Genomic DNA, 55,819 nt, shown 5'->3' on the forward strand with positions numbered 1-55,819 from the left:
CGCCCACGTAAGCGCCCAGGCGCAGACGTGCAGCGTCAGCGATACGCACGCCGGCCGGAACCACGTAGTCGGTCATTTTCGGGAACTTGTCCACCGAGAACACTTCCAGCAGCTCGCCGCGCAGGCGGGCTTCGAGTTGCAGTTCGGCCAGTTCGCTCAGGTCGACCGCGCCCTGGCTGGTCCAGGCCACGTTTGGCAGCAACGGGAAGATCCCGGCCAGGTTCAGGCCGTGTGGCTTGACCAGGCGATGGCTCAGCAGGTGCAGCTTGAGGTAGGCCTCCGGGGTGGACGACAGCTGGGTGTCTTCAGCCAGCAAGGTGGCAACCAGCGGCTTGTGGCTCTCGGCCAGACGGGTCAGCAGGGCAGCCTGGGCAGCGTCGACGCCTTTGAGGGCTTCGGCCAGTTGCGAGGCCTGGGCGGTGCTGAATGCGATGGCCTGATTGCCTTCGGTGTAGCCCAGGATCGGTGCGATAACGGCGACGACTTCAGCCGATGGCTTGAGTACCGGGGCGGCGTAGAACACTTCCAGCCATGCGCCTTGACGGTTTTGAGTGCCGACGCCGAAGGCCAGGCTGAACAGGGTAGTAGACATGTTGATACCTCTAACAAAATGGAACGGGCTGCTTACTTGAGCGCGGCCGCGTAGATATCTGGCTTGAAGCCAATCAGGGTTCGGTCACCGAGATCGAGCACCGGGCGCTTGATCATCGAGGGTTGTGCGAGCATCAGTTCGATGGCTTTCGTCTGGTCGAGATCGGCTTTACGTTCGTCGTCGAGCTTGCGAAAGGTCGTGCCTGCACGGTTCAACACCACTTCCCAGCCGTGCTCGCTGCACCATTGGGTGAGGTGTTCACGGTCGATACCGACCGCTTTGTAATCATGAAAGTCATAGCTGACAGCGTGTTCATCGAGCCAGGTGCGCGCCTTTTTCATGGTGTCGCAGGCTTTGATGCCGAAAAGGTGCAACGTTTTGCTTGAAACGGTCAAGGAATTGCCCCCTTTACAGGTGCTGGAAATAAATGGTCTGGGATTATGCCATGGCCGAACGGTTTCGCGGCGGCTGGTTGTCCTGTCAACACAAAACCTGTGGGAGCGGTGTTTCAGGGCGGGCGCAGCGCCCGGAGTTGTACAGCCGCAGTCGTCATCACCGGATTGGCGATGACGTGTTGCGTGAGGTGTTGGGGGAGCTGGATTTGAGTGAGCCCGAACCCGGCCAGGTGAAGTAACACCTGGCCCTGAGCGGCGGCGCGGTTATTTGCGGCGCTGGATGAACGCGCGAATCCGCTCGGCAGCTTCGACACACTCGGCAAGCGGCGCAACCAGAGCCAAGCGTACACGCCCGGCACCCGGGTTGACGCCATCCACATCTCGCGACAGGTAAGAACCCGGCACCACGGTCACGTGCTCCTGCTCGAACAGGTCGCGGCAGAAGGCGGCGTCGTCACCGGCTACATTCGGCCACAGGTAGAAGCTGCCATCTGGCCGCTGTACGTCCATGACCGGGCTGAGGATTTCCAGAACTGCATCGAACTTCTCGCGATACAGCGCACGGTTGGCGCGCACATGCACCTCGTCATTCCACGCGGCAACACTGGCCAGTTGTGTTTGAACCGGCATCGCGCAGCCGTGGTAGGTGCGATAGAGCAGGAAGCCCTTGAGAATGTCGGCGTCACCGGTGACAAAGCCCGAACGCAGTCCCGGCAGGTTCGAACGCTTGGACAGGCTGTGGAACACCACGCAACGCTTGAAGTCCTTGCGACCCAGTTCTGTGCAAGCGCTGAGCAGGCCTGGCGGCGGGGTTTGTTCGTCGAAGTACAGCTCGCTGTAGCACTCATCGGCGGCAATCACGAAGTCATATTCGTCGGCCAGGGCGATCAGCTTTTTCAGGGTTTGCACCGGAATCAAAGCACCGGTCGGGTTGCCTGGCGAGCACAGGAACAGGATTTGGCAGCGTTTCCAGATGTCTGGCGACACGGCGTCGAAATCCGGGTTGAAGCCGTTTTCGTCCAGGCACGGCAGGTAATGCGGCTTGGCCCCGGCGAGGAACGCCGCGCCTTCGTAGATCTGATAGAACGGGTTCGGGCTGACCACCAGCGCGTCATCGCCACGGTTGACCACGGTCTGCGTGAAGGCGAACAGCGCTTCGCGGGTGCCGTTGACCGGCAGTACGTTGCGCGCCGGGTCGATCCAGCCTTTGGGGACATCGAAGCGACGTTCGCACCATGCCGCGATGGCTTCGCGCAGCTCCGGGATACCGAGGGTGGTCGGGTACACGGCCATTTTTTCCAGATTGTTGGCCAGGGCCTCGGCGACAAAGCTTGGCGAACGGTGTTTCGGCTCGCCGATGGACAGCGCGATCGGGCGCTTGTCCGGGTTGGGCGTCACGCTGCCGAGCAGGGCGCGGAGTTTCTCGAACGGGTAGGGCTGGAGCTGGGACAGAGCGTTGTTCATCAATGTATCTCGTTCGGTGTGGGAACGGGCAAGCCCTGTTTCCTGTAGGAGCTGGCTTGCCAGCGATGGTCGTCAACGATAACGCGTGCTTACTGGGTAAGCGTGGCGCTTTTGATTCCTTCGCTGGCAAGCCAGCTCCTACAAGGGGCAGGTTCGCCCCCCGGATAGGGGTCGGTTGATTCAGATGCTGATGCGCGTCAGTTTGATATCGGGTTCCTGGTTGACGCTCAGTTGTTCGACGATCGCATCCTGCAGGCGGCTGCACAGCAGCGGGTCGGACAGCGGCTGGTTGTTGGCGTCGGTGATGAAAAACACGTCTTCCACGCGCTCACCGAGGGTGGCGATCTTGGCGTTTTGCAGCGACAGATCGAACTCCAGGAAAATCGTGCCAATCCGCGCCAGCAGGCCCGGGCGGTCGGGCGCCGTGAGCTCCAGTACCGTCACCTGGCGCTGGGCGTCGTTGTGGATCGTTACCTGCGGCGCAAAGGCGAAATGCTTGAGCTGGCGTGGAACCCGGCGCTGGATGATGGTCGGGTAGTCGTCCGGGTTGCGCAGGGCTTCGGTCAGACCGTCACGGATTTGCTTGATCCGCGCCGGGTTATCGCCGATCGAGTCGCCGTCGGTGTCGAGCACGATGTAGGTGTCGAGGGTGAACTGGCTGGTGGAGGTGATGACCCGGGCGTCGTGAATGTTCAGGTTGAGCTGGTCCATCGCGGCCACGGTCACGGCAAAGAAGTCGTGCTGGTCGGGGGCGTAGATGAAGATTTGCGTACCACCTTCAAATTCGCGCTGGGTGGTTTCCTTGATCAGTACCAACGGCCCGCCGTCGGCCGGTTGCTGGAGGATCGCGTCGCTGTGCCAGGCCACGTCGCCGGCGGTGTGGCGCAGGAAATAGTCATCACCCAACTGCGCCCACAGTTGCTCGACATCGTCCGGGTCGGTGCCGCCGCGCACCAGGATATCCAGGGCGGCGCTCTGGGTCTGACGGATCTGTTCTTCGCGGTCCACCGGGTTCTCCAGGCCACGACGCAGGGCGCGCTTGGTCTCGGTATAGAGCTGGCGCAGCAGGCTGGCGCGCCAGGAGTTCCACAGGGTCGGGTTGGTGGCGTTGATGTCGGCGACGGTCAGCACATACAGATAGTTGAGGCGGGTTTCGTCGCCGACGATCTGTGCGAAATCGTGGATCACCTGCGGGTCGGACAAGTCCTTGCGCTGGGCGGTGGTCGACATCACCAGGTGGTTTTGCACCAGCCACACGATCAGGCGGCTGTCCCACACTGGCAGATGGTGGCGCTGGCAAAAGGCCTCGGCATCCACGGCGCCGATGTCCGAGTGATCGCCATGCCGGCCTTTGCCGATGTCGTGGTACAGGCCGGCCATGTAGATCAGCTCGGGTTTGGGCAGCTTGCCCATGAGCTTGCTGGCCAGCGGGAATTTTTCCGACACCTGGGTGTACTGCAACTTACGCAGGTGTTTGATCAGGTTCAGGGTGTGCGCGTCGACCGTATAGATGTGGAACAGATCGTGTTGCATCTGCCCGACGATAAAACCGAATTCGGGTAGATAGCGCCCCAGGATGCCGTAACGGTTCATTCGCCGCAGGTTGCGGTGGATGCCGATCTTGCATTTGAACAATTCGATAAACAGGCTGGTATTGCGAATATCGTTGCGGAAGTCGTCGTCGATCAGGTGACGGTGCTCCCGCAGCAGACGAATGGTGTCGGCGCGCACGCCCTTGATTTCCGGCTGCTGGGCCATCAGCACGAAGATTTCGAGCATGGCGAACGGCGTGCGGCGGAAGACGTTGTCGTGGCGTGCTTCGATGTAGCCGTCATGCAGCTGGAAGCGCGAGTTGATCGGCTGCGGCGGCGCTTGGTCTTCCGGTGCGAGGATGACTTCCTCGAAGTGCTGGATGATCAGGTCGCTGAGCTGGGCGATGCTCATCACCACCCGGTAATACTGCTGCATGAAATTTTCGATGGCTTGTTTGGCGTCGTCGCCTTTGAAGCCCAGCAGTCCGGCAATGGTGCGCTGGTGATCGAACAGCAGGCGGTCTTCGGAGCGGCCGGCGAGCATGTGCAGGGCATAGCGAACCTTCCACAGGAACTCCTGGGAAGAGGCGAGCAGGGCATTTTCACTCTCGACCAGGAATCCTTCGCCCGCCAGTGCCCGCAAGTTCAGGGTGCCGTACTCGCGACGGGCCACCCACAAGATCGTCTGGATATCCCGCAGGCCGCCGGGCGAGCCTTTGACGTTGGGTTCCAGGTTGTATTCGGTGTCGTTGTACTTGTGGTGGCGGGCCTTTTGTTCGGCACGCTTGGCCAGGAAGAAGTCCTTGCTCGGCCACATGTGCGCGGTGCTGGTGGCGTCCAGCATGCGCTGGCGCAAATGCTCGGGGCCGGCGATGGTGCGGCTTTCCATCAGGTTGGTGACGACCGTCAGGTCGGCGCGGGCTTCGATGGCGCACTCGTCGACCGAGCGAACGCTCTGACCGACCTCCAGGCCGATGTCCCACAGCAGCGTCAGAAAACGCTCGATGGAATCGCGGAAAACTTCATGGTCGGCGCTGTCCAGCAGGATCAGCAAATCGATATCGGAGTAAGGATGCAATTCACCACGGCCGTAGCCGCCGACCGCAACCAGTGCGATGTCGGCGTCCTCGCTCCAGCTGAACTGATCCCAGGCTTTCTGCAGGATGTTGTCGACGAACCAGGCGCGATCCTCGATCAGCCGGCGAATGTCGCGGCCGCTACGAAAGCGCGCGTCAAGCACCTCGCGGGCCTGGCGGATCGCCTTCTTGAAGGCCGCGATCGGGCTAGCCTTCAGGGCCAGTTCAGCCTGGAACTGGCCGCGGTCGAAGAGTTCGGGATCCACCTGCGGCATCGATTGGCTTTCCTTTCTGTAGGCGATGTACGGTAACGGGATCAGGCCGAAACGCGAGGGATGGTGTCATCGCTGCGCAGGGTGAAGATCTCGTAACCGGTTTCGGTCACCAGCAGGGTGTGCTCCCACTGTGCCGAGAGCTTGCGGTCCTTGGTGATCGCGGTCCAGCCGTCGCCCAGTACCTTGGTGTCGGCACGGCCCTGGTTGATCATCGGCTCGATGGTGAAGGTCATGCCGGCCTTGAGTTCCATGCCGGTGCCCGCGCGGCCGTAGTGCAAAATCTGCGGCTCTTCGTGGAACACCTTGCCGATACCGTGGCCGCAGAACTCGCGAACCACCGAGAATCCGTTTTTTTCAGCGTGCTTCTGGATGATTTCACCGATGTCGCCCAGGCGGCAGCCGGGTTTGACGATTTCAATCGCCTTGTACATGCACTCCTGAGTCACCTTGGACAGGCGCTCGGCCCAGACCGGCACGGTGCCGACGTGGAACATGCGGCTGGTGTCGCCGTGGTAACCGTCCTTGATGACGGTGACGTCGATGTTCAGGGTATCGCCATCTTTCAGCGGCTTGTCGTTCGGGATGCCGTGGCAGACTACGTGGTTGATCGACGTGCAGATCGACTTCGGATAACCCTTGTAGTTGAGCGGGGCAGGGATGGCTTTCTGCTCGTTGACGATGTAGTCGTGGCAGATCTGGTCCAGTTGGTCGGTGGTAACGCCCGGCTTGACATATTCGGCAATCATTTCCAGCACATCGGCGGCCAGTTTGCCGGCGATACGCATTTTGGCAATATCCTCGGGGGTTTTGAGGGTGACGGTCATACAGGCTCTCTCTGCGCCAGGCGGCGCTTTCTAAACGGAAAGGGCATTGCGCGATCGATCTTCGCAGCCCTGAAAATGCGATTCTACCAGACGATCAGCGCAAATCCGCGCCTGTGTGCATCGCTTCTCTCTATAGAATGGTGCATTCTTGGCGGATTCCAAGGGATGGAACAAAGCGCCCGCCAGGATTTCAGAATCCGGGTTTCGTTTTGCCCTGCCTTGTGATATAAAATGCGCCGCTTTCCGGGGATGTCCCGAAAAGCCTAAATCCACACACGTGTCGACACGATGACCTGGGTGCCTTCAGCTGATGCTGCTGGTTGGTCATTGGGATACGTGGAGGCCAAACCCGACTTATTAAGGAACTATCATGTCCCAAGTCAACATGCGCGATATGCTGAAGGCCGGTGTGCACTTCGGTCACCAGACCCGTTACTGGAACCCGAAAATGGGCAAGTACATTTTCGGCGCGCGTAACAAGATCCACATCATCAACCTTGAAAAAACCCTGCCAATGTTCAACGAAGCTCTGACTTTCGTAGAGCGTCTGGCCCAGGGCAAAAACAAGATTCTGTTCGTCGGCACCAAGCGTTCCGCTGGCAAGATCGTTGCTGAAGAAGCAGCACGTTGCGGTTCGCCGTACGTCGATCACCGCTGGTTGGGCGGCATGCTGACCAACTTCAAGACCATTCGTGCTTCCATCAAGCGTCTGCGTGACCTTGAAGTTCAAGCAGAAGACGGTACTTTCGCCAAGCTGACCAAGAAAGAAGCGCTGATGCGCACTCGTGACCTGGAAAAGCTGGATCGTTCCCTGGGTGGTATCAAGGACATGGGCGGTCTGCCAGACGCTCTGTTCGTTATCGACGTTGATCACGAGCGTATCGCGATCACCGAAGCCAACAAGCTGGGCATCCCGGTTATCGGCGTAGTCGATACCAACAGCAGCCCGGAAGGCGTTGACTACATCATCCCAGGCAACGATGACGCAATCCGCGCTATCCAGCTGTACATGGGTTCGATGGCTGACGCTGTCATCCGCGGTCGCAACAATGTTGCCGGCGGCACCGTTGAGTTCGCAGCTGAAGAAACTCAGGCTGCAGCTGAGTAATTGACGCCCTGGCGTTGACTCAGTAAGCAAAAAGGGGGCTTGGCCCCCTTTTTGCCACCTCGAAAACCATTTGTCGGCGCCCACTGCTCTATCTGTAACGTGCGGCAGCTAACAAGGGTGGTTCGGGAAGAATTGATCGCCCGTTCGATCGGGTGGAATGGTTGAAAACCTATCCAAGAGGATTTTGAAATGGCAGAGATTACTGCAGCGTTGGTCAAAGAACTGCGCGAGCGTACCGGCGAAGGCATGATGGATTGCAAAAAGGCCTTGACCAAGGCTGGCGGCGACATCGAGAAAGCCATTGATGACATGCGTGCTTCGGGCGCCATCAAGGCTGCCAAGAAAGCCGGCAACGTTGCCGCTGAAGGCGCAATCGCGCTGAAGGAAGACGGTAAATCCGCCGTTCTGCTGGAAGTGAACTCGCAGACCGACTTCCTGGCCCTGCAGGACGACTTCAAGGAATTTGTTGCAGCAAGCGTTGAAAAAGCGTTCGCCGACAAGTTGACTGATGTTGCTCCGCTGATCGAAGCTCAAGAAACTGCTCGCCTGGTACTGGTCGGCAAGGTTGGCGAAAACGTCAACATCCGTCGTCTGGCACGCGTTGAAGGTGACGTTGTCGGTGGCTACCTGCACGGCAACAAGATCGGTGTTGCAGTTGTCCTGAAAGGCGGCAGTGTTGAGCTGGCCAAGGACATCGCTATGCACGTAGCGGCTACCAATCCTGAATTCCTGCTGCCATCGGAAGTTTCCGCTGAAGCGATCGAGCGCGAGAAAGGCGTGTTCCTGACGCTGAACGCTGACAAGATCGCCGGCAAGCCGGAAAACATCGTTGAAAACATGGTCAAAGGCCGTATCAGCAAGTTCCTGGCCGAAGCCAGCCTGGTTGAGCAGGCGTTCGTCAAGAACCCTGAAATCAAGGTCGGCGAACTGGCCAAGAAAGCCGGCGCTGAAATCGTTTCCTTCACTTACTTCAAAGTAGGCGAAGGCATCGAGAAGCCAGTGGACAACTTCGCAGAAGAAGTTGCTGCCCAGCTGGCTGCCGCCAAGCAATAAGACGGTTTTTTAACTGTCGCCCAGAAGAGGCTGCCCGCTCACGCGCGCAGCCTCTTTTCAGATGGGGCACCAATTTTTAATTGGTTTCCGTTTGGAACTGACTTACAAAGCCATGTTCCGATGGCGCTGAAGCAGCGCCAAGCTAGATTGAACGCCAGCTGTAAACAGCTCGCAAAGAATTTTTAAAATACGCCGCAGGAGAGATTCGCAATGGCTCAGCAGGGCAGTGGTTATCAGGCTCGCTATAAACGCATTCTACTCAAGCTTAGCGGCGAGGCCCTGATGGGCTCGGAAGAGTTCGGGATCGACCCGAAAGTTCTGGATCGCATGGCATTGGAAGTTGGCCAACTGGTCGGCATCGGTGTTCAGGTCGGTCTGGTCATCGGTGGTGGCAACCTGTTCCGCGGCGCGGCGCTCAGCGCGGCGGGCATGGATCGGGTTACCGGCGACCACATGGGCATGCTGGCCACTGTGATGAACGCCCTGGCAATGCGCGACGCGCTGGAACGTGCCAATATCTCGGCCATCGTGATGTCGGCCATTTCCATGGTAGGCGTGACCGATCACTACGATCGCCGCAAGGCCATGCGCCACTTGAACTCCAAGGACGTGGTGATTTTCGCGGCCGGTACGGGTAACCCGTTCTTTACGACGGATTCGGCTGCCTGCCTGCGTGCAATCGAAATCGATGCCGATGTCGTGCTCAAGGCGACCAAGGTCGATGGCGTCTACACCGCAGACCCGTTCAAAGACCCGCATGCCGAGAAGTTCGATCATCTGACGTACGATGAAGTGCTGGATCGCAAGCTGGGTGTGATGGATCTGACGGCGATTTGCCTGTGCCGCGACCACAAGATGCCGCTACGCGTATTTAACATGAACAAGCCCGGCGCCCTGCTGAACATCGTGCATGGCGGCGCTGAAGGAACCCTGATCGAGGAAGGCGAACAATGATCAACGAAATCAAGAAAGACGCTAAAGAGCGCATGCAGAAGTCCGTGGAATCGCTGGCGCACAATTTCGGTCGCATTCGTACCGGCCAGGCGCACCCGAGCATCCTGGAAGGCGTGATGGTGCCGTACTACGGCGCCGACACCCCGATCAAGCAAGTGGCCAACATCACCGTCAAGGACGCCCGTACCCTGCAAGTCGTCGCCTTCGAGCGCAACATGCTGGGTGCTGTCGACAAGGCGATCGGTAGCGCGGGTCTGAACCTGAACCCGACCAACCTAGGCGAGCTGCTGCTGATCTCCATGCCTGCACTGACTGAAGAAACCCGTCGTGGCTTCACCAAGCAGGCTCGCGACGTTGCTGAGGATGCCCGTGTAGCGGTGCGCAACATCCGTCGTGATGCCAACAGCCAGCTCAAGGATCTGGTCAAGGAAAAAGAAATCAGCGAAGACGAAGAGCGTCGCGCCACTGGCGAGATTGACGATCTGACCAAGAAGTTCGTGGCCGAAATCGACGCGAAGCTGGCAGAGAAAGAAAAAGACCTGATGGCCGTATAAGGGTCGCGTTTTCATGGAAAAGACCAAGCAGACTGCACCGTCCGCGGTGCCGCGCCATGTCGCGATTATCATGGATGGTAACAATCGCTGGGCGAAGAAGCGCTTTATGCCGGGTGTCGCCGGGCATAAAGCGGGCGTGGATGCGGTACGTGCGGTCATTGAGGTTTGTGCTGAGGCCAAGGTCGAAGTGTTGACCCTGTTCGCCTTTTCCAGCGAGAACTGGCAGCGTCCGGCCGATGAGGTCAGCGCCTTGATGGATCTGTTCTTCAGGGCGTTGCGTCGTGAGGCCAAGCGCCTCAACGACAACAACATCAGTCTGCGCATCATTGGTGACCGCTCGCGTTTTCATCCGGAGCTGCAGGCTGCCATGCGTGAAGCCGAGGCCATGACGGTTGGCGCCAATCGTTTTATCCTGCAGATCGCCGCCAATTACGGTGGTCAGTGGGATATCGCGCAAGCTGCGCAACGACTGGCGCGAGAAGTTCAGGCCGGGCACTTGCGTCCGGAAGACATCACGCCTGGACTGCTGCAGACCTGCCTGGTCACGGGCGACCTGCCGTTGCCGGACCTGTGTATCCGTACCGGTGGCGAGCACCGCATCAGCAACTTCCTGCTCTGGCAACTGGCCTATGCCGAGTTGTATTTTTCCGACCTGTTCTGGCCGGACTTCAAACACGATGCCATGCGCAATGCGCTGGCCGATTTCGCTTCCCGCCAGCGCCGCTTCGGTAAAACGAGCGAGCAGGTCGAGGCTGGAGCCCGGGTTTAATGCTTAAACAACGAATCATCACCGCGCTGATCCTGCTGCCGATTGCCTTGTGCGGGTTTTTCCTGCTTGAAGGTTCCGGTTTTGCACTGTTCATCGGTCTGGTCGTAACCCTTGGTGCCTGGGAGTGGGCGCGCCTGGCGGGTTTCGCCGCTCAGGCGTTCCGCGTCGGCTATGCCGTTGTGGTCGCATTGATGCTGTTCCTCATGTACATCCTGCCCGGCCTCGCGCCTTGGGTATTGGGGGCTTCGGTGTTGTGGTGGGCGGTGGCGACGTATCTGGTGCTGACCTATCCGCGTTCGAGCGAGCATTGGTCCAATGCGGCGACCAGGTTGGTGATCGGCCTGTTGATTCTCCTGCCGGCCTGGCAAGGCCTGGTGCAGATCAAGCAATACCCGCTGGGTAACTGGCTGATCATGGCGGTGATGGTGTTGGTCTGGGGGGCCGATGTTGGCGCCTACTTCTCTGGTCGTGCTTTCGGCAAGCGCAAGCTCGCACCGCAAGTCAGTCCGGGCAAGAGCTGGGAGGGCGTGTACGGTGGTCTGGCGCTGAGTCTGGCGATTACCGCAATGGTTGCCCTGGTGCGCGACTGGACGGTGGCCGAGCTGCTTAAAGGGCTGATCGGTGCTGCGCTGATCGTGTTCATTTCGGTGGTGGGCGACCTCACTGAGAGCATGTTCAAGCGCCAGTCCGGGATCAAGGACAGCAGCAATCTGCTTCCGGGGCACGGCGGCGTGCTGGATCGCATCGACAGCCTGACGGCAGCGATTCCGGTATTTGCCGTGCTGCTGTGGATGGCGGCCCCATGAGCCGCTCGCAACAGATTACCGTGCTGGGTGCGACCGGCTCGATTGGCCTGAGTACGCTCGACGTCATCGCTCGCCATCCTGACCGTTATCAGGTCTTTGCCTTGAGTGGCTTCACCCGCTTGAGTGAATTGCTGGCGCTCTGCGTGCGCCATGTGCCGCGATTTGCTGTCGTGCCTGAGGTCGCGGCTGCCCGCACCTTGCAGGATGATTTGCGCGCGGCAGGTCTTTCGACCCGTGTTCTGGTGGGTGAGGAAGGTTTGTGTCAGGTCGCTTCCGATCCGGAAGTCGATACGGTCATGGCGGCCATCGTCGGTGCAGCGGGATTGCGCCCGACACTGGCGGCGGTGGAGGCTGGCAAGAAGATCCTCCTGGCCAATAAAGAAGCACTGGTCATGTCCGGCGCGCTGTTTATGCAGGCGGTGCGCCAGAGCGGTTCGGTGTTGCTGCCGATCGATAGCGAGCACAACGCGATTTTTCAGTGCATGCCGCTGGATTATGCCCGTGGCCTTGAGGCGGTCGGTGTGCGTCGGATTCTGCTGACAGCTTCCGGCGGTCCGTTCCGGCAGACGCCAATGGCTGAGCTGGCGCATGTTTCTCCCGATCAGGCGTGTGCGCACCCGAACTGGTCCATGGGGCGAAAAATCTCCGTTGACTCGGCCAGCATGATGAACAAGGGGCTTGAGTTGATCGAAGCCTGCTGGCTGTTCGATGCCAGGCCATCCCAGGTCGAGGTGGTGGTTCACCCGCAAAGTGTGATCCATTCGCTGGTCGACTACGTCGATGGTTCCGTTCTGGCGCAATTGGGTAATCCGGACATGCGCACGCCCATCGCCAATGCCCTGGCCTGGCCGGAACGGATTGACTCGGGTGTGGCACCGCTGGATCTGTTTGCCATTGCACGGCTGGACTTCCAGGCACCGGATGAAGAGCGTTTCCCTTGCCTGCGTCTGGCCCGTCAGGCAGCCGAGGCGGGTAACAGTGCGCCGGCAATGCTCAATGCGGCGAACGAAGTGGCGGTGGCGGCATTTCTCGACGAACGGGTTCGTTACCCGGAAATCGCGAGTATCATCGAAGAAGTATTGAATCTGGAGCCCGTAGTGGCAGTGGGTGATCTCGAGGCAGTGTTCACGGCAGACGCGAAGGCGCGATTGCTGGCTGGACAATGGTTGAGTCGTCACGGGCGGTAAATGCTGCGGACAGTTGGCCCAGGCAGCAGCGGATCGGATTGCGGAGAAAGTAGATGAGCGCGCTCTATATGATTGTCGGCACCCTGGTTGCTCTGGGTGTGCTGGTTACCTTCCACGAGTTCGGCCATTTTTGGGTCGCGCGTCGTTGTGGGGTCAAAGTGCTGCGCTTCTCCGTAGGCTTCGGCATGCCTTTGTTGCGCTGGCACGACAAGCAAGGCACCGAATTCGTCGTCGCCGCGATCCCATTGGGCGGCTACGTCAAAATGCTCGACGAACGCGAGGGTGAAGTGCCCCTCGATCAGCTCGGCCAGACCTTCAATCGCAAATCCGTTCGTCAGCGCATTGCCATCGTAGCTGCAGGGCCGATAGCCAATTTCCTGCTGGCATTGGTGTTCTTCTGGGGTTTGGCAATGCTCGGCAGCGAGCAGGTGCGTCCAGTCATCGGGGCTGTCGAGTCCGGCAGTATTGCGGCCAAGGCGGGTTTGAGTCCCGGCCAGGAAATCGTGGCCATTGATGGTGAGGCGACTTCTGGCTGGGCGGAGGTGAATCTGCGATTGGTTCGTCGCCTGGGTGAAAGCGGCTCGTTGCAGATAATGGTTCGCGAACAGGGCTCCACGGCTGATTCTCCTCGTGAGCTTGCGCTGAACAAGTGGCTCAAAGGGGCTGACGAACCCGATCCTATCCACTCATTGGGGATTCGCCCGTGGCGCCCGGCATTGCCGCCTGTCCTGGCTGAGCTCGATCCAAAGGGGCCAGCTCAGGCTGCCGGCCTGAAGACGGGTGACCGGTTACTGGAGCTTGATGGTCATACGCTGGATGACTGGCAGCAGGTCGTCGATACCGTCCGTATGCATCCTGATACCAAAATCATGCTGCGGGTCGAGCGCGACGGTGCTCAAATCGACGTCCCGGTGACGCTGGCCGCTCGCGGCGAGAGCAAGTCACCCAGCGGTTACCTGGGGGCTGGGGTGAAGGCGGTCGATTGGCCACCGGAAATGATCCGCGAGGTCAGTTACGGGCCATTGGCAGCGATTGGCGAGGGGGCTCGACGCACCTGGACCATGAGCGTGCTGACCCTTGATTCTCTGAAGAAAATGTTGTTCGGCGAGCTCTCGGTAAAAAACTTGAGTGGACCGATAACCATTGCTAAAGTGGCGGGCGCTTCGGCCCAGTCGGGCGTTGCTGATTTCCTGAATTTCCTTGCTTATCTGAGTATTAGCCTGGGCGTTCTGAATTTGTTGCCCATTCCGGTACTGGATGGGGGGCATTTGTTGTTTTATCTGATCGAGTGGGCGCGTGGTCGTCCCTTGTCGGATCGGGTGCAAGGTTGGGGGGTACAGATCGGTATCAGTTTGGTGATCGGGGTGATGTTGCTTGCTCTGGTCAATGATCTGGGTCGATTGTAACGCTTCGCTGAATTGCGAATCTGCCGCATTTTGCGGCAGTTTGTTTATTGCCAGTTGGAATAAGAAAGGACTTCATGAAACGTCTGCTGCTAACTGCGGTTCTCACCGTATTGATGATCGCCGAAGTTCACGCCGAGTCCTTCACTATCTCTGATATTCGCGTCAATGGCCTCCAGCGGGTCTCCGCGGGGAGCGTCTTTGGTGCTTTGCCGCTGAACGTCGGTGAACAGGCGGATGATCGTCGCCTGGTGGAATCCACTCGTGCGTTGTTCAAAACCGGTTTCTTTCAAGATATCCAGCTGGGCCGCGATGGCAACGTCCTGGTCATCACGGTAGTCGAGCGCCCGTCTGTTGCCAGTATCGAGATCGAAGGTAACAAGGCGATCTCTACCGAAGACCTGATGAAAGGCCTCAAGCAATCCGGTCTGGCCGAAGGCGAGATATTCCAGCGTGCCACCCTCGAAGGTGTTCGTAACGAACTGCAGCGCCAGTACGTCGCCCAGGGTCGCTACTCGGCTACCGTCGATACCGAAGTGGTGCCGCAACCGCGTAACCGCGTCGGCCTGAAGGTCAACATCAACGAAGGTACGGTTGCCGCTATCCAGCACATCAACGTGGTGGGCAACACGGTTTTCCCCGATGAAGACCTGATCGACCTGTTCGAACTCAAGACCACCAACTGGTTGTCGTTCTTCAAGAACGACGACAAGTACGCCCGTGAAAAACTGTCCGGTGACCTGGAGCGTCTGCGTTCCTACTACCTGGACCGTGGCTATATCAACATGGATATCGCTTCGACCCAGGTCTCCATTACGCCGGACAAGAAACACGTCTACATCACCGTCAACGTCAACGAAGGCGAGAAATACACCGTTCGTGACGTCAAGCTCAGCGGCGACCTGAAAGTCCCTGAAGACCAGGTCAAGTCCCTGCTGCTGGTGCAAAAAGGCCAGGTGTTCTCGCGCAAGCTGATGACCACCACCTCCGAACTGATCACCCGCCGTCTGGGTAACGAGGGTTATACCTTCGCCAACGTCAACGGCGTGCCTCAACCGCACGATGAAGATCACACCGTAGACATCCTGTTCGCGGTCGATCCGGGCAAGCGTGCCTACGTGAACCGCATCAACTTCCGTGGCAACACCAAGTCCGAAGACGAAGTGCTGCGTCGTGAAATGCGCCAGATGGAAGGCGGCTGGGCTTCGACCTACCTGATCGACCAGTCCAAGACCCGTCTGGAACGTCTGGGTTTCTTCAAGGAAGTCAACGTTGAAACCCCGGCCGTGCCGGGTGTCGATGACCAGGTGGACGTCAACTACAGCGTTGAAGAGCAAGCCTCCGGTTCGATTACCGCCAGCGTCGGTTTCGCCCAGAGTGCCGGTCTGATCCTTGGTGGCTCGATCACCCAGAACAACTTCCTGGGTACGGGTAACAAGGTCAGCATCGGTTTGACCAAAAGCCAATACCAGACCCGCTATAACTTCGGCTTTGTAGACCCCTACTGGACCGCCGACGGCGTGAGCCTGGGTTACAACGCGTTCTACCGCACGACTGACTACGATGAGCTCGATACCGATGTCGCCAGCTACGCCGTAGACAGCCTGGGTGCCGGTGTGAGTGTCGGTTATCCAATCAGCGAGACTTCGCGTCTGACCTTCGGTCTGAATGCGCAACAGGACAAGATCAAGACCGGTCAATTCACCGTCGACGAGATTTTCGACTTCGTTAACCGTGAAGGTGATCAGTACCTGAACTTCAAGGCTTCGGCCGGCTGGTCCGAATCCACCCTGAACAAGGGTGTATTGGCGACCCGTGGTCATTCTCAAAGCTTGACGGCGGAAGCCACCATACCGGGTAGCGACCTGTCGTTCTTCAAGCTCGATTACCGTGGCCAGTTGTTCCAGCCACTGAGCGACAATTACACCATGCGCCTGCACACCGAATTGGGTTATGGCGACGGTTACGGCTCGACCGATGGCTTGCCATTCTATGAAAACTACTATGCTGGTGGTTTCAATTCGGTTCGTGGCTTCAAGGACAGCACTCTGGGTCCTCGTAGTACGCCGAGTCGTGGCGTAGGTGTAACGGGTAATGCCGGAACGGCGGCTGATCCGGACGATGATCCACTGCCGTTTGGTGGTAACGTCCTGATCCAGGGCGGTGTTGAAGTACTGTTCCCTATGCCTTTCGTCAAGGATCAGCGATCCCTGCGTACTTCGGTATTCTGGGATGTGGGTAATGTATTCGACTCCAAGTGCGAGCAGACGACCAATACCAACCCTGCGTCGAAGTCCAACACGCAGTGCAACGACATAAGCTTGAGCGATATGGCCAGTTCTGTCGGTGTGGGTGTGACCTGGGTCACCGCACTGGGTCCTCTGAGTTTCGCATTGGCCATGCCGGTCAAGAAACCGGATAACGCTGAGACTCAAGTGTTCCAATTTTCCCTCGGCCAGACGTTCTAAGCGTCTGACCCAAGATAACGACAATGAATTTTGTAGGAGTGCATCGTGCGTAAGTTGACTCAATTGGTTCTCCTGGCCAGCGTACTGGTCGCTGGTCCGGCATTTGCCGACATGAAAATTGCTGTTCTGAACTATCAGATGGCTCTGCTGGAGTCCGACGCGGCCAAGAAGTACGCCGTGGATGCCGAGAAAAAATTCGGTCCTCAGCTGACCAAGCTCAAGACTCTGGAAACCAGCGCCAAGGGCATTCAGGACCGCCTGATGTCCGGTGGCGACAAAATGCAGCAGGGCGAGCGCGAGCGTCTGGAGCTTGAATTCAAGCAAAAGGCCCGTGACTTCCAGTTCCAGTCCAAGGAACTGAACGAAGCCAAGGCCGTTGCCGACCGTGAAATGCTGAAGCAGCTCAAGCCGAAACTGGACAGCGCTGTGGAAGAAGTCATCAAGAAAGGTGCTTTTGACCTGGTCTTCGAGCGTGGCGCAGTGATTGATGTCAAGCCTCAGTACGACATCACGCGCCAGGTTATCGAGCGCATGAATCAGCTGAAGTAATCCATGACCGTGACCATTAAGCTCGGCCAGTTGGCCGAGTTCCTCGGCGCCACGCTACGTGGCGATCCCGAGAAAGCAATTACTGGGCTAGCCACCTTGCAGGAGGCTGGCCCAGCTCAGTTGAGCTTTCTCGCAAACCCCCAATACCGTAAGTACCTGGCAGGCAGCCAGGCTGCAGCCTTGTTGCTGAAAGCCGCTGACGCCGAAGGTCATTGCGGGGATGTACTGGTGGTGCCGGATCCGTATGCGGCCTACGCACGTGTTTCCCACCTGTTCGATCCCAAGCCCAAGGCCGCTGCCGGCATACATCCCACGGCAGTGATCGCTGCGGATGCGGTCGTCGATCCTGCGGCGAGTATCGGTGCTTTTGTGGTGATCGAAAGCGGTGCGCAGGTTGCAGCCGGTACGACTGTCGGTGCGCATTGCTTCATCGGTGCTCGCAGCGTGGTGGGTGAGGGTGGCTGGCTCGCGCCGCGTGTGACCCTGTATCACGACGTTCGCGTCGGCAAACGGGTCGTCATTCAGTCCGGAGCGGTGCTCGGAGGCGAAGGCTTTGGTTTTGCCAATGAAAAAGGTATCTGGCAGAAAATCGCCCAGATCGGTGGCGTGTTGATCGGCGATGACGTTGAAATCGGCGTGAATACAGCTATAGATCGCGGTGCGCTGGCCGATACCATCATCGGCAACGGTGTGAAGCTCGACAACCAGATTCAGATTGCCCACAACGTTCAGGTCGGTGATCACACCGCCATGGCGGCGTGCGTCGGGATCTCCGGCAGCACCAGGATCGGCAAGCACTGCATGCTCGCCGGTGGCGTAGGGCTGGTGGGGCACATCGACATTTGTGACAACGTTTTCATTACCGGGATGACCATGGTGACCCACTCGATTACCGAGCCGGGTGCCTATTCTTCGGGTACGGCCATGCAGCCGGCGGCCGAGTGGCGCAAAAGCGCGGCACGCATTCGTCAGCTCGATGACATCGCGCGGCGTCTGCGCCAGCTGGAAAAGCAAGTAGGGGAAGTGACCCCTGACGGTAATGCTTCATCAGATGGCTGATACCATTTCCATATCAAGTGTGCACAGCCGCTAGACTGCCTCCTTGATTTGCTAGCGGAACGTGCGTCAGTCGCGCGCTCCCAATCTTTACATAGGCTTCCCCCCGAAATGATGGACATCAACGAGATTCGCGAATACCTGCCTCACCGTTACCCGTTCCTGCTGGTGGACCGGGTAGTGGAGCTGGATGTTGAAGGCAAGCGCATTCGCGCCTACAAGAATGTCAGCATCAACGAACCGTTCTTCAATGGTCACTTCCCTGCGCATCCAATCATGCCTGGCGTATTGATCATCGAAGCAATGGCTCAGGCTGCCGGGATCCTTGGTTTCAAAATGCTCGACGTGAAACCGGCCGACGGCACTCTTTATTACTTCGTCGGTTCCGACAAGCTGCGCTTCCGCCAGCCGGTTCTGCCGGGCGATCAGCTGATCCTTGAAGCCAAGTTCATTAGCTGCAAGCGTCAAATCTGGAAGTTCGAATGCCAGGCTTCGGTCGACGGCAAGCCTGTCTGCTCCGCTGAAATCATCTGCGCGGAACGCAAGCTATGAGTTTGATTGACCCTCGTGCAATCATCGATCCGACAGCCGTTCTGGCTGACGGCGTCGAGGTCGGCCCGTGGTCGATCGTCGGCGCAGGTGTGGAAATCGGCGAGGGGACAGTCATCGGGCCGCACGTGATCCTCAAGGGTCCGACGCGAATCGGTAAGCACAATCGCATCTACCAGTTTTCCTCGGTGGGCGAAGACACACCTGACCTGAAGTACAAGGGCGAGGAAACCCGCCTGGTGATTGGTGATCACAACATCATCCGCGAAGGCGTGACGATTCACCGTGGCACCATCCAGGACCGTTCGGAAACGACCCTGGGCGATCACAACCTGATCATGGCCTATGCCCACATCGGCCACGACAGCGTTATCGGCAACCACTGCATCCTGGTGAACAACACCGCACTGGCGGGCCATGTGCATGTGGAAGACTGGGCGATCCTTTCCGGTTTTACCCTGGTTCACCAGTATTGCCATATTGGCGCCCACAGCTTTTCAGGCATGGGTACTGCAATCGGCAAGGATGTTCCTGCGTATGTCACTGTGTTCGGTAACCCGGCCGAAGCCCGCAGCATGAACTTCGAGGGCATGCGCCGTCGCGGTTTCAGCGAAGATGCGATTCACGCCCTGCGTCGTGCCTATAAGGTGGTTTACCGCCAGGGTCTGACCGTGGAGCAGGCGCTCGTCGAACTGTCCGAGCCTTCTGCGCAGTTCCCGGAAGTAGCGGTGTTCCGCGACTCCATCCAGTCTTCGACCCGCGGCATCACCCGCTAATCATGGCCAATCTGCGTATTGCGCTGGTAGCGGGCGAGGCTTCCGGCGACATTCTGGGCGCGGGCCTCATGCGCGCACTCAAGGCTCGTCACCCGATGGTCGAATTCATTGGCGTCGGTGGTCCGCTGATGCAGGCCGAAGGCCTGACCCCGTACTTCCCGATGGAACGTCTGTCCGTCATGGGTCTGGTGGAAGTGCTGGGCCGGTTACGCGAGTTGCTGGCACGGCGCAAGAAGCTGGTCACCGACCTGATCGACGCGAAACCCGATGTGTTCATCGGTATCGACGCGCCAGACTTCAACCTCAATATCGAACTCAAGCTGCGCCAGGCCGGGATCAAGACCGTGCATTACGTCAGCCCGTCGGTCTGGGCCTGGCGGCAGAAGCGGGTGCTGAAGATTCGCGAAGGTTGCGACCTGATGCTCACGCTGTTTCCGTTCGAAGCCAGATTCTACGAAGAGAAGGGCGTACCGGTGCGGTTCGTCGGTCATACCCTGGCCGACGCCATTCCACTCGAAGCCAATCGCAGCGCAGCGCGGGCCGAACTTGGTTTGCCTGACGGGCCGCTGGTGGCGTTGATGCCCGGCAGCCGCGGTGGTGAAGTTGGTCGACTCGGCGCGTTGTTCCTCGATACGGCCCAGCGCTTGCGTACGCTGCACCCGGGCGTGCGGTTTGTCATGCCTTGCGCCAGTGCGCAGCGCCGGGCTCAACTGGAGGAGTTGCTGGCCGGCCGTGATCTGCCGCTGACCTTGCTCGATGGCAACTCACATCTGGCCCTGGCAGCCTGCGACGCCGTGCTGATTGCCTCCGGAACCGCAACGCTTGAAGCATTGCTGTACAAGCGGCCGATGGTGGTTGCCTACCGTCTGGCACCGCTGACGTTCTGGATTCTCAAGCGCATGGTGAAAAGCCCCTACATTTCATTGCCGAACTTGCTGGCCCAGCGTCTGTTGGTGCCCGAGTTGCTGCAGGACGATGCCACGGTCGAAGCGCTGGCCCAGACCTTGTCACCGCTGATCGAAGGCGGTGAAGAGCAGACCCGTGGCTTTGATGAGATTCACCGGACCCTGCGTCTGGATGCCTCCAACCAGGCTGCGGACGCAGTTTTGAACCTGATCGGCCAAGTTAAATGAGTAAAACAAGCATGCAGATGGGGCTGGATTTCACCTTGGTCGCGCAAGTCGAAGAGTTGGTTGCCGGTGTCGATGAAGTCGGTCGCGGCCCGCTCTGTGGTGCGGTAGTGACAGCAGCGGTGATCCTCGATCCGAACCGCCCGATCCTCGGCCTGAACGATTCGAAGAAACTCACCGAAGCCCGCCGCGAAAAGCTCTACGACGAAATCTGCGAAAAAGCCCTGAGCTGGTGTATCGCTCGCGCCGAAGTCGAAGAAATCGACGAACTCAATATCCTGCACGCCACCATGCTGGCCATGCAGCGTGCGGTCGCCGGGCTGCATATCCAGCCGAAGCTGGCGATGATCGACGGCAACCGTTGCCCGAAACTGCCGATGCGCTCCGAAGCCGTGGTCAAGGGCGATAGCAAGGTTCCAGCTATCGCCGCCGCATCGATTCTGGCCAAGGTCAGTCGCGACCGGGAAATGGCCGCGTTCGAATTGATCTACCCGGGTTACGGCATTGGCGGCCACAAGGGCTACCCGACCCCCGTTCATCTGGAAGCGCTCGCCCGTCTTGGTCCGACCCCGATTCACCGGCGTTCGTTTGCCCCGGTGCGGCTGGCGTATGAGGCGCGGGAAGGTCTCATCGAGAGTTAGTCGCGAGGCTGATGTTTTACTCAAGGCCCGGTACAATCCGGGCCTTGTTGTCTTTACGTTCTCAGACAGGATCACTATGCCGGCTTCATTCGTTCACCTACGCCTGCACACTGAATACTCCCTGGTCGACGGTCTGGTGCGGATCAAGCCGCTGGTCAAGACCCTGGTCGGCATGAACATGCCTGCCGTAGCGGTCACTGACCAGAACAACATGTGTTCCCTGGTCAAATTCTATAAAAACGCCATGGGTGCCGGGATCAAGCCGATCTGCGGTGCCGACCTGTGGCTGTCGAACAAGGATCCGGACAACCCGCTGAGCCGGATCAGCCTGCTGGTGATGAATGCCGAAGGCTATCGCAACCTCACAGAACTGATTTCCCGCGGCTATATAGATGGTCAGCGCAACGGCTCGATCATCATCGAGCGCGAATGGGTCGCTGAAGCCAATGCGGGCCTGATCATGCTCTCGGCGGCCAAAGAAGGCGAGATCGGCCAGGCCATGCTCAGCGGCAATCCCGCCGAGGCCGAAACCCTTGCCCGCGAATGGATGGACGTGTTTCCGGATCGTTTCTACCTGGAAATCCAGCGCACCAATCGCCCGAACGATGAAGAACAGCTGCACGGCGCCGTGGCCCTGGCCGAGAAGCTCGGTGCGCCGCTGGTGGCGACCAATGACGTACGCTTCATCAAGCAGGAAGACTTCGCCGCCCACGAAACCCGCGTTTGCATCGGTGAAGGCCGCGCCCTCGACGATCCACGGCGTTCGAAGAATTACAGCGATCAGCAGTACCTCAAAAGCGCCGAGGAAATGGCCGAGCTGTTCAGCGACATTCCCGAGGCGCTGGAAAACACCGTCGAGATCGCCAAGCGCTGCAACATCGAAGTGAAGCTGGGCACGCACTTCCTGCCCAACTTCCCGATCCCCGATGGCATGACCATCGACGAGTACTTCCGCAAGGTGTCCTTCGACGGTCTGGAGGAGCGGCTTAGCGTTCTGCTGCCCAGGGACACCACCGAAGACTACGAAGCCAAGCGCCAGGTCTATGTCGACCGGCTGAATTTCGAGCTGGATATCATTATCCAGATGGGGTTCCCCGGGTACTTCCTGATCGTGATGGACTTTATCCAGTGGGCCAAGAACAACGGCGTACCGGTAGGTCCTGGCCGTGGATCGGGTGCCGGGTCGCTGGTGGCCTATGTGCAGAAGATCACCGACCTCGACCCGCTGGAATACGACCTGCTGTTCGAACGATTCCTCAACCCGGAACGGGTTTCCATGCCCGACTTCGACGTCGACTTCTGCATGGATGGTCGTGACCGGGTGATCGACTACGTGGCCGAGAAGTACGGCCGCAATGCGGTAAGCCAGATCATCACCTTCGGTTCCATGGCCGCCAAGGCTGTGGTCCGCGACGTGGCGCGGGTGCAGGGCAAGTCCTATGGCCTGGCGGATCGCCTGTCGAAGATGATTCCGTTCGAAGTCGGCATGACCCTGGAAAAAGCCTACGAGCAGGAAGAGATCCTGCGCGATTTCATCAAGGTCGATGAAGAGGCTGCGGAAATCTGGGAAATGGCCCGCAAGCTCGAAGGCGTTGTGCGTAACGTCGGCAAGCACGCCGGTGGTGTGGTGATCGCGCCAACCAAGCTGACCGACTTCTCGCCGATCTATTGCGACGAAGCCGGTGACGGCCTGGTAACCCAGTTCGACAAGGACGACGTCGAAGCGGCCGGCCTGGTGAAGTTCGACTTCCTCGGCCTGCGAACCCTGACGATCATCGACTGGGCGCTGAAAACCATCAACCGCGACCGCGCCAAGGTCAACGAGCCGCCACTGGATATCGCGTTCATCCCGCTGGACGACAAGCCGACCTACACCCTGCTGCAAAAAGCCGAAACCACGGCGGTGTTCCAGCTTGAATCCCGGGGCATGAAAGAGCTGATCAAGAAGCTCAAGCCCGACTGCCTGGAAGACTTGATCGCACTGGTGGCGTTGTTCCGTCCGGGCCCGCTGCAATCGGGCATGGTGGACGACTTCATCAACCGTAAGCACGGCCGCGCCGAGCTGGCGTACCCGCACTCGGACTACCAGTACGAAGGCCTCAAGCCTGTACTGGCACCGACTTACGGCATCATCCTGTATCAGGAACAGGTGATGCAGATTGCCCAGGTCATGGCCGGTTACACCCTCGGTGGCGCGGACATGCTGCGTCGCGCCATGGGTAAGAAAAAACCCGAGGAAATGGCCAAGCAGCGCGGCGGTTTCATTGAAGGTTGCGCCACCAACAATATCGATGCGGACCTCGCCGGTAACATCTTCGACCTGGTGGAAAAATTCGCCGGTTACGGCTTCAACAAGTCCCACTCCGCCGCTTATGGTCTGGTGTCGTACCAGACCGCATGGCTGAAAGCGCATTACCCGGCGCCGTTCATGGCCGCGGTACTTTCGGCGGATATGCACAACACCGACAAGGTCGTGACCTTGATCGAAGAAGTGCGGACCATGAAGCTGCGTCTCGACGCGCCGGACGTGAACACGTCCGAATTCAAGTTCACGGTGAACGACGAAGGCCGGATCATTTACGGTCTGGGTGCCATCAAGGGCGTGGGTGAGGGCCCGGTCGAGGCGATCACCGAAGCGCGTCTGGCCGGTCCGTTCAAGGACCTGTTCGATTTCTGCGCCCGGGTCGACCTCAAACGCATCAACAAGCGCACCCTCGACGGCTTGATCCGCAGCGGCGCGCTGGATCGCCTCGGGCCGTATTTCCACGATGAACAGAAAGCCTACCAGGCCAACATCGACCGCAATCGCGCGGTGCTGCTGACGGCCATGGAAGAAGCGATCAAGGCGGCCGAACAAACTGCACGCACCCAGGACAGCGGTCACTGCGACCTGTTCGGCGGTCTGTTTGTCGAAGAAGACGCCGACGTCTACGCCAATCACCGCAAGGCCAAGGAATTGACCCTCAAGGAACGCCTGAAAGGGGAGAAAGATACCCTCGGCCTGTACCTGACCGGTCACCCGATCGACGAGTACGAAGGTGAAATCCGTCGCTTTGCCCGTCAGCGCATCATCGACCTGAAACCGGCGCGCGATACCCAGACGGTCGCCGGGATGATCATCGCCTTGCGGGTGATGAAGAACAAAAAGGGCGACAAGATGGGGTTCATCACCCTCGACGACCGCTCAGGACGGATCGAGGCCTCGCTGTTTTCCGAAGCATTCCATTCCGCGCAGTCGCTGTTGCAGACCGACGCGATGGTGGTGGTCGAAGGCGAGGTCAGCAATGATGACTTCTCCGGTGGCCTGAAGTTGCGGGTCAAGCGGGTGATGAGCATGGAAGATGCGCGCACCAACCTGGCCGAAAGCCTGCGCCTGAAGTTGCACGCCAAGGACCTCAAGGGCGATCAGCTACGCTGGCTGGGTGAACTGTTGAAGCGTCACCGCGGTGCTTGTCCGATCACCATGGATTACACCAGCCCTGATGCGAAGGCCTTGTTGCAGTTCGGCGAAGGCTGGCGGATCGATCCGGCGGATGCGTTGATTCAAGCCCTGCGTGACCAGTTCGGGCGAGACAACGTCTTCCTCCAATACCGTTGACCGGCAGGTGATATCAGAGCGCCTGCCCGCAACCTGAATTTTTAATCTCGACCTCAACGCGCCTCTCCCTTAAGGTAGGGCGCGAATAGACAACCGGCCGGCCCAAGATCCCTTGGGACTCGACCCAAGACGGACGCCTATGAACCCGAATTTTCTAGATTTCGAACAGCCGATCGCCGACCTGCAAGCCAAGATCGAAGAGTTGCGCTTGGTCGGTAATGACAATTCGCTGAATATCGGCGATGAGATCTCCCGCCTGCAGGACAAGAGCAAAACGCTGACCGAAGACATTTTCGGCAAGCTGACCAGCTGGCAGATCGCACGTCTGGCGCGTCACCCGAAACGTCCCTATACCCTGGACTACATCGAACACATCTTCACCGAGTTCGATGAGTTGCACGGTGACCGTCACTTCTCCGACGACGCTGCCATCGTTGGCGGTATTGCCCGTCTGGACGACCAGCCGGTGATGATCATCGGTCACCAGAAGGGCCGTGAAGTACGCGAGAAAGTTCGCCGCAACTTCGGCATGCCACGTCCGGAAGGCTACCGCAAGGCTTGCCGCCTGATGGAAATGGCCGAGCGTTTCAAAATGCCGATCCTGACCTTCATCGACACTCCCGGCGCCTACCCTGGCATCGACGCCGAAGAGCGTAACCAGAGCGAAGCGATCGCCTGGAACCTGCGTGTCATGGCTCGTCTGAAAACCCCAATCATCGCCACCGTGATCGGTGAGGGTGGTTCCGGTGGTGCACTGGCGATCGGTGTCTGCGACCAGTTGAACATGCTGCAGTACTCGACCTACGCGGTGATCTCGCCGGAAGGTTGCGCTTCGATTCTGTGGAAAACCGCCGAGAAAGCACCGGATGCCGCAGAAGCGATGGGCATCACCGCCGAGCGCCTCAAGGGTCTTGGTATCGTGGACAAGGTGATTGGCGAGCCATTGGGCGGTGCGCACCGTGATCCGGCCACCGCAGCGGCATCGATCCGCGTCGAGTTGAGCTCGCAACTGGCGATGCTGAAGAAGTTCGATAACGACGCGCTGCTGGCCCGTCGTTATGAGCGTCTGATGAGCTACGGTCTCTAACTGACCTCGCGGTACCCTTGTAGGAGCTGCCGCAGGCTGCGATCTTTTGATCTTGTTTTTTAAAATCGAAGTCAAAAGATCGCAGCCTGCGGCAGCTCCTACAGGGTATTTATGTGAGGCGATCGATCCTGATGAATCCTTCCGATCTTGATTGGCCAGCCAGGCTTCTGCTGAGTCTGCAGCCTTGGCGCAACGCCACAGCCTGGCGCATCGCCTTCTCCGGTGGCCTGGACTCCACCGTCCTGCTGCACCTTCTTGCACACCTCGCAAGAACCGAATCCCTGCCGGCGCTGAGTGCCATCCACGTTCATCACGGCCTTCAAGCCGTGGCCGATGCGTGGCCGGAGCATTGTCGTTCTGTGTGCGCTGCGCTGGGCGTCCCGTTGCAGATCGTTTGCGTACAGGTGAAGCCAGGCGCCAGCCTGGAGCGTGCAGCCCGGGACGCGCGTTATCACGCATTCATCGAAGTGACTCGGCCCGGTGAAGTGCTGCTGACAGCCCAGCACCGCGACGATCAGGCGGAAACCCTGTTGTTTCGTCTGTTGCGTGGAGCGGGCGTGCGCGGATTGTCCGGTATGCCGCGTCAACGCCCGTTGGGTAGAGGGCATCTGCTGCGGCCATTGCTTGATGTCACGCGGGCTGAACTGGAGGCTTATGCCGGTGCGCACGGCTTGAGCTGGATTGAAGATCCCTCGAACCAGGATCGGCAGTACTCGCGCAATTACCTTAGGCATCAAGTCTTCCCCGTGCTGATCCAGCGCTGGCCGCAAGCGGTGGCGACCATGGCCCGCAGCGCGGCGCATTTGACTGAAGCGCAGGGGTTGCTCGAAGAGCTGGCCGACATGGATTTGCGTGAGGCCAGCGCTGCCAGTGAGTTCGACTGGCTGGGGTTGCGATCCCTTGAACTGGCGCCGCTTGCGCAATTGTCTGTTGCCCGGCAGCGCAATGCCTTGAGTCATTGGCTCGAACCGTTGACCCGTCTGCCGGACACCGACCATTGGTCGGGTTGGGAGGATTTGCGCGACGCCAACGGCGATGCCTGTCCGGTGTGGCGGCTGGCGGACGGTGAACTGCACCGTGCAGGCGGGCGGATCTGGTGGCTGTCCGGTTGCTGGTTGCGTCCACTGCCCGTCGCCGGAGCGTGGCAGGATCCGGCGTCACCGCTGGCTATCCCGGACAACGGCGTGCTTTCGCTCACCGGGCAAATACCCGATGGCCCGTTACAGATCCGCTATCGTGAAGGGGGAGAGGTCATGGTTTTGCCTGGCCGCGGCCATCGGGACCTGAAACGTTTGCTCAATGAAAACGGTGTACCGTCCTTCGTACGCGGCAGATTGCCGCTGCTCTACAAAAACGACCAATTGCTGGCAGTGGCGAACCTGAAAGGACTCGACGGTAGTGTGAGCGGAGGCTGGAATTTACATTGGCAGCCACCAGGCGAGGATCTGGGTTTGAGATGAAAGGGGCTTTCCGGTAGACTACGCTCCCTTCTTGATACAACTTCTGTGGATTCGCCTGAATTGCAGGAGTTGCCGATTACCAGGCAGTCTTTGCTGGGCGATTCCAAAAAATGTGTAGCGAGCAACGAACCGGTGTTTCATTTTCCGGTCTGTCCCAACGCGGCGGTTTTTTTGAAAGGTGCACTGTGATTAATGCAGGTGATCGGGGGCTTCGGCCTTCCTTCGCTTTCCCCGGCGGCTCGGACCGCTTTAACGCAGACTTCTAGGGTTTTTCATGACGCGCTACATATTCGTCACGGGCGGTGTTGTTTCTTCATTGGGGAAAGGCATTGCATCGGCATCATTGGCGGCCATCCTGGAGGCGCGGGGACTTAAGGTCACCATGCTGAAGCTGGACCCGTACATCAACGTCGACCCGGGCACCATGAGCCCGTTCCAGCACGGTGAAGTGTTCGTCACTCACGACGGCGCCGAGACCGACCTGGACCTGGGCCACTACGAGCGGTTCATCCGCACGACCATGACCCAGAACAACAACTTCACCACCGGCCGTGTCTACGAACACGTCCTGCGCAAAGAGCGCCGTGGTGACTACCTGGGTGCAACCATCCAGGTGATCCCGCACATCACCGACGAAATCAAGCGCCGCATCATCAAGGGTGCGGGCGACGCTGACGTGGCTATGGTCGAGATCGGCGGCACCGTGGGTGACATCGAGTCGCAACCGTTCCTCGAGGCGATCCGCCAACTGCGTTTCGAAGTCGGCGCCAAGCGCGCGATGCTGATGCACCTGACACTGGTGCCGTACATCGCCACTGCCGGCGAAACCAAGACCAAGCCAACCCAGCACTCGGTGAAGGAACTGCGTTCCATCGGCCTGCAACCCGACGTGCTGGTCTGCCGCTCCGACCACCCGATCGATATTTCCTCGCGTCGCAAGATCGCGCAGTTCACCAACGTTGAAGAGCGTGCGGTGATCGGCCTGGAAGATGCTGACACCATCTACAAGATCCCGGGCATCCTGCATTCCCAGGGCCTGGACGATTTCGTCGTCGAGCGTTTCGGCCTGCAATGCGGCGGTGCCGATCTGTCCGAGTGGGAAGCCGTGGTCGACGCCAAGCTCAACCCTGAGCACGAAGTCACCATCGCCATGGTCGGCAAGTACATGGAGCTGCTGGACGCCTACAAGTCGCTGATCGAAGCGATGAGTCACGCCGGCATCAGCAACCGTACCAAGGTCAACCTGCGCTACATCGACTCCGAAGACATCGAGAACCAGGGCACCGCGTTGCTGGAAGGCGTCGATGCCATCCTGGTACCTGGCGGCTTCGGTCTGCGTGGTGTTGAAGGCAAGATCACTGCCGTTCAATACGCTCGCGAAAACAAGGTTCCATACCTGGGTATCTGCCTGGGCATGCAAGTGGCCGTTATCGAGTTCGCCCGTAACGTGATGGGCTGGAAAGACGCCAACTCCACCGAGTTCGATCGTGCAAGCGGTCACCCGGTCGTGGGCCTGATCACCGAGTGGGAAGATGCCACCGGCGCTGTCGAAACCCGTACCGAAACCTCCGATCTGGGCGGCACCATGCGCCTGGGCGCGCAGGATTGCCTGCTGGAACCAGGCTCCCTGGTCCACGGTTGCTACGGCAAGGACGTGATTGTCGAGCGTCATCGTCATCGCTACGAAGTGAACAACAACCTGCTGCCGCAAATCATGGAGGCTGGTTTGAAAATCTCCGGTCGCTCCGGGGATGGTGCACTGGTTGAAGTGGTTGAAGCTCCGGATCACCCATGGTTCGTCGCTTGCCAGTTCCACCCAGAGTTCACCTCGACGCCACGCGACGGTCACCCGCTGTTCAGCGGTTTCGTCAAGGCAGCGTTGACTCAACACCAGAAGAAGGCGTAACCCCGATGGCACAGAAGATCATCCGCGTCGGCGACATCGAGATTGCCAACGACAAACCCATGGTGCTGTTCGGCGGCATGAATGTGCTGGAAAGCCGTGACATGGCAATGCAGGTTTGCGAAGAGTATGTGAAGGTCACCGAAAAGCTCGGTATCCCTTACGTGTTCAAGGCCAGTTTCGATAAGGCCAACCGGTCTTCTGTGACCTCCTATCGTGGTCCTGGCCTGGAAGAGGGCATGCGCATCTTCCAGGACATCAAGCAAGCCTTCGGCGTGCCGATCATCACCGACGTCCACGAACCTGAGCAGGCCGCGGTCGTCGCTGAAGTCTGCGACATCATCCAGTTGCCAGCCTTCCTGTCACGCCAGACCGACCTCGTGGTCGCGATGGCCAAGACCGGTGCAGTGATCAACATCAAGAAAGCCCAGTTCCTCGCGCCTCAGGAAATGAAACACATCCTGAACAAATGCGTAGAAGCCGGTAACGATCAGTTGATCCTCTGCGAGCGTGGTTCGAGCTTCGGCTACAACAACCTGGTCGTCGACATGCTCGGCTTCGGCATCATGAAGCAGTTTGAATACCCGGTGTTCTTCGACGTGACCCATGCGCTGCAAATGCCTGGCGGTCGTTCCGATTCCGCCGGTGGTCGTCGCGCCCAGGTCCTCGATCTGGCAAAAGCCGGCATGAGCCAGTCCCTGGCCGGCCTGTTCCTGGAAGCCCACCCGGATCCGGACAACGCCAAATGCGACGGTCCTTGCGCCTTGCGCCTGGACAAACTGGAGCCATTCCTGGCCCAGCTCAAGGCTTTGGACGAACTGGTGAAGAGTTTTCCGACGGTAGAAACCGCGTAATTCTCAATTCTCCGGTAAAGTACCGCACGATTTAACGCTCAGGCCCTCGGGCCTGAGCCTTGTCGTCTGCAAGACAGCCCGCTGCACCTCACTTGCCGACGATTGAAGATTTCCTACAGCTGCGTCGTTTTCGTCAACTTTGGAGTGTTTACAACAATGGCTAAAATCGTCGACATCAAAGGTCGTGAAGTTCTCGACTCCCGTGGCAATCCCACCGTGGAAGCGGACGTGCTTCTCGACAACGGCATCATCGGCAGTGCCTGCGCGCCGTCCGGTGCTTCCACTGGCTCGCGTGAAGCGCTCGAGCTGCGTGATGGCGACAAGAGCCGTTACCTGGGCAAGGGCGTTCTGAAGGCAGTAGCCAACATCAACGGTCCGATCCGCGACCTGTTGAAAGGCATGGACCCAAGCGACCAGAAAGCGCTCGATCTGGCAATGATCAAGCTCGACGGTACTGAAAACAAAGGCTCCCTGGGCGCCAACGCGATCCTCGCCGTTTCCCTGGCCGCGGCCAAGGCAGCAGCACAGGACCAGGACCTGCCGCTGTACGCTCACATCGCCAACCTGAACGGCACCCCGGGTGTCTACTCGATGCCGGTTCCGATGATGAACATCATCAACGGCGGCGAGCACGCCGATAACAACGTCGACATCCAGGAATTCATGGTTCAGCCGGTTGGCGCCAAGTCTTTCTCGGAAGGTCTGCGCATGGGCACCGAGATTTTCCACCACCTCAAAGCTGTGCTGAAGGCCCGTGGCCTGAGCACTGCCGTGGGTGACGAAGGTGGTTTCGCGCCGAACCTGGCTTCCAACGAAGACGCTTTGAAAGTGATCTCCGAAGCCGTGGCCAACGCCGGTTACAAGCTGGGCACCGACGTGACCCTGGCTCTGGACTGCGCAGCCAGCGAATTCTACGAAGACGGCAAGTACAACCTGTCCGGCGAAGGCCAGGTGTTCACCGCCGAAGGTTTCGCTGACTACCTCAAAGGCCTGACCGAGCGCTACCCGATCATCTCCATCGAAGATGGCCTGGACGAGTCCGACTGGGCTGGCTGGAAGATCCTCACCGACAAGATCGGCGAGAAAACCCAACTGGTAGGCGACGACCTGTTCGTCACCAACACCAAGATCCTGAAAGAAGGCATCGACAAGAAGATCGCCAACTCGATCCTGATCAAGTTCAACCAGATCGGCACCCTGACCGAAACCCTGGAAGCCATCCAGATGGCCAAGGCTGCCGGTTACACCGCCGTGATCTCGCACCGCTCCGGCGAAACCGAAGACTCGACCATTGCCGACCTGGCCGTGGGCACCTCGGCTGGCCAGATCAAGACCGGTTCCCTGTGCCGTTCCGACCGCGTTTCCAAGTACAACCAACTGCTGCGTATCGAAGAGCAGTTGAACGGCAAAGCCAAGTACAACGGTCGCAGCGAGTTCCGCGGTTAAGCGGTAACTGGTAAAAAGACACCGGATTGTGTCGGAAAAATCGCTACAGCGACGTTTTTGCCACTAATCTGATGCCTTATAAGCACAAGCCTGGTTCTTCCAGGCTTCGTGCTATCAGAAGCTTCACGTTTGGCATGGCTGTCTTTTTTCACTGGATACCTGATATTCGATGCGCAGTCCCAATTGGTTGTTCCTCGTCTTGCTCCTGCTGCTGGCTGGCCTGCAGTACCGCTTGTGGGTGGGTAATGGCAGCCTGGCGCAAGTGGCCGAGTTGACTCAGCAGATTGCCGATCAGCAAGCTGAGAACCAGACATTGCTGGAACGCAATCGGGTGATGGACGCTGAAGTCAGTGAGTTGAAAAAGGGCATGGAGACCGTTGAAGAGCGGGCTCGCCATGAGTTGGGCATGGTCAAGGACGGTGAAACCCTTTACCAGCTCGCGCAATGAACCAGACCTTGCCGGCCTTCTGGGCCGTGATTCCTGCCGCGGGCGTCGGTGCCCGTATGGCTGCAGACCGTCCCAAGCAATACTTGCAACTGGGCGGGCGCACTATTCTCGAACACAGCCTCGGCTGTTTCCTTGGTCATCCAGGCCTGAAAGGTCTGGTGGTCAGTCTTGCTGTTGACGATCCTTATTGGCCGAACCTGGCGTGTGCCAGTGATCCGCGTATTGCCCGGGTCGAGGGTGGCTCCGAACGTTCCGGGTCGGTGCTCAATGCGTTGCTGCACCTGCATGCGCAAGGTGCCGACGATGAGGATTGGGTACTGGTTCACGATGCCGCACGGCCGAACCTCAGTCGTGGCGATCTGGACAAGCTGCTGGCTGAGCTGGCAGACGATCCTGTCGGCGGACTGCTGGCGGTTCCGGCTCGGGATACGCTCAAGCGAGTCGACAAGCACGGTCGCGTGGTCGAAACCGTGGATCGCAGCGTGATCTGGCAGGCCTACACACCGCAGATGTTTCGCCTTGGGGCGTTGCATCGGGCTTTGGCGGACAGTCTGGTGGCCGATGCCGTTATTACTGACGAAGCTTCGGCGATGGAGTGGGCCGGTTCGGCCCCACGTCTGATCGAAGGACGGTCCGACAACCTCAAGGTCACGCGTCCTGAAGACCTTGAATGGTTGAGGCAGCGTTGGGCCAATCGTCGCTAAAAGATCGCAGCCTGCGGCAGCTCCTACAGAGATCGGGTACGACATCCATTTTCGGATCACCCGAAATCCTGTAGGAGCTGCCGCAGGCTGCGATCTTTTGATCTTAAATCCTGTACTCCTGCCTTTCTGCCAATCCCTCCTTCAAAAAATCCACCAACTTGCGCACCTTCGGAGACAAATGCCGCTGCTGCGGATACAGCGCCCAAACCGCCGTGTTCGGTGGTTGATGTGCTTCCAGCAATGAAATCAACGCGCCGCTATTCAAATGTTCCAGCACGTAATAGTCCGGCAACTGACACAGTCCTACGCCTTGCAGCGCGGCATCCAGTACGGCTTGCCCACTGTTGCAACGCCAGTTTCCCTGCACCCTTTGCGAAAACTCCCGCCCGTTCTGTTCCAGTTGCCATAAGTCCGAGCTGCCGATTAGGCAGTTGTGGCGACTGAGTTCCGACAGGCTGTGCGGCCGACCGTAATGCTCAATGTAAGAAGGCGATGCGCAGAGAAACATACGCCGTGGCGCGAGGCGGGTGGCGACCAGCCGTGAGTCCTGCAAACGCCCGAGGCGAATCGCCAGGTCGAGGCCTTCGTGCACCAGGTCAAGCTGGCGATTGGTCAGTTCAATGTCGATGCGCAGTTGCGGATACAGCCCCATGAAGCGGGTCACCAGCGGCACAATGAAGCGCTCGCCGTACGCCACGGCGCAGGTCATGCGCAGCATGCCCTTGGGTTCGCTGGTCAGGTCGCCCACCGCCCGCAAGGCCTCTTCGCGGCCGTCCTGCAAACGCTGGCAGTGCTGCAGGAAGGTTTGCCCGGCTTCGGTCAGCGTGACCCGGCGAGTACTGCGATAGAGCAGACGGGTTTGCAGGCGCTCTTCGAGGCGTACGATTTGTCGACTGATATGGGAAGAAGAAACCCCGAGGCGTTCCGCGGCAGCGGTAAACTGGCTGCATTCAGCCACGGCGACAAATTCGTCGATTCCTTCCCAGCGGTTTTCGGACATGGATGATTATCCCTGTGCAGCAATAATGTTTTGCTTTTGTCCGGATTATTCACTGTAAGGCGCTGTATTACACTCCCTGTCTCGTTTTCTTCACTGGAGAGTCATCATGATCAAGTCGCGCGCCGCCGTTGCCTTCGAGGCCAAGAAACCCCTCGAAATCGTTGAAGTCGATGTCGCTATGCCCAAGGCCGGCGAAGTCTTGCTGCGCGTGGTGGCTTCCGGTGTCTGCCATACCGATGCCTACACCTTGTCCGGCGCTGATCCGGAAGGCATCTTCCCGTCGATCCTCGGCCATGAGGGTGGGGCGATCGTGGAAGCGATTGGCGAGGGCGTGACTTCCCTTGCGGTCGGCGACCATGTGATCCCGCTGTACACCCCGGAATGCGGCAAGTGCAAATTCTGTCTGTCGGGCAAAACCAACCTCTGCCAGGCGATTCGAGCGACCCAGGGTAAAGGCCTGATGCCGGATGGCACTTCGCGTTTTTCCTACAAGGGCGAAACGATTTTTCATTACATGGGCACCTCGACTTTTTCCGAGTACACCGTGCTGCCAGAAATCTCCGTCGCCAAGATTCCTAAAGAAGCACCGCTGGAAAAAGTCTGCCTGTTGGGCTGCGGTGTCACCACCGGCATCGGTGCGGTACTCAACACCGCGAAGGTGAAACCGGGTGACACCGTAGCCATTTTCGGCCTCGGCGGCATCGGTCTGTCGGCTGTCATTGGCGCTGTCAAAGCCAAGGCTGCCCGTATCATCGCGATCGACATCAATCCGGCGAAATTCGAAATCGCCAAACAGTTGGGTGCAACCGACTGCGTGAACCCGAAGGACTTCGATCGCCCGATCCAGGAAGTCATCGTCGACATGACCGATGGTGGCGTCGATTTTTCCTTCGAGTGCATCGGCAACGTGCAACTGATGCGCGCGGCGCTGGAGTGCTGCCACAAGGGCTGGGGCGAATCGGTCATCATCGGCGTTGCCGGTGCCGGGCAGGAAATCTCGACCCGTCCGTTCCAGCTGGTCACCGGTCGTGTCTGGCGCGGTTCGGCGTTTGGTGGCGTGCGCGGCCGTACCGAATTGCCAAGCTATGTGGAAATGGCCGAGTCCGGTGAGATTCCGCTGGATACCTTCATCACCCACACCATGGGCCTGGAAGATATCAACAAGGCGTTTGACCTGATGCATGAAGGAAAAAGCATTCGCTCCGTCATCCATTTCTGAGGTCTGTCATGAGCCTGGAAAATATCTCCTGCCAGAAAAGCTTCGGCGGCTGGCACAAGCGCTATCGCCATCGCTCGGAAGTGCTCGGCTGCGACATGGTGTTCGCCGTCTACCTGCCACCGCAGGCGGAGCAGGGCGGCAAATTGCCGGTGTTGTACTGGTTGTCCGGCCTGACCTGCACCGACGAGAACTTCATGCAAAAGGCCGGCGCCATGCGCATGGCCGCCGAGTTGGGGCTGATCATCGTCGCACCGGACACCAGCCCTCGCGGTCCTGATGTGCCGGGCGATCCGGATGGCGCCTGGGACTTCGGCCTCGGCGCCGGGTTTTATCTGAATGCAACCCAGGAACCCTGGTCGCGCCACTATCGGATGCATGACTATGTCGTGCAGGAATTGCCGACATTGGTCGAAGCCCATTTCCCTGCGTCGGACAAACGCGGCATCAGTGGCCATTCCATGGGCGGCCACGGTGCGCTGGTCTGCGCATTGCGCAATCCGGGGCGCTATCTGTCGGTATCGGCGTTCTCGCCAATCAACAATCCGATGGATTGCCCGTGGGGGCAGAAAGCCTTCTCCCGCTATCTGGGAGAGGACCGTTCGAAATGGCGCGAATGGGATGCCTGCGCGTTGATTGCCGAGGCTGATGAAAAGCTGTCGCTGTTGGTCGACCAAGGTGATCGCGATGATTTCCTCGCCAACCAGCTCAAGCCGGACGCCTTGCAGCAGGCGGCCAAACTGGCGGGTCACCCGTTGACGTTGCGCCTGCAACCCGGCTATGACCACAGCTATTTCTTCATCGCCAGTTTCATTGACGACCACTTGCGGCATCACGCGCATGCTCTAGGTGCCTAATGCAGGTAGAATCACGCCCTGACAAAAATCGGGGCGTTTTTTTATGCGTATTGGCCACGGCTATGATGTGCACCGTTTCACTGAAGGCGACTTCATCACTCTGGGCGGCGTGCGCATTGCACACAGCTTCGGGCTGCTCGCTCACTCTGACGGTGACGTCCTCTTGCACGCCTTGAGCGATGCCTTGCTCGGCGCCGCGGCGCTGGGAGACATCGGCAAGCATTTCCCGGATACCGACCCGCAATTCAAGGGCGCCGACAGCCGTGCGCTGTTGCGTCACGTCGTCGCGCTGGTCCATGCCAAGGGCTGGAAAGTCGGCAACGTCGATAACACCATTGTCGCCCAGACGCCGAAAATGGCCCCGCATATCGAATCGATGCGCGCGCTGATTGCCGCGGATCTTCAAGTAGAGTTGGATCAAGTGAACGTGAAAGCTACCACCACCGAAAAGCTCGGCTTTGTCGGTCGCGAAGAAGGCATTGCCGTGCACTCCGTTGCCTTGTTGCTGCGCGCATGAACGAGGCGCAACTGCTCGGGCCGCGGGCCTATGGTGAGCCCCTTGGCACCGCGGTACTGAAAGCCATCGCGGAAGATTTCCAGGTCGACGAAGTCCTCGACATCCCCCTGAGTGGCGAAGGCGAACACTTGTGGATCTGGGTGGAAAAGCGCGGTCTGAACACAGAAGAAGCGGCACGGCGGATTGCCAAGGCAGCAGGTGTGCCATTGCGCACCGTCAGCTATGCCGGGCTCAAGGATCGTCAGGCGTTGACTCGCCAGTGGTTCAGCGTGCAACTGCCGGGCAAGGCCGACCCTGATCTGTCGGCCGCGCAAAACGATACGCTGAAGATTCTCAAGACCGCCCGCCACAAGCGCAAGTTGCAACGCGGTGCGCACTCGGCCAACGGCTTCACCTTGCGCCTGACGCAATTCGCCGGCGACAAGCCTGCGCTTGAAGAGCGTCTGCAACTGATTGCCAAACAAGGTATCCCCAATTATTTCGGCGCCCAGCGTTTCGGCCATGACGGCGGCAACGTCGTCGACGCACGCGCCTGGGCCGCGCGCAAGGCTTTGCCGGAGCAGCGCAATGTGCGCTCGCGTCTGCTTTCCACGGCGCGCAGTTTTCTGTTCAATCAGGTGCTGGCCGCGCGTGTCGCCGATGGCACCTGGCAGCGTGCCCAGGTGGGCGATCTGCTGGCGTTCACCGACAGTCGCAGCTTTTTCCCGGCAGGCGAAGCCGAGTGCAGCGACCCGCGCCTGGCGATTCTCGATCTGCACCCGACCGGTCCGCAGTGGGGCGAAGGTGACTCGCCGGCCACGGGCGTTGTCCATGAACTGGAGCAGGCCATCGCCGCACGCGAAGCAGATTTGCGTGACTGGTTGATCAACGCCGGTATGAGCCACGAACGTCGCATCCTGCGGCTGCCCATTGGCGGGCTGACGTGGCATTATCCCGAGCCTGACATTCTGCAACTGGAATTCATCCTGCCGGCCGGATGCTTCGCCACCGTATTGGTGCGTGAGCTTGTTGATCTGGTGCCGGTGGGGCAGACGGACAGCCCATGCGTATTCTGATTTCTAACGACGATGGGGTAACCGCACCCGGTCTCGCCGCGCTTTATGCTGCGCTGGCGGATTACACCGAATGCGTGGTTATCGCCCCGGACCAGGACAAAAGCGGCGCCAGCAGTTCGCTGACGCTCGACCGTCCGTTGCACCCGCAAACCCTGGCCAACGGCTTTATCAGCCTCAACGGCACACCCACCGATTGCGTGCACTTGGGCCTCAACGGCCTGCTGGAGCGCGAAGCGGACATGGTGGTTTCCGGTATCAACCTGGGCGCGAACCTGGGGGACGATGTCCTGTATTCCGGTACGGTGGCGGCGGCCCTTGAGGGGCGCTTCCTGAAACACCCTTCATTTGCCTTTTCGCTGGTCTCACGTCAGGTAGAGAACCTTCCCACAGCTGCCTATTTCGCGCGCAAACTGGTCGAAGCCCATGCTGACCTGGATCTGCCGCCGCGTACGGTACTGAACGTGAACATTCCCAATTTGCCGCTGGACCATATCCGCGGTATCCAGCTGACCCGCCTGGGTCATCGCGCCCGTGCCGCGGCACCGATGAAAGTGGTGGACCCGCGGGGCAAGTCCGGTTACTGGATCGCGGCGGCCGGGGATGCCGAAGACGGTGGCCCGGGTACCGATTTCCATGCAGTGATGCAGGGTTATGTTTCGATCACGCCGTTGCAACTGGATCGCACCTTCAATGATGCCTTCAGAAGTCTGGACGGCTGGCTGGAGGGACTGCGCTGATGGGTCGCGAACAAGACGATATGCTGCGTCGCGGCATTGGCATGACCTCCCAGCGAACCCGGGAGCGGCTCATCCAGCGCCTGTACGAAGAAGGTATCTCCAACGCCAGGGTGCTGGAGGTCATTCGCCGGACCCCGCGCCACCTGTTCGTCGACGAAGCGCTGGCGCATCGTGCTTATGAAGACACAGCGCTGCCGATCGGCAATAACCAGACTATCTCCCAGCCATATATGGTGGCGCGCATGAGCGAGCTGCTGCTGGAGGCAGGTCCCCTCGACAAGGTGCTGGAGATCGGCACCGGCTCGGGTTATCAGACGGCGGTGCTGTCGCAACTCGTCGAGCGTGTGTTCTCGGTCGAGCGCATCAAGGTTTTGCAGGATCGTGCGAAGGAACGTCTGGTCGAACTGAACCTGCGCAACGTGGTGTTTCGCTGGGGCGATGGCTGGGAGGGCTGGCCGGCACTGGCGCCGTACAACGGGATTATCGTCACTGCAGTGGCGACCGATGTGCCCCAGGCATTGCTTGACCAGTTGGCACCGGGAGGCCGAATGGTGATCCCTGTCGGGTCCGGAGAAGTCCAGCAATTGATGCTGATCATTCGCGAGGAACAGGGTTTTTCCAGGCATGTTCTGGGGGCTGTACGCTTCGTGCCATTGCTCAATGGGCCACTGGCCTGAGCATTTGTTTCGGCACGCTGAATTCTCTGCGATTGCCTTTGTCTTACAGCGGCATCGTGCGGTTAAACGGGATTCATCGTCAGGCAGCAAACGTGTGCGCGACACCGATTCGCTACATTAAAGGTACAGCGTGCACGGCCCGTTATACTTGCGACAGTTCATTGCCGAAATCCGGCATTTCACATTTTCAGCCACCACAGAGGGAGCGGCGGGTGAGTCTCACAGTCATTGCGCAGCGAATGAGTAAAACGAGTTTTCAGCGCCTGGTGACTGGCCTTGTCTTGAGCACCTTGCTGGTCGGTTGTTCCAGCAACAAATCCAGCGATGTTCGTGTCGTGGACAGCAACAATGCCGCGCCTCAGCGCCCGGTCGTGACCACGGGACAATACGTCGTTCGGCCCAAGGACACCCTGTTCTCCATCGCCTTTCGTTACGGCTGGGACTACAAGGCCCTGGCGGCACGCAATAACATTCCTGCGCCTTACACCATTCGTCCGGGTCAGACGATTCGCTTTGATGGTCGCACCGATTCAACGTCGACGACGGTGGTCAGTTCGTCCAGTTCAACACCTTCGTCGTCGAGTAAAACAACGGTCATCCGTCGTCCGGTAAACGGTGCGACCACCAGCACGACAACGATTGTACCGTCCGTCGCGAACAAGCCTGCCCCGGCTCCATTGCCCCCTCCCGGGCCAGCCCCGACCGGCTGGGGATGGCCATCTAATGGCATTCTTATCGGGAAATTCTCTTCAAACGGTAGTTTGAATAAAGGAATTGATATCGCCGGAGATTTGGGACAGCCTGTTTTAGCTGCGTCTGATGGGACGGTGGTGTATGCCGGGAGTGGCTTAAGGGGCTACGGCGAATTAGTGATCATCAAACACAGTGAAACCTACGTCAGTGCCTACGGACATAACCGCAGGCTTTTGGTTCGGGAGGGGCAGCAGGTCAAGGTCGGACAGACAATTGCCGAAATGGGGTCAACGGGTACAGACCGGGTGAAACTGCATTTTGAGATTCGCCGCCAGGGTAAACCTGTAGATCCGCTGCAATTCCTGCCACGTCGTTGATCGCTTACCAGCCTGTTCCGTCGCGTAGAGGGGAACAGGCTCCAGCGTTGCCAGGGAGAAAGGCGCCGCTTGAGCTTGAGGTCGAACTCACCAAAGGACTATAACAATGGCTCTCAGTAAAGAAGTGCCGGAGTTTGACATCGACGATGAGGTTCTCCTGATGGAGAGCAGCATCGATATGGATTCGATGTCGAATGATGAAGGGGCGGCTCCACCTTCCGTTCGTGCCAAATCCAAACACTCCGCATCGTTGAAACAACACAAGTACATTGACTACACGCGGGCACTTGATGCCACGCAGCTGTATCTCAATGAAATTGGTTTCTCTCCCCTGCTGTCACCCGAAGAAGAAGTTCATTTTGCGCGCCTGTCGCAAAGTGGCGATCCGGCCGGGCGCAAACGCATGATTGAAAGTAACCTGCGGCTGGTGGTGAAAATCGCCCGACGCTACGTCAATCGTGGGTTGTCGCTGCTGGACCTGATCGAAGAGGGCAACCTCGGCTTGATCCGGGCGGTGGAGAAGTTCGATCCGGAACGCGGTTTCCGCTTCTCGACCTACGCGACCTGGTGGATTCGCCAGACCATCGAACGCGCAATCATGAATCAGACCCGGACCATCCGGTTGCCGATCCATGTGGTCAAAGAGCTGAATGTGTACCTGCGGGCTGCGCGGGAGTTGACGCAAAAACTCGACCATGAACCCTCACCCGAAGAAATCGCCAACCTGCTGGAAAAGCCGGTTGGAGAGGTCAAGCGTATGCTCGGCCTGAACGAGCGGGTTTCTTCGGTCGACGTCTCGTTGGGTCCGGACTCGGATAAAACCCTGCTTGATACCCTGACTGACGACCGTCCAACCGATCCATGCGAACTGCTGCAGGACGACGACCTGTCCCAGAGCATCGATCAATGGCTCTCGGAGCTGACCGACAAGCAACGCGAAGTGGTAGTACGCCGCTTCGGCCTGCGCGGTCATGAAAGCAGCACCCTTGAAGACGTAGGCCTGGAAATCGGCCTGACCCGTGAGCGGGTCAGACAGATTCAGGTCGAAGGCTTGAAGCGGCTGCGCGAGATCCTGGAAAAAAATGGTCTGTCGAGCGAGTCGCTGTTCCAATAAGGCGCTCACTGCGATGGCATAAAAAACCCCGACCGGATCGGGGTTTTTTATTGTCTGAGCAGAAGAACGAGTCCACTCGGGATTTTGGTTTCGTGCTGTAAGTCCAGGCTTACACTTGCGTAAGTGTTCGTTATTTTTACACCCTGGCAATCGTCCATACTGAACTCTATTTTCCTATATCTTTATGATTTATATGGCTATTTTTTATTGTTGATGAAGTGTGATAGTTAGAATTCGCGCCAAGGGGGCGGTTGATCTTCGAGGGGAAAACTCTAATATTCAGGTTGTGTCGACGGATAGACACGTCCTTCATGGATGAAGGAAATGGACATCGCAGGACGCGATTCATCAGGACGATGAAAAGGAACACAGGGAATAGGGAAAAAATGTGGGCGGGTCAAACCGCCCCTTTTTTTGCCTGCAGAAAAGCAAAAAGGCCCTTTTGGGGCCTTTTACAGGAACGCGGGGGTAATCAGCGTTCGAGGTCTTTGAGCTTGCTGCCTACAGATTTGTTAATGATGCGATCAAACTTTTCTGCATCAGGCAACGATTCTTTCTTCTCGGTGATGTTAGGCCAGATATCGGCCAACTCAGCGTTCAGCTGAATAAAGTTTTCCATGCCGGCTGGAACTTCATCTTCGGAGAAGATAGCCACGGCAGGGCATTCAGGTTCGCACAGCGCGCAATCGATGCACTCATCCGGGTGGATCACCAGGAAATTCGGGCCTTCGTAAAAGCAGTCCACCGGACAGACTTCTACGCAGTCGGTGTACTTGCACTTGATGCAGTTGTCGGTGACGACGAAGGTCATTTCTAATTTTCTCCTCAGGCGCGGCTTGCTGCGCCCCTTCTCGTAGGGGTCGCCAGGTTCGGGAGCGATAGTCTGCTGGCCAGGCTATTAGCCAGCAGCATCCCAAACCGCGCGAGATTCTAACAGCTTGCAAGCCGCAGCGTTAGATCCGTGTCTTTAGTGTATAGAGCATTTCGAGAGCACGACGTGGCGTCATGTCGTCCAGGTCGAGTTTGGCCAGGTCATCCAGTACCGGGTGCGGCAAGCTGGCAAACAGATCGCTTTGCAGCGGCGCAGCCGGTTTGCCTTTGGCCGGTGCCGGTGTTTCGTGGGGCAGGGCGGTGTCTTCCAGACGGCTCAAATGCTCACGAGCACGGGTGATGACATCACTCGGTACGCCCGCCAGTTGCGCAACGGCCAGGCCATAACTCTGGCTGGCAGGTCCAGGCAGCACGTGGTGCAGGAATACGATGCGTTCGTTGTGCTCGGTGGCATTGAGGTGCACGTTGGCCACCAGTGGCTGGGCTTCCGGCAGGACGGTCAGTTCAAAGTAGTGGGTGGCGAACAGCGTGTAGGCACGCAGATGCGCCAGGCGCTCGGCCGCCGCCCATGCCAGGGACAGACCGTCGAACGTGCTGGTGCCGCGTCCGACTTCGTCCATCAGTACCAGGCTGCGCTCGGTGGCGTTGTGCAGAATGTTCGCGGTTTCACTCATTTCCACCATAAAGGTGGAACGCCCGCCGGCCAGGTCATCACTGGAGCCGATCCGGGTGAAGATGCGGTCGACCAGCGACAATTCGCAACTGGCCGCTGGCACGAAGCTGCCGATGTGCGCCAGCAGCACAATCAATGCGGTCTGACGCATGTAGGTGGATTTACCGCCCATGTTCGGACCGGTGATCACCAGCATGCGGGTGTTGTCGTCCAGGCTCAGGTCGTTGGCCACGAACGGCGTGGTCAGCACTTGTTCGACCACCGGGTGACGACCCTGGCTGATGCGCATGCACGGTTCGCTGACGAAGCGCGGGCAGTTCAGGTCGAGGTTCAGTGCACGCTCGGCCAGGTTGCTCAAGACGTCCAGCTCGGCCAGGGCGCCGGCGGTGTCCTGCAATGGCGGCAGCTGGGCGATCAGATCTTCGAGCAGCGCTTCGTAAAGCATCTTCTCGCGGGCCAGGGCACGGCTCTTGGCCGACAATGCCTTGTCTTCGAACGCTTTGAGTTCCGGTGTAATGAAGCGCTCGGCACCTTTGAGCGTCTGGCGGCGAATGTAGTCGGCCGGTGCCGATTCCGCCTGCTTGCTTGGCAGTTCGATGAAGTAGCCGTGGATGCGGTTGTAACCGACCTTCAGGTGCGACAGGCCGGTGCGAGCCTTTTCCCGCGCCTCGAGGTCGATCAGGAACTGTCCGGCGTTTTCGCTCAGCGACTGCAGTTCGTCGAGTTCGCTGTCGTAGCCGGTTTTCAGTACGCCGCCGTCACGAATGACCGCGGGCGGGTTGTCGATGATGGCTTTTTCCAGGAGTGCCGCCAGTTCCGGGTAGGTGCTGGTGATGGTGGCGAGTTGCTGGAGATGCGGGGCTTCGAGTTCCGTCATCGCCACTTGCAGCTCCGGCAGTGCGCCGAGGGCGTCACGCAAGCGGGCGAGGTCGCGCGGGCGGGCATTGCGCAGACCGATTCGCGCAAGAATCCGCTCGATGTCGCCGATCTCCTTGAGCTGCGGTTGCAGTCTTTCGAAGCGGTAACCGTCGAGCAGGCAAGTGATCGAGGTCTGACGCGCCAGCAGCACCGTCAAATCGCGCAACGGCCGATTCAGCCAGCGGGTCAGCAGGCGGCTGCCCATGGCGGTCTGGCAGCGGTCGACCACCGATTGCAGGGTGTTGTCGCGCCCCCCGGCCAGGTTGGTGTCGAGCTCCAGGTTACGACGGCTGGCGCCATCGAGCACCACGGTGTCGTCCAGGCGTTCATGCCGCAGGCTGCGCAAATGGGGCAGGGCGGTACGCTGGGTTTCCTTGGCGTAGGCCAGCAGGCAACCGGCGGCGCCGATGGCCAGGGTCAGGTTTTCGCAGCCAAAGCCCTTGAGATCCTGGGTCGAGAATTGCTGGCACAGGCTTTTGAGCGCCGAATCGCGCTCGAAATCCCACGGCGCACGGCGACGCACACCGCGACGTTTTTCCGCCGGCAAATCCTTCGGCCAGTCATCCGGGATCAGCAGCTCTACCGGGTTGACTCGCTCCAGCTCCGCCAGCAGATTTTCCCAACCCTTGATTTCCAGCACGCTGAAATTGCCACTGGTGATGTCCAGCACCGCCAGGCCGAACAGGCGTTCATCACCCAGAACAGCGGCGATCAGGTTATCGCGGCGCTCGTCGAGCAGCGCTTCGTCACTCACCGTCCCCGGCGTGATGATGCGCACGACCTGCCGCTCCACCGGCCCTTTGCTGGTGGCCGGGTCGCCGATCTGCTCGCAGATCACCACCGATTCGCCAAGCTTCACCAGTTTTGCCAGGTAACCCTCGGCGGCATGGTAGGGAATCCCGCACATCGGAATCGCCTGCCCGGCCGACTGCCCACGGGCCGTCAGGGTGATGTCCAGCAACTTGGCGGCCTTCTTCGCGTCTTCATAGAAGATCTCGTAGAAGTCGCCCATGCGGTAGAACATCAGCTGGTCCGGGTGCTGGTTTTTCAGGCGCCAGTACTGTTGCATCATCGGGGTGTGGGAGGACAGGTCGGAGACGGCTTTATTCATCGGATTGTCAGGAAGCTCGTTGAAAGAGGTGGGGCAAAAGCGGGGCAACGGCCGGGCTTTTCCGCGATGGGCGCAAGGTTACCATGGGCGGTCTACCCGACGCAGGCATCACGGCCGGGACTCCTTTGCCATTTGAAATCTGGATATGCATGACTTATGCAAATCGGCATTGTCTTCTTTGAGTAGAGCAAGCACTATGCGCGTTATGCAAAAACGCAACGTATCTACCGTATTAAGAGCATTGCTCGATCAGCACGGGATCTCCCCCACGGAGCTTCACCGTCGAACCGGCGTGCCTCAATCCACGCTCTCGCGCATTCTCAGCGGGAAGATCGTCGATCCCTCGGATAAACATATTTCGAAGATTGCCGAGTATTTCTCCTTGAGCACCGATCAGTTGCGCGGCCGCGCGGACGTCTCGTCTGCCGCTAATGCCGGGCGCGCTCCCGTGCATTCGGAACTCAAGGATATAAGTCTGTGGGATGACGATACCCCCGTCGATGACGACGAGGTGTCGGTCCCCTTTCTTCGCGAGGTTGAATTGGCTGCAGGATCAGGAAGATTCGTCATCGAAGAAAGCGAGCGCTCTAGCTTGCGCTTTGGAAAGCGTAGCCTGCGCCATAACGGCGTGCAGTTCGACCAGGCCAAATGCGTGACAGTGCGGGGCAACAGCATGTTGCCGGTACTGCGTGACGGCGCCACGGTCGGGGTCAATGCCGGCAAGTGCGGTATCGGCGATATCGTTGATGGCGACCTTTACGCAATCAACCACAACGGCCAATTGCGGGTGAAGCAACTGTATCGCCTGCCGACCGGGATTCGCCTGCGCAGCTTCAACCGTGACGAGCATCCGGATGAAGATTACACCTTTCAGGAAATCCAGGAGGAGCCGATTGTTATCCTCGGTCATGTCTTCTGGTGGGGTATGTACGCCCGCTAACGCCCGTGCGTTCAGATAAAACCTGCTTCCCGAGCGGGTTTTTTTTCGCGTGCTGAAAACATTGAATCATCTTTCAATGCGTTAATGCATTGACTAAATATGCATCAATGCATAATCTGCTTGCCTATCTATTCAAGAATGCGGTGTGACCGTTCACTCAAGGAGGCATGAAATGGCCGCTGAGCAATATGCGTTGCTGGACATGCCTCTGTGGCTGGTCATCAGTCTGCCAATACTCGGTGGCGTTGCCGGTGAAATGTGGCGTGCCGATAAAGAGGGCGTTCGTGGCTGGCCCCTTGTCTGGCGCCTGAGCCTGCGGTCTGGCTCCAGCATGATCTGTGGCGCCTCGGTCATCATGTTGCTGCACGCCGCCAATGTTTCCATTTGGGCCGCTTGTGCGGGTGGTTGCCTGGCGGCGATGGCCGGGACAGACGTAGTTTTAGGGCTGTATGAGCGTTGGGCGGTCAAGCGCATGGGTATCGGTCATGCTCCGTCCGGCGACGTGGAAGATTGATTCCCCCGACAGGCCTTTTCCAGAGCCTCTGATTCCTTACATTTTGATCGGTCCTGTCGCTTGCAAGTGCGGTCTGCTCGTGTACGGTTAACCTCATCCCGCCCGATCAGGAGATGACCGTGAACGAAATCACCCAGCTCGCCGCCGAACTTGGCAGACGCCTGCAGGTTCTCAATGCCCACGTCACTACGGCGGAGTCCTGCACCGGCGGTGGCATCGCCGAGGCCATCACCCGGATTCCAGGCAGCTCGGCCTGGTTCGAGGCCGGTTATGTCACCTACTCCAACCGGCAGAAAACCCTGCAACTGGATGTCCCGGTGGAGTTGTTCACCACCGTGGGGGCGGTCAGCCGCGAGGTGGTCGAGGCCATGGTCCGGGGGGCACAGAAGAAAAACAGCGCGTATTTCTCCGTGGCGGTCAGTGGCATCGCCGGGCCGGATGGTGGAACGGCGAGCAAGCCGGTTGGCACGGTTTGGCTGGCCTGGGGTGTCGGAGATCAGGTGTTCTGCGAGCGGAAGCACTTCCCGGGTAATCGCGACGACGTCCGCCGACAAACGGTGAAGGCCGCGCTAGAGGGGCTGCTGCGGTATGCCGCGGCAGAAATCTCAAATCAGGGGTAGGCGATCCGGAATCGCTGTGGAATAATACTGGCTACTTATACAGGTGTTGGCCGTCAGGCCTTATTGATTACGTGAGGACTTTAATGGACGACAACAAGAAGAAAGCCTTGGCTGCGGCCCTGGGTCAGATCGAACGTCAATTCGGCAAGGGTGCCGTAATGCGTATGGGCGATCAGGACCGTCAGGCGATCCCGGCCATCTCCACTGGCTCTCTGGGTCTGGACATCGCTCTTGGTATCGGCGGTCTGCCAAAAGGCCGTATTGTTGAAATCTACGGTCCCGAATCTTCCGGTAAAACCACGCTGACCTTGTCCGTGATCGCCCAGGCTCAAAAAGCCGGCGCGACCTGCGCATTCGTCGACGCCGAACACGCCCTCGACCCTGAGTACGCCGGCAAGCTGGGCGTCAACGTCGACGACCTGCTGGTTTCCCAGCCGGACACCGGCGAGCAGGCCCTGGAAATCACCGACATGCTGGTGCGTTCCAACGCGGTTGACGTGATCATCGTCGACTCCGTGGCCGCGCTGGTGCCAAAGGCTGAAATCGAAGGCGAAATGGGTGACATGCACGTGGGCCTGCAAGCCCGTTTGATGTCCCAGGCGCTGCGTAAAATCACCGGTAACATCAAGAACGCCAACTGCCTGGTGATCTTCATCAACCAGATCCGTATGAAAATCGGCGTGATGTTCGGTAGCCCGGAAACCACCACCGGTGGTAACGCACTGAAGTTCTACGCATCGGTTCGTCTGGACATCCGTCGTACCGGCGCGGTGAAAGAAGGTGATGAAGTCGTCGGTAGCGAAACCCGCGTCAAGGTTGTAAAGAACAAGGTGGCTTCGCCGTTCCGTCAGGCCGAGTTCCAGATTCTTTACGGCAAGGGCATCTACCTCAACGGCGAGATGATCGACCTGGGGGTTCTGCACGGTTTCGTTGAGAAGTCCGGCGCCTGGTATGCCTATGAAGGCACCAAGATCGGTCAGGGCAAGGCCAACTCGGCCAAGTTCCTGGCAGACAACCCGGAAGTCGCGGCAAAGCTGGAGAAGCAACTGCGTGACAAGCTGCTGTCCCCGGCATCGGTAGCAGATGCCAAAGCTTCTGCGGTCAAAGAGACCGAAGACGACCTGGCTGACGCTGATATCTGATCGAAGCAATGACCGCCGTACTCGATACACTCGTCGCGGTGCGACGAACCGCAATGGACCTGCTCGCACGACGCGAGCACGGTCGTGTCGAGCTGACGCGTAAACTGCGTCAGCGCGGCGCCCTCCCTGACATGATCGAAACAGCACTCGACCGGTTGACGGAAGAGGGGTTGTTGTCCGAGGCCCGTTACCTCGAAAGTTTCGTTTCCTACCGCGCCCGCTCCGGTTATGGCCCTTTACGCATCCGTGAGGAGTTGAGCCAGCGCGGCCTGCAGCGCAGCGATATTGAACTCGCCCTGCGTGAGAGCGGTATCGACTGGCAGGAGCAACTGGCCGATACCTGGCGGCGCAAGTTCTCCGGGCAATTGCCGGCAGACGCCCGGGAGCGAGCCAAACAAGGCCGGTTCCTGGCGTATCGGGGATACTCCATGGAAATGATCAACCGCCTGTTCAGCGGTCGAGGAATGGACGATTGAACTGAAACGGCCCGCTATTTCGATAACGGGCCGTTTTTTATGCCTCACGTAACCTTTGAGGGCTCCCGCGTGCGTTGCTGCACTTGGGGTTTTGATTGTGCCCAGTTTTCCGGCAGGTTGATGTGGTCCACAAGCTCGCGCAGGCGGCCATGATTGCGGGCGTTGAAGTTGAAGACCAACCGCGTCAGATGGCTGAATTCGGCTTCGTCGTGTTCTTCGCCGCTGTAAGTTTGCTGATGGAAATGATCGCTCAGACACAGGTCGGCGAAAGCCTCCTGTATGTGTTCGAGTGCGTGGTCGCTGAGTGCGTGATTCATGCGAATCAGGAACTGATGCTTGAGCCAGCGACTGGAGTGGAAGTTGCTGTAGAACTGGTTGATGTGCTCTACCGCTTCTTCGACGTTGTAGACCAGTTTCACCAGCTTCATGTCAGTGGACAGGATGTAGTGGTTTTCCTCCAGTTGCTGGTGAATGAAGTCCAGTGCGCCTTGCCAGAATTTGCCGCCCGGCGTGTCCAGTAGCACCACTGGCACCAATGGGCTCTTGCCGGTCTGGATCAGCGTCAGCACTTCCAGCGCTTCATCCAGCGTACCGAAGCCGCCCGGGCACAGCACCAGGGCATCGGCTTCCTTGACGAAGAACAGCTTGCGAGTGAAGAAGAAGTGGAAGGGCAGCAGGTTGGTCGTGCCGTCGACAGTGGGGTTGGCATGTTGCTCGAAGGGCAGCGTGATGTTGAACCCCAGGCTGTGTGTCAGGCCGGCGCCATCATGGGCGGCGGCCATGATGCCGCCGCCAGCGCCGGTAATGACCATCATGTCCGAGCGCGCCAGCGCAGCGCCGAGCTCCCGGGCCATGCTGTAGAGCGGATGTTCCATGGGAGTACGGGCCGAGCCGAAAACAGTGACTTTGCGTCGCCCCTTGAACTGTTCAAGCACGCGGAAAGCCTGTTCCAGTTCGCGAAGGGCTTGCAGGGTGATTTTGGCATTCCAGCGGTTGTGGTCTTCCTGGGCCATGCGCAGCACGGTCAGGATCATGTCGCGGTAGATCGGGGTGTTCGGACTGTTGGGTGAAATCAGCTTGAGTTGTTCTTCGACCTTGCTGATGAGGTCGTGGCCGCTTTCTTCAAAATGACGGCTCAGGAGGTCATTCGGTTGGTAAGGCATTCAACTTCTCCTTCTGCACAGAACCCTCGGCCCGAGAACGTACGTCGGTGCCACGACACTCCATGTGTCGCTGTCTGCCCTGGCCCATGCCTGGGCGATCTACTTGATCCGAAAGCATCGGATCATCCAAACAGGTTCTGTTTTTCCCTTGGATGAAAGAAACGTTCGCACAACACGACAAGCGACGGCCAGCCCCTTTCGAGCCCTGAAAAAGTAAACGTGGGTACCCTGAAATCTAGACCTTCACAGTGATTTGCGCTGCCTTGATCATTGCGCCACAAAGTTTTTCCTGGCAACCGCTTATTGACGATTTGCAAGGTGTATTCACCGCTCGTCTGAACGTGCGTCGCATGTGCGGCGCTCTGATTTACTAAGTTACAAGCGTCACACGACAACTTTGCGTCAACGGCAGGGCGCACGGTACAAGCGGCTTAAGGATTTATCGCTCAATCATGAGTGAGGTGCAGGGAGGCGGTAACCATGACCAGAGTCGTTCTGGAGATCGATACGCAGCTGTATCGATTGCTGAAGTCATCAGCCGAGACCCATCATTTGAGTCTCGAAGAGGAGTGCTGCCGACGTTTGCGCGGTGGCGAACGCCGTTCACATTACTTGCAGGCGCTGCTGGCAGAACTGCGCGCCGAAGATGAACAGCGGCGCGCCAATTCCCAGTGATTACTTTTTCTTCCCGGCCGATTGCAGGCAATCCGATTCCTGGAAACTTGCGGAGCCGACCGGACGGTTGGTCTTCACTTCGGTGAAGTCGTAACGCATGATCGCGCCCTTGGCCATCAGCTTGCGAAACCCTTCGTTTCTGCAGACAGAAGCTCCCAACTGGAAGTACACCGCTTTCGGGTCTGCACGCATCTTGTCGGCGTGGCTGCTCTGCACGCTCAGATGGTTGATCAACTGCTTGCCTTCAACGGTGTAGCCTTGATCGAGTATGTCTTCGTTGATCGCTCGCGGAGTGCCGACGCTGCTCTGGGTGGCGACGTTTTGCAGCATTTTGTTCAGTTCCGTGTCTTTCAGGGACGCAGCCTGAGCGTTGAAGGACGACGCCAGCAAAATGGCCGCGGTAGGAACGATAAGGCGCAGCATGAAACTCTCCTGGTTCAGTGATGGGGCTTTGACCCGTCACGTGACTGTGCGTTCAGTGGCGGCGAATTATAGGGGAGGTGGGCTGGACGGTACAGGCTTGCGCCGGGCGGTCTGGTAAACTGCTGGCACTTTTTACCCTGTCGAGTGTTTTTCGTGTCGATTTCCCTTCTCTGTGGGCGTTGCCCGCTATGAGCCATACCCCCGCGCGATTTGCCTTGAATGCCGTAGCCCGCTTGCGCGATCAGCGTGAGGAGGAGGGCATCAAGCCGATTCAGGCCCGCGGCTGGCGTGCGCCGCGTTGCCGTGACTGTCGGGTGATCGAGAGCCACTGCCTGTGCGCATGGCGTCCGCAGGTCGCTACCCGCTCCGGCGTGTGCCTGATCATGACCAACAAGGAAGTGTTCAAACCGAGCAACACCGGTTGGCTGATCGCCGACGTGGTACCTGACAACCATGCCTTCATCTGGTCCCGTACCGAGGTCGATCCGAAGTTGCTGGCGCTGTTGTCCGACCCGCAATGGCAGCCTTACCTGGTGTTTCCGGGGGAGTACGTCGAACCTGAACGCGTGACAAACACTGTGGACGTCGATGGCACGAAGCGCCCGCTGTTCATTCTGTTGGATGCGACCTGGACCGAAGCACGGAAGATCTTTCGCAAGAGCCCCTATTTCGACCGACTGCCGATCCTCAGCCTGCTGCCGGAGAAACTCTCCCGCTACCGGTTGCGCCGCTCGACTCGCAGCGAGCATCTGTGCACGGCGGAAGTGGCGGCGCTGTGCCTCGACCTTGCAGGCGATGTAACCGCAGCCTCGGCGCTGGATGCCTACTTCGATGTGTTCAGCCAGCATTACCTCGACGCCAAACATCAGTTGGACATGAACGTTTCGACCCCGGCGCACGCCGAGTTGATGCCCTATGTTCAGCCGGTCACTCCGTTGATGGGCTGATTGTTGCGCATACTGCAATAACCTGTACCGGCCATGCTGCTTGACCACCCCGGCTTCGCTGGGCATGCTTGGCGCCGATTAGGGCGCGGCCTGAATTTGCAACGCGTTTTTTTGCGTTGAACGTGCCTTGTCGGTGCAGCTCCGTGGCTGTGCCTTGAGGTGCTTTGGCGAGGTCCGAATGCATCGGGCGTCCCATGAAAAAAAACAGGATCATTTGAAAAATGGCCACATACGAAATCCTGATTGCCGATGACCACCCACTTTTTCGTAGTGCCTTGCACCAAGCGCTGACCCTGGGCCTTGGCCCGGATGTCCGTCTGGTGGAAGTGGCGAGCATCGCCGAACTGGAAGTGCGCCTGACGGAAAAATCCGATTGGGATCTGGTACTGCTGGACCTGAACATGCCGGGAGCCTACGGTTTTTCCGGACTGGTCCTGCTGCGCGGTCAGTATCCGCAGATTCCGGTGGTCATGGTTTCGGCCCAGGAAGAGCCGACCATCATGGTCAAGTCTCGTGAATTCGGCGCCAGTGGCTTCATTCCTAAATCCAGCGACTTGAGTGTGATCCAGAAAGCCGTGCGTGCGGTCCTCGATGGTGACGTGTTCTGGCCGCCGCAGGCGTTCGAAGCGGTCAGCGTCTCGGAAGAGGCCAAGGCGGCCAGCGAAGGTCTTGCCAGCCTGACGCCGCAGCAATTCCGGGTGCTGACCATGGTCTGCGAAGGCTTGCTGAACAAGCAGATCGCCTACGAGCTGAGTGTTTCCGAGGCGACGATCAAGGCGCACGTGACCGCGATTTTCCGTAAACTGAATGTGCGGACCCGGACCCAGGCTGCGCTGCTCTTGCAACAACTTGAGTCAATTTCCAGCCATTAAAGGCTGGCGACTTCACGCTTTTTTGACTTTGGTTGATCTAGCTTTCCCACTTCTTTTTTGTCAGTTGCCCACTCTATGTCACCTTTCAAAGGCCAGACCGGCCTGAAACGTATTCTCAATGCCTCCGGTTATTCGCTGGACGGCCTGCGCGCAGCCTTCACCGGTGAAGCCGCCTTTCGGCAATTGGTATTGCTCAACGTCATCCTGATTCCCCTGTCGTTCTTCCTGAATGTCAGCCGGGTCGAACGGGCGTTGTTGATCGCGGTATGCCTGTTGGCGTTGATCGTCGAGTTGCTCAACTCGGCAGTGGAAGCGGCCATCGACCGCATTTCCCTTGAGCGGCACCCGCTGTCCAAGAATGCCAAGGACATGGGCAGTGCCGCCCAGTTCGTGGCATTGAGCATGATTGCCCTGGTGTGGGCGGTAATTCTGCTCTAGGCGATCGTCGGCAGCACGATCTCGTCGCTGCGCCGGACCCCGGCGGTGAAGGCGCGGCACAGATCGAGGAACTCGCGCATCGCCGAGGTCTGATATTTCTGTTTATGCCAGATGAAATAAAACTGTCGCGCCAGATCCAGATCCGGCGTCTCGACAGGCACCAGGCTGCCGCGGCGGAATGCGTCGCGCAAAGCCAGCCTGGAAATGCAGCCAATCCCCAAGCCTGACTCCACCGCGCGCTTGATCGCTTCGGTGTGCTCAAGCTCCAGGCGGATATTTAACGAAGTGCGGTGATGGCGCATGGCTTGATCGAAGGTCAACCGCGTGCCGGAGCCTTGTTCGCGCAAGATCCACGCTTCGTGGCTCAACTCGTCCATGGTCGCCGTACCGCGCCTGGCCAGCGGATGCTGAGGGGCGCAAAACACCACCAGTTCGTCCTCGACCCAGCTTTGTACTTCGATGTCCGGGTGACTGCAGTCGCCTTCGATTAGACCCAGATCAATTTCATAGTGGGCCACTTGCTGCACGATATTGGCAGTGTTCTGCACATGCAGCTTCACCTGGCTTTCCGGATGGCGCTGCATGAAACTGCCGATCAGCAGGGTGGCCAGGTAATTGCCGATGGTCAGGGTCGCGCCGACAGCCAGCGAGCCGAAGCCGGACTTGCCGTTGAGCAAGTCTTCGATTTCCTTGGCCTGGTCCAGCAAGGCCACAGCCTGGGGCAGCAGCTGTTTGCCGAGCGCGTTGAGGCTCAACCGTTTGCCGGCGCGGTCGAACAACTGGCAGCTGCACTGGCGCTCCAGCTCGGTGATCGAGGTGCTCGCCGCCGATTGCGAGAGGTTGAGCAGACCCGCAGCACGGGATACGCTTTCCTGCTGGGCGACGGCGACGAATACTTGAAGTTGACGGAGAGTAAATCGCATATCGATATAACCGATAACCCTTATCTTAATAATCCATTTAACAGATATTGTTACTGCTATTAGAATGCGATGCAATTGCGCACCGCTTCTTTAGAGCAGCGCATGCGCAGACCAAATCTCCAGGAGTCCCACGTACATGAGCAACATGAACCACGAGCGTGTCCTCAGTGTTCACCACTGGAACGACACTCTGTTCAGCTTCAAGTGCACCCGTGATCCGGGCCTGCGCTTCGAGAACGGTCAGTTCGTGATGATCGGCCTGCAACAGCCCAACGGCCGCCCGCTTATGCGCGCTTACTCGATTGCCAGCCCGAACTGGGAAGAGCATCTCGAGTTCTTCAGCATCAAGGTGCCTGATGGTCCGCTGACTTCGCAGTTGCAGCATCTGAAGGAAGGCGACGAGATCATCATCAGCAAGAAGCCTACCGGCACGCTGGTACTGGATGACTTGAAGCCTGGCAAACATTTGTACCTGCTCAGCACCGGTACCGGTCTGGCGCCGTTCATGAGCGTCATCCAGGACCCGGAAACCTACGAGCGTTTCGAAAAAGTGATCCTGTGCCACGGCGTGCGTTACGTCAACGAAGTCGCTTACCGCGAGTTCATCACCGAGCACCTGCCGCAGAACGAATTCTTTGGCGAAGCATTGCGTGACAAGTTGATCTACTACCCGACCGTGACCCGCGAGCCGTTCGAGAACGAAGGTCGCCTGACCGACCTGATGCGCAGCGGCAAGCTGTTCAGCGACATCGGCCTGCCACCGATCAACCCGCAGGACGACCGCGCCATGCTGTGCGGCAGCCCGAGCATGCTCGACGAGACCAGCGAAGTGCTGAACAGCTTCGGCCTGAAGGTTTCGCCGCGGATGCGCGAGCCGGGTGATTACCTGATCGAGCGTGCGTTCGTCGAGAAGTGACCGTAGGTCACTTGTAGGAGCGAGCCTGCTCGCGATGGAGGTCAACGATAACGCGGGAAGCTTGATACCCAGCGGCGTCCTCAGGTTTTTCGCGAGCAGGCTCGCTCCTACAGTAGATTTGCAGCGCATCTGAAAAGCCCGCATGACTTGGGAAGGTCATGCGGGCTTATTCGTTTCCGGCGTTCAGCCCTTTGCGGGAATGACTTCCAGTACGCGGATCAGCTCCGGTGTCGGGTAATGCCAACGCACATCCAGATCCCAGAACTGCGCGCCGTATTCCCGCTCCGGTGCAGGCGTTTGATAGGCCGGGCGCGGATCCTGCGCCAGGCATTGCTCGATCAGCTCAATCAAAGGCTCTGCAAGGCGCTGGGCATGCCCGTGAGCCTGTTGCAGCGCTGTATCCGTCCACTGTACGGGGATCAGCTGCGGCGCGGCGCTGGCGATGCTGTTGGAGGCTGTGTCGATGATATCGGCGTAGGGCACGTAGGGTTTGATATCGAGTATCGGCGTGCCATCCAGCAGATCGATGCCCGAGATCCACAAGCGGTTGGCTTCGACCTTGTCCAGTTTCACCACAGACTGCCCGATGCCATTGGGGCGGTGGGTGGCGCGGGTGGCGAACACGCCCATGGATTTGTTGCCGCCCAGGCGAGGAGGGCGGACTTTCAAGCGAGGCTTTTCTTCCAGGGCCTGGTGGAACAGGAACAACAGCCATACATGGCTGACCTGCTCCAGGCCCTGTACGGCGTCCCCTTGATCGAACGGTGCCACCAGTTCCAGCACGCCACGGGCGGCCGGGGCCAGTTGCGGCTGGCGCGGAATGGCGAACTTCTCCTTGAAGCAGGAGCGCACGAAGCCGATGGGGGAAACGCTGTAGGTCATGGTTTGGGGTCGAGGTGGATTTAGATAGGGCATGATGCCGCAAAGATCAAAAGATCGCAGCCTGCGGCAGCTCCTACAGAGGAATTCGTTCGGCGTAGGAGCTGCCGCAGGCTGCGATCTTTTAAAGACTGAACCCGCCATCCAGGGGAATGATATTCCCTGTCATGTAGACCCCTGCGGTACTCGCGGGTATAGACCTTTCTTTCGTTCATGGAACCTCCAAGTTGGCGAAATCATATCGCCCTTAAGAGGTGTCCGGAATTATTAGGCCAGTTCAGTAGCAATCAGCCTGGAGGTTTATTGCGGGCGAACGCGCAGGGTCAGGCCCTTGAGGAAATTGCGCAGCAGCTGGTCGCCGCACGGGCGATAGTTGGTGTGGCCGAACTTGCGAAACAGTGCGCTCAGCTCAGGCTTGGACACCGGGAACTCGGCGGCCTTGAGGATCGCGTGC

At 58.9% G+C, this 55,819-nt stretch carries 55 protein-coding genes (2 of these 55 only partly in view); 42 read left to right on the forward strand and 13 right to left on the reverse strand.

The window, feature by feature from the left end:
* Both dapD and KGA83_RS25940 read right to left on the reverse strand, forming a co-directional pair.
* Window positions 1-592 carry the 5' portion of a 2,3,4,5-tetrahydropyridine-2,6-dicarboxylate N-succinyltransferase gene (dapD, locus tag KGA83_RS25935; RefSeq protein WP_108216650.1) on the reverse strand. Its footprint begins 443 nt before the window's first position, so the window shows 592 of its 1,035 coding nt (coding positions 1-592); its start codon is at window positions 590-592; its stop codon lies beyond the left edge, outside the window.
* Between the two features lie 32 nt (window positions 593-624).
* Window positions 625-987 (reverse strand): ArsC family reductase, encoded by a 363-nt coding sequence (locus KGA83_RS25940; RefSeq protein ID WP_007978403.1) that lies wholly within the window; start codon window positions 985-987, stop codon window positions 625-627.
* A gap of 32 nt (window positions 988-1,019) precedes the next feature.
* On the opposite strand from KGA83_RS25940, the gene KGA83_RS25945 reads away from it, so the two are divergent.
* Window positions 1,020-1,226 (forward strand): hypothetical protein, encoded by a 207-nt coding sequence (locus tag KGA83_RS25945; protein ID WP_108216651.1) that lies wholly within the window; start codon window positions 1,020-1,022, stop codon window positions 1,224-1,226.
* A 25-nt stretch (window positions 1,227-1,251) separates the two neighbouring features.
* Here KGA83_RS25945 and dapC read toward each other — a convergent pair whose 3' ends face one another.
* The 3 genes from dapC to map all read right to left on the reverse strand — a co-directional run bounded on the left by dapC (window position 1,252) and on the right by map (window position 6,158).
* A complete protein-coding gene (gene dapC, locus KGA83_RS25950) occupies window positions 1,252-2,451 on the reverse strand; it encodes a succinyldiaminopimelate transaminase (RefSeq protein WP_108216652.1) in 1,200 nt (399 codons plus the stop codon).
* 180 nt (window positions 2,452-2,631) lie between these two features.
* Window positions 2,632-5,334, reverse strand: a complete 2,703-nt coding sequence (locus KGA83_RS25955) for a [protein-PII] uridylyltransferase (RefSeq protein ID WP_108216653.1) — start codon at window positions 5,332-5,334, stop codon at window positions 2,632-2,634.
* A gap of 41 nt (window positions 5,335-5,375) precedes the next feature.
* Entirely contained in the window at window positions 5,376-6,158 is a 783-nt protein-coding gene (gene map / locus KGA83_RS25960; RefSeq protein ID WP_108216654.1) for a type I methionyl aminopeptidase, read from the reverse strand.
* A 370-nt stretch (window positions 6,159-6,528) separates the two neighbouring features.
* On the opposite strand from map, the gene rpsB reads away from it, so the two are divergent.
* The 23 genes from rpsB to ispD all read left to right on the forward strand — a co-directional run bounded on the left by rpsB (window position 6,529) and on the right by ispD (window position 32,661).
* Window positions 6,529-7,266, forward strand: coding sequence for a 30S ribosomal protein S2 (rpsB, locus tag KGA83_RS25965; RefSeq protein WP_008052780.1), 738 nt, complete (start codon window positions 6,529-6,531; stop codon window positions 7,264-7,266).
* A 189-nt stretch (window positions 7,267-7,455) separates the two neighbouring features.
* Window positions 7,456-8,319: a translation elongation factor Ts gene (gene tsf / locus KGA83_RS25970; protein ID WP_108216655.1), complete on the forward strand. Its 864-nt coding sequence runs from the start codon at window positions 7,456-7,458 to the stop codon at window positions 8,317-8,319.
* Between the two features lie 210 nt (window positions 8,320-8,529).
* Window positions 8,530-9,273 carry a UMP kinase gene (gene pyrH / locus KGA83_RS25975; RefSeq protein WP_108216656.1) on the forward strand — a complete coding sequence of 248 codons (744 nt, stop codon included), beginning with the start codon at window positions 8,530-8,532 and terminating at the stop codon, window positions 9,271-9,273.
* Window positions 9,270-9,827, forward strand: coding sequence for a ribosome recycling factor (gene frr, locus KGA83_RS25980; RefSeq protein ID WP_108216657.1), 558 nt, complete (start codon window positions 9,270-9,272; stop codon window positions 9,825-9,827). Before pyrH ends, frr begins: the two co-directional genes overlap by 4 nt.
* Before the next feature lie 13 nt (window positions 9,828-9,840).
* Window positions 9,841-10,596, forward strand: coding sequence for a polyprenyl diphosphate synthase (gene uppS / locus KGA83_RS25985; protein ID WP_108216658.1), 756 nt, complete (start codon window positions 9,841-9,843; stop codon window positions 10,594-10,596).
* On the forward strand, window positions 10,596-11,402 hold the full coding sequence (locus tag KGA83_RS25990; protein ID WP_108216659.1) for a phosphatidate cytidylyltransferase: 807 nt from the start codon (window positions 10,596-10,598) through the stop codon (window positions 11,400-11,402). Before uppS ends, KGA83_RS25990 begins: the two co-directional genes overlap by 1 nt.
* Window positions 11,399-12,589, forward strand: a complete 1,191-nt coding sequence (gene ispC / locus KGA83_RS25995; RefSeq protein ID WP_108216660.1) for a 1-deoxy-D-xylulose-5-phosphate reductoisomerase — start codon at window positions 11,399-11,401, stop codon at window positions 12,587-12,589. The genes KGA83_RS25990 and ispC overlap by 4 nt, the downstream gene beginning before the upstream one ends.
* 53 nt (window positions 12,590-12,642) lie before the next feature.
* Complete coding sequence (rseP, locus tag KGA83_RS26000; protein ID WP_108216661.1) at window positions 12,643-13,995, forward strand: sigma E protease regulator RseP; 1,353 nt, start codon at window positions 12,643-12,645, stop codon at window positions 13,993-13,995.
* A gap of 74 nt (window positions 13,996-14,069) precedes the next feature.
* The gene (gene bamA / locus KGA83_RS26005; RefSeq protein WP_108216662.1) at window positions 14,070-16,460 is read left to right on the forward strand and encodes an outer membrane protein assembly factor BamA; all 2,391 of its coding nucleotides are present in this window, start codon (window positions 14,070-14,072) and stop codon (window positions 16,458-16,460) included.
* A gap of 45 nt (window positions 16,461-16,505) precedes the next feature.
* The gene (locus tag KGA83_RS26010) at window positions 16,506-17,009 is read left to right on the forward strand and encodes an OmpH family outer membrane protein (RefSeq protein WP_108216663.1); all 504 of its coding nucleotides are present in this window, start codon (window positions 16,506-16,508) and stop codon (window positions 17,007-17,009) included.
* 3 nt (window positions 17,010-17,012) lie between these two features.
* Window positions 17,013-18,068 carry a UDP-3-O-(3-hydroxymyristoyl)glucosamine N-acyltransferase gene (lpxD, locus tag KGA83_RS26015; RefSeq protein ID WP_108216664.1) on the forward strand — a complete coding sequence of 352 codons (1,056 nt, stop codon included), beginning with the start codon at window positions 17,013-17,015 and terminating at the stop codon, window positions 18,066-18,068.
* 108 nt (window positions 18,069-18,176) lie between these two features.
* Entirely contained in the window at window positions 18,177-18,617 is a 441-nt protein-coding gene (gene fabZ / locus KGA83_RS26020; protein ID WP_007978374.1) for a 3-hydroxyacyl-ACP dehydratase FabZ, read from the forward strand.
* The gene (lpxA, locus tag KGA83_RS26025; RefSeq protein ID WP_108216665.1) at window positions 18,614-19,390 is read left to right on the forward strand and encodes an acyl-ACP--UDP-N-acetylglucosamine O-acyltransferase; all 777 of its coding nucleotides are present in this window, start codon (window positions 18,614-18,616) and stop codon (window positions 19,388-19,390) included. Before fabZ ends, lpxA begins: the two co-directional genes overlap by 4 nt.
* Before the next feature lie 2 nt (window positions 19,391-19,392).
* Complete coding sequence (gene lpxB / locus KGA83_RS26030) at window positions 19,393-20,523, forward strand: lipid-A-disaccharide synthase (protein ID WP_223531194.1); 1,131 nt, start codon at window positions 19,393-19,395, stop codon at window positions 20,521-20,523.
* Window positions 20,524-20,534: 11 nt separating this feature from the next.
* The gene (rnhB, locus tag KGA83_RS26035) at window positions 20,535-21,161 is read left to right on the forward strand and encodes a ribonuclease HII (RefSeq protein ID WP_108216667.1); all 627 of its coding nucleotides are present in this window, start codon (window positions 20,535-20,537) and stop codon (window positions 21,159-21,161) included.
* A 76-nt stretch (window positions 21,162-21,237) separates the two neighbouring features.
* Window positions 21,238-24,759 carry a DNA polymerase III subunit alpha gene (gene dnaE / locus KGA83_RS26040; RefSeq protein ID WP_223531195.1) on the forward strand — a complete coding sequence of 1,174 codons (3,522 nt, stop codon included), beginning with the start codon at window positions 21,238-21,240 and terminating at the stop codon, window positions 24,757-24,759.
* 139 nt (window positions 24,760-24,898) lie between these two features.
* The gene (locus KGA83_RS26045) at window positions 24,899-25,846 is read left to right on the forward strand and encodes an acetyl-CoA carboxylase carboxyltransferase subunit alpha (protein WP_223531196.1); all 948 of its coding nucleotides are present in this window, start codon (window positions 24,899-24,901) and stop codon (window positions 25,844-25,846) included.
* Between the two features lie 131 nt (window positions 25,847-25,977).
* A complete protein-coding gene (tilS, locus tag KGA83_RS26050; protein WP_223531197.1) occupies window positions 25,978-27,306 on the forward strand; it encodes a tRNA lysidine(34) synthetase TilS in 1,329 nt (442 codons plus the stop codon).
* 274 nt (window positions 27,307-27,580) lie between these two features.
* On the forward strand, window positions 27,581-29,212 hold the full coding sequence (locus KGA83_RS26055; RefSeq protein WP_095943886.1) for a CTP synthase: 1,632 nt from the start codon (window positions 27,581-27,583) through the stop codon (window positions 29,210-29,212).
* 5 nt (window positions 29,213-29,217) lie between these two features.
* The gene (kdsA, locus tag KGA83_RS26060) at window positions 29,218-30,063 is read left to right on the forward strand and encodes a 3-deoxy-8-phosphooctulonate synthase (RefSeq protein WP_084322286.1); all 846 of its coding nucleotides are present in this window, start codon (window positions 29,218-29,220) and stop codon (window positions 30,061-30,063) included.
* Window positions 30,064-30,219: 156 nt separating this feature from the next.
* Window positions 30,220-31,509 carry a phosphopyruvate hydratase gene (gene eno, locus KGA83_RS26065; protein WP_056720952.1) on the forward strand — a complete coding sequence of 430 codons (1,290 nt, stop codon included), beginning with the start codon at window positions 30,220-30,222 and terminating at the stop codon, window positions 31,507-31,509.
* A gap of 169 nt (window positions 31,510-31,678) precedes the next feature.
* Window positions 31,679-31,957, forward strand: coding sequence for a cell division protein FtsB (ftsB, locus tag KGA83_RS26070; RefSeq protein WP_008057335.1), 279 nt, complete (start codon window positions 31,679-31,681; stop codon window positions 31,955-31,957).
* Window positions 31,954-32,661, forward strand: coding sequence for a 2-C-methyl-D-erythritol 4-phosphate cytidylyltransferase (gene ispD, locus KGA83_RS26075; protein WP_108216671.1), 708 nt, complete (start codon window positions 31,954-31,956; stop codon window positions 32,659-32,661). The genes ftsB and ispD overlap by 4 nt, the downstream gene beginning before the upstream one ends.
* 103 nt (window positions 32,662-32,764) lie before the next feature.
* On the opposite strand, the gene KGA83_RS26080 is transcribed toward ispD, so the two are convergent.
* The gene (locus KGA83_RS26080; RefSeq protein WP_108216672.1) at window positions 32,765-33,661 is read right to left on the reverse strand and encodes a LysR substrate-binding domain-containing protein; all 897 of its coding nucleotides are present in this window, start codon (window positions 33,659-33,661) and stop codon (window positions 32,765-32,767) included.
* 106 nt (window positions 33,662-33,767) lie between these two features.
* Between KGA83_RS26080 and KGA83_RS26085 the strand changes: the two genes are divergently transcribed.
* The 8 genes from KGA83_RS26085 (at window position 33,768) to rpoS (ending at window position 40,904) form a co-directional block, all read left to right on the forward strand.
* Window positions 33,768-34,880, forward strand: a complete 1,113-nt coding sequence (locus KGA83_RS26085; protein WP_108216673.1) for an S-(hydroxymethyl)glutathione dehydrogenase/class III alcohol dehydrogenase — start codon at window positions 33,768-33,770, stop codon at window positions 34,878-34,880.
* Between the two features lie 8 nt (window positions 34,881-34,888).
* The gene (gene fghA / locus KGA83_RS26090; protein WP_223531198.1) at window positions 34,889-35,734 is read left to right on the forward strand and encodes an S-formylglutathione hydrolase; all 846 of its coding nucleotides are present in this window, start codon (window positions 34,889-34,891) and stop codon (window positions 35,732-35,734) included.
* A 43-nt stretch (window positions 35,735-35,777) separates the two neighbouring features.
* The gene (ispF, locus tag KGA83_RS26095; RefSeq protein ID WP_108216675.1) at window positions 35,778-36,251 is read left to right on the forward strand and encodes a 2-C-methyl-D-erythritol 2,4-cyclodiphosphate synthase; all 474 of its coding nucleotides are present in this window, start codon (window positions 35,778-35,780) and stop codon (window positions 36,249-36,251) included.
* Complete coding sequence (gene truD / locus KGA83_RS26100; RefSeq protein ID WP_223531199.1) at window positions 36,248-37,306, forward strand: tRNA pseudouridine(13) synthase TruD; 1,059 nt, start codon at window positions 36,248-36,250, stop codon at window positions 37,304-37,306. The genes ispF and truD overlap by 4 nt, the downstream gene beginning before the upstream one ends.
* Window positions 37,294-38,043, forward strand: coding sequence for a 5'/3'-nucleotidase SurE (gene surE / locus KGA83_RS26105; RefSeq protein ID WP_108216677.1), 750 nt, complete (start codon window positions 37,294-37,296; stop codon window positions 38,041-38,043). Before truD ends, surE begins: the two co-directional genes overlap by 13 nt.
* Window positions 38,044-38,084: 41 nt before the next feature.
* Window positions 38,085-38,720: a protein-L-isoaspartate(D-aspartate) O-methyltransferase gene (locus KGA83_RS26110; RefSeq protein ID WP_177323574.1), complete on the forward strand. Its 636-nt coding sequence runs from the start codon at window positions 38,085-38,087 to the stop codon at window positions 38,718-38,720.
* Between the two features lie 212 nt (window positions 38,721-38,932).
* On the forward strand, window positions 38,933-39,790 hold the full coding sequence (locus tag KGA83_RS26115; protein ID WP_108216678.1) for a peptidoglycan DD-metalloendopeptidase family protein: 858 nt from the start codon (window positions 38,933-38,935) through the stop codon (window positions 39,788-39,790).
* A gap of 106 nt (window positions 39,791-39,896) precedes the next feature.
* Window positions 39,897-40,904, forward strand: coding sequence for an RNA polymerase sigma factor RpoS (gene rpoS, locus KGA83_RS26120; RefSeq protein ID WP_108216679.1), 1,008 nt, complete (start codon window positions 39,897-39,899; stop codon window positions 40,902-40,904).
* Between the two features lie 472 nt (window positions 40,905-41,376).
* Here the strand turns inward: rpoS and fdxA are convergent, their stop codons facing one another.
* Window positions 41,377-41,715 (reverse strand): ferredoxin FdxA, encoded by a 339-nt coding sequence (gene fdxA / locus KGA83_RS26125; RefSeq protein WP_108216680.1) that lies wholly within the window; start codon window positions 41,713-41,715, stop codon window positions 41,377-41,379.
* 142 nt (window positions 41,716-41,857) lie between these two features.
* Window positions 41,858-44,437, reverse strand: a complete 2,580-nt coding sequence (mutS, locus tag KGA83_RS26130; protein WP_108216681.1) for a DNA mismatch repair protein MutS — start codon at window positions 44,435-44,437, stop codon at window positions 41,858-41,860.
* A 205-nt stretch (window positions 44,438-44,642) separates the two neighbouring features.
* Between mutS and KGA83_RS26135 the strand changes: the two genes are divergently transcribed.
* The 5 genes from KGA83_RS26135 (at window position 44,643) to recX (ending at window position 48,129) form a co-directional block, all read left to right on the forward strand.
* Entirely contained in the window at window positions 44,643-45,377 is a 735-nt protein-coding gene (locus KGA83_RS26135; RefSeq protein ID WP_108216871.1) for a helix-turn-helix transcriptional regulator, read from the forward strand.
* A 172-nt stretch (window positions 45,378-45,549) separates the two neighbouring features.
* Entirely contained in the window at window positions 45,550-45,891 is a 342-nt protein-coding gene (locus KGA83_RS26140; RefSeq protein ID WP_108216682.1) for a phage holin family protein, read from the forward strand.
* 119 nt (window positions 45,892-46,010) lie between these two features.
* Window positions 46,011-46,511 carry a CinA family protein gene (locus KGA83_RS26145; protein ID WP_108216872.1) on the forward strand — a complete coding sequence of 167 codons (501 nt, stop codon included), beginning with the start codon at window positions 46,011-46,013 and terminating at the stop codon, window positions 46,509-46,511.
* Window positions 46,512-46,594: 83 nt separating this feature from the next.
* A complete protein-coding gene (gene recA / locus KGA83_RS26150; protein ID WP_007996915.1) occupies window positions 46,595-47,653 on the forward strand; it encodes a recombinase RecA in 1,059 nt (352 codons plus the stop codon).
* A gap of 8 nt (window positions 47,654-47,661) precedes the next feature.
* Window positions 47,662-48,129 (forward strand): recombination regulator RecX, encoded by a 468-nt coding sequence (recX, locus tag KGA83_RS26155; RefSeq protein WP_108216683.1) that lies wholly within the window; start codon window positions 47,662-47,664, stop codon window positions 48,127-48,129.
* A gap of 44 nt (window positions 48,130-48,173) precedes the next feature.
* Here the strand turns inward: recX and KGA83_RS26160 are convergent, their stop codons facing one another.
* A complete protein-coding gene (locus KGA83_RS26160) occupies window positions 48,174-49,292 on the reverse strand; it encodes a TIGR00730 family Rossman fold protein (protein ID WP_108216684.1) in 1,119 nt (372 codons plus the stop codon).
* Between the two features lie 480 nt (window positions 49,293-49,772).
* Between KGA83_RS26160 and KGA83_RS26165 the strand changes: the two genes are divergently transcribed.
* A complete protein-coding gene (locus KGA83_RS26165) occupies window positions 49,773-49,967 on the forward strand; it encodes a hypothetical protein (protein ID WP_108216685.1) in 195 nt (64 codons plus the stop codon).
* Here KGA83_RS26165 and KGA83_RS26170 read toward each other — a convergent pair whose 3' ends face one another.
* Window positions 49,968-50,390: a quorum-sensing-regulated virulence factor family protein gene (locus tag KGA83_RS26170; protein ID WP_108216686.1), complete on the reverse strand. Its 423-nt coding sequence runs from the start codon at window positions 50,388-50,390 to the stop codon at window positions 49,968-49,970.
* Between the two features lie 188 nt (window positions 50,391-50,578).
* On the opposite strand from KGA83_RS26170, the gene KGA83_RS26175 reads away from it, so the two are divergent.
* The 3 genes from KGA83_RS26175 (at window position 50,579) to KGA83_RS26185 (ending at window position 52,647) form a co-directional block, all read left to right on the forward strand.
* Complete coding sequence (locus KGA83_RS26175) at window positions 50,579-51,337, forward strand: tRNA-uridine aminocarboxypropyltransferase (protein ID WP_108216687.1); 759 nt, start codon at window positions 50,579-50,581, stop codon at window positions 51,335-51,337.
* 221 nt (window positions 51,338-51,558) lie between these two features.
* Window positions 51,559-52,209: a response regulator transcription factor ErdR gene (gene erdR / locus KGA83_RS26180; RefSeq protein ID WP_108216688.1), complete on the forward strand. Its 651-nt coding sequence runs from the start codon at window positions 51,559-51,561 to the stop codon at window positions 52,207-52,209.
* A gap of 75 nt (window positions 52,210-52,284) precedes the next feature.
* Entirely contained in the window at window positions 52,285-52,647 is a 363-nt protein-coding gene (locus KGA83_RS26185; RefSeq protein WP_007996906.1) for a diacylglycerol kinase, read from the forward strand.
* Here KGA83_RS26185 and KGA83_RS26190 read toward each other — a convergent pair.
* Complete coding sequence (locus KGA83_RS26190; RefSeq protein WP_108216689.1) at window positions 52,644-53,570, reverse strand: LysR family transcriptional regulator; 927 nt, start codon at window positions 53,568-53,570, stop codon at window positions 52,644-52,646. The genes KGA83_RS26185 and KGA83_RS26190 overlap by 4 nt on opposite strands.
* A 136-nt stretch (window positions 53,571-53,706) precedes the next feature.
* On the opposite strand from KGA83_RS26190, the gene fpr reads away from it, so the two are divergent.
* Window positions 53,707-54,486, forward strand: a complete 780-nt coding sequence (gene fpr / locus KGA83_RS26195; RefSeq protein WP_003443014.1) for a ferredoxin-NADP reductase — start codon at window positions 53,707-53,709, stop codon at window positions 54,484-54,486.
* 183 nt (window positions 54,487-54,669) lie between these two features.
* Here fpr and tsaA read toward each other — a convergent pair whose 3' ends face one another.
* Together tsaA and KGA83_RS26205 are read right to left on the reverse strand one after the other, a co-directional pair.
* Window positions 54,670-55,368 (reverse strand): tRNA (N6-threonylcarbamoyladenosine(37)-N6)-methyltransferase TrmO, encoded by a 699-nt coding sequence (gene tsaA, locus KGA83_RS26200; protein ID WP_108216690.1) that lies wholly within the window; start codon window positions 55,366-55,368, stop codon window positions 54,670-54,672.
* Window positions 55,369-55,665: 297 nt separating this feature from the next.
* Window positions 55,666-55,819, reverse strand: the final stretch of a protein-coding gene (locus KGA83_RS26205) for a DUF1456 family protein (RefSeq protein WP_108216691.1). 317 nt of this gene lie beyond the right edge of the window; 154 of the gene's 471 nt are visible here — the last part of the coding sequence; its start codon lies beyond the right edge, outside the window; the stop codon is at window positions 55,666-55,668.

This window comes from Pseudomonas sp. GL-R-19, from assembly GCF_019956375.1.
GTDB lineage: Bacteria > Pseudomonadota > Gammaproteobacteria > Pseudomonadales > Pseudomonadaceae > Aquipseudomonas.

What these genes read in the sequence shown, in the direction of transcription:
- uppS (WP_108216658.1), top strand. Translation starts at nt 9,841, where the DNA reads ATGGAAAAGACCAAGCAGACTGCACCGTCCGCGGTGCCGCGCCATGTC.
- ispC (WP_108216660.1), top strand. Translation starts at nt 11,399, where the DNA reads ATGAGCCGCTCGCAACAGATTACCGTGCTGGGTGCGACCGGCTCGATT.
- KGA83_RS26165 (WP_108216685.1), top strand. Translation starts at nt 49,773, where the DNA reads ATGACCAGAGTCGTTCTGGAGATCGATACGCAGCTGTATCGATTGCTG.
- KGA83_RS26160 (WP_108216684.1), bottom strand. Translation starts at nt 49,292, where the DNA reads ATGCCTTACCAACCGAATGACCTCCTGAGCCGTCATTTTGAAGAAAGC.
- KGA83_RS25990 (WP_108216659.1), top strand. Translation starts at nt 10,596, where the DNA reads ATGCTTAAACAACGAATCATCACCGCGCTGATCCTGCTGCCGATTGCC.
- fabZ (WP_007978374.1), top strand. Translation starts at nt 18,177, where the DNA reads ATGATGGACATCAACGAGATTCGCGAATACCTGCCTCACCGTTACCCG.
- rpsB (WP_008052780.1), top strand. Translation starts at nt 6,529, where the DNA reads ATGTCCCAAGTCAACATGCGCGATATGCTGAAGGCCGGTGTGCACTTC.
- truD (WP_223531199.1), top strand. Translation starts at nt 36,248, where the DNA reads ATGAACGAGGCGCAACTGCTCGGGCCGCGGGCCTATGGTGAGCCCCTT.
- lpxA (WP_108216665.1), top strand. Translation starts at nt 18,614, where the DNA reads ATGAGTTTGATTGACCCTCGTGCAATCATCGATCCGACAGCCGTTCTG.
- recX (WP_108216683.1), top strand. Translation starts at nt 47,662, where the DNA reads ATGACCGCCGTACTCGATACACTCGTCGCGGTGCGACGAACCGCAATG.
- dnaE (WP_223531195.1), top strand. Translation starts at nt 21,238, where the DNA reads ATGCCGGCTTCATTCGTTCACCTACGCCTGCACACTGAATACTCCCTG.
- KGA83_RS26055 (WP_095943886.1), top strand. Translation starts at nt 27,581, where the DNA reads ATGACGCGCTACATATTCGTCACGGGCGGTGTTGTTTCTTCATTGGGG.
- pyrH (WP_108216656.1), top strand. Translation starts at nt 8,530, where the DNA reads ATGGCTCAGCAGGGCAGTGGTTATCAGGCTCGCTATAAACGCATTCTA.
- rpoS (WP_108216679.1), top strand. Translation starts at nt 39,897, where the DNA reads ATGGCTCTCAGTAAAGAAGTGCCGGAGTTTGACATCGACGATGAGGTT.
- fdxA (WP_108216680.1), bottom strand. Translation starts at nt 41,715, where the DNA reads ATGACCTTCGTCGTCACCGACAACTGCATCAAGTGCAAGTACACCGAC.
- lpxD (WP_108216664.1), top strand. Translation starts at nt 17,013, where the DNA reads ATGACCGTGACCATTAAGCTCGGCCAGTTGGCCGAGTTCCTCGGCGCC.
- ftsB (WP_008057335.1), top strand. Translation starts at nt 31,679, where the DNA reads ATGCGCAGTCCCAATTGGTTGTTCCTCGTCTTGCTCCTGCTGCTGGCT.
- fpr (WP_003443014.1), top strand. Translation starts at nt 53,707, where the DNA reads ATGAGCAACATGAACCACGAGCGTGTCCTCAGTGTTCACCACTGGAAC.
- KGA83_RS25955 (WP_108216653.1), bottom strand. Translation starts at nt 5,334, where the DNA reads ATGCCGCAGGTGGATCCCGAACTCTTCGACCGCGGCCAGTTCCAGGCT.
- ispD (WP_108216671.1), top strand. Translation starts at nt 31,954, where the DNA reads ATGAACCAGACCTTGCCGGCCTTCTGGGCCGTGATTCCTGCCGCGGGC.
- KGA83_RS26170 (WP_108216686.1), bottom strand. Translation starts at nt 50,390, where the DNA reads ATGCTGCGCCTTATCGTTCCTACCGCGGCCATTTTGCTGGCGTCGTCC.
- KGA83_RS25945 (WP_108216651.1), top strand. Translation starts at nt 1,020, where the DNA reads ATGGTCTGGGATTATGCCATGGCCGAACGGTTTCGCGGCGGCTGGTTG.
- KGA83_RS26140 (WP_108216682.1), top strand. Translation starts at nt 45,550, where the DNA reads ATGGCCGCTGAGCAATATGCGTTGCTGGACATGCCTCTGTGGCTGGTC.
- rseP (WP_108216661.1), top strand. Translation starts at nt 12,643, where the DNA reads ATGAGCGCGCTCTATATGATTGTCGGCACCCTGGTTGCTCTGGGTGTG.
- lpxB (WP_223531194.1), top strand. Translation starts at nt 19,393, where the DNA reads ATGGCCAATCTGCGTATTGCGCTGGTAGCGGGCGAGGCTTCCGGCGAC.
- surE (WP_108216677.1), top strand. Translation starts at nt 37,294, where the DNA reads ATGCGTATTCTGATTTCTAACGACGATGGGGTAACCGCACCCGGTCTC.
- KGA83_RS26080 (WP_108216672.1), bottom strand. Translation starts at nt 33,661, where the DNA reads ATGTCCGAAAACCGCTGGGAAGGAATCGACGAATTTGTCGCCGTGGCT.
- rnhB (WP_108216667.1), top strand. Translation starts at nt 20,535, where the DNA reads ATGCAGATGGGGCTGGATTTCACCTTGGTCGCGCAAGTCGAAGAGTTG.
- ispF (WP_108216675.1), top strand. Translation starts at nt 35,778, where the DNA reads ATGCGTATTGGCCACGGCTATGATGTGCACCGTTTCACTGAAGGCGAC.
- eno (WP_056720952.1), top strand. Translation starts at nt 30,220, where the DNA reads ATGGCTAAAATCGTCGACATCAAAGGTCGTGAAGTTCTCGACTCCCGT.
- recA (WP_007996915.1), top strand. Translation starts at nt 46,595, where the DNA reads ATGGACGACAACAAGAAGAAAGCCTTGGCTGCGGCCCTGGGTCAGATC.
- bamA (WP_108216662.1), top strand. Translation starts at nt 14,070, where the DNA reads ATGAAACGTCTGCTGCTAACTGCGGTTCTCACCGTATTGATGATCGCC.
- kdsA (WP_084322286.1), top strand. Translation starts at nt 29,218, where the DNA reads ATGGCACAGAAGATCATCCGCGTCGGCGACATCGAGATTGCCAACGAC.
- tilS (WP_223531197.1), top strand. Translation starts at nt 25,978, where the DNA reads ATGAATCCTTCCGATCTTGATTGGCCAGCCAGGCTTCTGCTGAGTCTG.
- mutS (WP_108216681.1), bottom strand. Translation starts at nt 44,437, where the DNA reads ATGAATAAAGCCGTCTCCGACCTGTCCTCCCACACCCCGATGATGCAA.
- KGA83_RS26185 (WP_007996906.1), top strand. Translation starts at nt 52,285, where the DNA reads ATGTCACCTTTCAAAGGCCAGACCGGCCTGAAACGTATTCTCAATGCC.
- tsf (WP_108216655.1), top strand. Translation starts at nt 7,456, where the DNA reads ATGGCAGAGATTACTGCAGCGTTGGTCAAAGAACTGCGCGAGCGTACC.
- dapC (WP_108216652.1), bottom strand. Translation starts at nt 2,451, where the DNA reads ATGAACAACGCTCTGTCCCAGCTCCAGCCCTACCCGTTCGAGAAACTC.
- map (WP_108216654.1), bottom strand. Translation starts at nt 6,158, where the DNA reads ATGACCGTCACCCTCAAAACCCCCGAGGATATTGCCAAAATGCGTATC.
- KGA83_RS26045 (WP_223531196.1), top strand. Translation starts at nt 24,899, where the DNA reads ATGAACCCGAATTTTCTAGATTTCGAACAGCCGATCGCCGACCTGCAA.
- KGA83_RS26135 (WP_108216871.1), top strand. Translation starts at nt 44,643, where the DNA reads ATGCAAAAACGCAACGTATCTACCGTATTAAGAGCATTGCTCGATCAG.
- KGA83_RS26085 (WP_108216673.1), top strand. Translation starts at nt 33,768, where the DNA reads ATGATCAAGTCGCGCGCCGCCGTTGCCTTCGAGGCCAAGAAACCCCTC.
- tsaA (WP_108216690.1), bottom strand. Translation starts at nt 55,368, where the DNA reads ATGACCTACAGCGTTTCCCCCATCGGCTTCGTGCGCTCCTGCTTCAAG.
- KGA83_RS26110 (WP_177323574.1), top strand. Translation starts at nt 38,085, where the DNA reads ATGACCTCCCAGCGAACCCGGGAGCGGCTCATCCAGCGCCTGTACGAA.
- KGA83_RS26175 (WP_108216687.1), top strand. Translation starts at nt 50,579, where the DNA reads ATGAGCCATACCCCCGCGCGATTTGCCTTGAATGCCGTAGCCCGCTTG.
- fghA (WP_223531198.1), top strand. Translation starts at nt 34,889, where the DNA reads ATGAGCCTGGAAAATATCTCCTGCCAGAAAAGCTTCGGCGGCTGGCAC.
- erdR (WP_108216688.1), top strand. Translation starts at nt 51,559, where the DNA reads ATGGCCACATACGAAATCCTGATTGCCGATGACCACCCACTTTTTCGT.
- frr (WP_108216657.1), top strand. Translation starts at nt 9,270, where the DNA reads ATGATCAACGAAATCAAGAAAGACGCTAAAGAGCGCATGCAGAAGTCC.
- KGA83_RS26190 (WP_108216689.1), bottom strand. Translation starts at nt 53,570, where the DNA reads ATGCGATTTACTCTCCGTCAACTTCAAGTATTCGTCGCCGTCGCCCAG.